Raw genomic sequence first — 57,671 nt, 5'->3', positions numbered from 1 at the left:
ATGCGACCAGTTCCACTGTGACACCCTGTGTTACCCGGTCCAAAGGCGTCCGGCCGCACCGTGGCCGCACCCACGGGTGTTCCGGGCGGCCGGAACACCATTGTCACCATCCGACAGGGCAGGCGCAGGGGTACTGCTCCGGCACCGAAACCGTGCCCGTCGCCGACAGACATGCCTCTTCTTTCTAGCAGCGCCCTGTTCCAGGCCCAGACCCCTCGAACGGGACAGCGCTCTCGACCCCCGTTCGACAGTGCGCGTATCACCAGGGAAAGGGTCCCGTCTGGCGGGTTCAACACCGCGGTGAGGCCATAGCCCGACTCCTGCATCGGAGGAGACCAATCATGGAAGACATACCAACGGCCGCCGGTAAGAGCGGTCCCGTGAACCACACCACTCAGCCTCTCGGGAGCGTCGGCCAGGCCGCCCGGCTCCAGTCCGTCCCCGCAGCCCCGCCCGACAGTCGGCCAGCCGTGGCAGCGTCCGCTGTCCGGCGCACGTTCGCCTTCACCAGCGCCGTCACCGGTGAAAAGGTGACCGTGACGTGCATGCCCGGCTGCACGATCGGCCACGACGCGGACGGCAACACGCCCGAGCACCCGCACGACATCTACTGCAGCATCCCCGGCTCAGCCGGCGAGCTGCCACTCTTCGGCCCACTGTGCGACACGGGCGACCCGGAGGACTTCCGCTTCCTCAGCTGGCAGATCCAGTCACACCCCTTCTCTGGACGGCCAGCGGAGCGGCTGCCCTTCGTGGCCATTGAGGCCATCAACGAGCACTACATCAAGTACCTCGACCCGGACACGCTGGAGATGGTCATAAGCCACCTGCAGAAGCGGGTCGACTCCCTGCGCGAGGCCCACGCCCAGCTCGTCAACGTCCGCACCGCGTACCTCAACCCCCCGGAGATGGCTGCATGAAGACCACGACCATCACCGAACGCGCCATCGCCGAGGTGGAAACGTTCCGCACCAAGATGCGAGAACTCGGCTCGTGCTCCCCGGCCGTGGAGAAGTTCGCCGACGAGGTGATCGTCCTCATCATCGTCTGCGGGTCCCCGAAGGTCGCCGTCGAAACGGCGATGCGCAACCTCCTCAGCGAGCCGGCGGAAGTGACGGTATGACGACTTTGACCACGCGCGCCGGCTTCGACGCCTTCCGCGACCGCATGTGCGAACACTTCGGACAGCTGCCCGACGGGCTCGGAAGCCAAAATCTCCATGTCGAACAGGCCCCGCTCGGCCCGGATGAGTACTTCACCCACCGGCTCGACAACAACGGCCACCACATCGTCCACGACCCGCGGCAGGTCAGCGGGCTCATGGTGCGCCAGTTCCTCGGCATCTACGCCACCTTCACCGAGGACCCGATCCGCGAGAACGTCCGCGACGCCTACTACGAGGCGAAAGCGGCGGGCGCGCGGGCAATCTGGGGGATCGTCCTCAGCGAGATCGACCGCACGCAGCACCCCGAGGGTGTGATGGACCAGGCGCTGGAGCTGCTGCAACAGGCCCGCGCGAAGACCAAGGCAACGGCCGCGTGAGGACGACCGCGAAGACCGCGGTGGTCGGGGTTGTGAAGTTCGTGGACAGCCCCGGCCGCCCGGCCCGCACCTGACAGCAAGCCTTATGGATCCTGAAGACTCGACGCCCGCGAACGGTCACCCACGCGAGTGAAACGGCGCGACATTCTCCTGACAGTGCGGCTGACTCTGTAGCGTGCATGGCGGCAACTCGCAGTCCACTCGGGCGATGAACGGCAGCGCCGGGCAAGGAAGGGGGAGGTGCCATGGGTGCCCCTTCAACCGATAGTCGCCATCTTCTCCTGGAAGACCGGCCACCGCCGGGCACCCCCACGGTGCAGCGGCTTCCCGGCAAGGCCAGGTCACGCCAGGAGGTACTGCGGGAGTGCGAGGCGGAGGCCGCCGAGATGCGCGGGTACATCCCGCGGGTGCTCTGGGACTTCCTGATTCCGGATCTGACCCGCTTGTTCCGGTGGCGCGTTCAGCTTGACTGCGACTGCATCTCCGAGGTCCTCACTCGCGAAGACAGCACCCCACCGCACAAGACGCAGTGGAAGGCCCTCCACTCACCGCTGCCTCCTGGGCAGATGATCTGCCATCACGACGACTCCCCACCGCCGCCTTATCGCGTGATCGCTGAGTGGGGAGACCGGAGAGAGGTGACGTTTCCCGCCGACCTGGTCGAGCCGCCGGACAACACGGATCCCAGAATTTGGTCGATGATCCGCCATGACGAGCCGCACACCTCCGCGTTCTGGGAGGTGACGCTGGCTTGCGGTCACGTGGAGGAAACCATCGCCCCGAGTCTCGATTGGGTCCCTGCTTCTGGGCCTCGCCGTGCGGCTCCGGAACGCGTCCAGCAGATGTCCGCCGAGTTCGAGGAAGCCTGGCGCGTGAACCCGGAGCTGCAGACCGAGCGGGACCGGGAGCACACCCGACGGATGCTCGCGGACGGCTGGCCGACACCGGAGCCCGAGCAACTCTGCTACTTCTGCCCCCAAGTTCGGATGATCTCGGCCTACGAGCGCGTCGGATGGCTTGTCCCCCGGCAGCGACAGTCCGGGAAGGCGGAGAGCACCGCACCCACACCCTCGCGGTCCGCCTTGGAGCGGAGGCTGCGAAAGGCCGAAGCCGAGGCCGAGCGTCTACGGGCTGAGTTGGATCAGATCGACTAGGGGCCGCTTCGCCCTGCTGGCAGTCCGCAGGGGACCTTCCCCGTTGGGTAAAGCCGTTGTCCGCGATTCGAAAGATCTACATCGCCGGATGATCGTCTTCCATACCGAATCCCGGGCCCCGTTCGTGTACGCCTACCGCGCGGGCGGCCTGCTTGACCGGCCTGTACCACTACGACGACCTGTGGACCGAGGAACCCTGGACCGACGACTACGACTTGGCGGTCTGGCCGGTACCCCGGCCCCCTGCGGGGGGGGGCGGGGTACTTCTCGTATGCTCCGGCGCATGCGACGCACCTTCATACCGCTCGCCCTCGCCGCTCTCGCGCTGGCCGGCTGCACCACCGAGGAGGACAAGGCCGCGAGGTACTGGGACGGCTACCGGTTCGGCGAGCAGACGGCGACGGACTACGCGAAGCGCGTCCTCGACACCAACTTCACGTACTGCACGACCGGCGGGGAGGTGGCCGCCCGGCAGGACATGTGCACCCGCCCCGGCGGCCCCGACGCCCGGTACCCCGCCTCCGTGGGACAGCGGGAGTGCGCAGACGCGCTCCCTGGCGGCCTGGACGGCGACGAGCGCGACGCATGGAACAAGGGCTGCATCACCGGCATGGCTCTCGGTGTGCCGGACGTCGTGACGTACGGGGCCGATCCTCAGAAGTGAGCCTCAGGCCAGTCTTGCAGGCTGGCCGGGTCGGGCGCCGGACGGCTGCGGCAGGGCGTCTCCTGTCGGCTCTGTTTGGCAGGCGTTCCGGAGACGTTCGTCCATTTCAGCCGTCAGTTCAGTCAGCCGCACGTACAGCGCCTGTTCTTGCTTGGACAGGTTTCCGGACTTCATCTTCGCCAACAACTCTTCCGTGGCATCGGACAGGACGCCCCGACAGGTCTGGGCTGCCTCGTAGAAGCCGCGATCGTACACACTGAAGTAAATGGAGCGTCCGCCCTCCTCGGCCGTCTCTCGTACCGCCTGGCCAAGCTCGCGCAACATCTGCTTGCCCCTCGACATGCTGCCCCTCCCCTTCCCCGTACTCAACACCGAGCTGCTGAAGGTATCGCCCGGCTGGCCCAGTTGGCGATCACGACCGCTTACGCCCTTCTGGCGACTTCCTGCCTTCGCAGCGGGGCCTTCGCCTAGCGACGCTGATGCACTGGCCGCTACTGCTCGGATACCTCTCCGTCAGAACCCGGCTCGGCGGCGGGCTTCTCCTCGGGAGGAGCGGTGCGCCGGTACTGCGGGTGGTCGAGGTCCATCTGCCTGGCGGCGTGCAAAGGAACGGGGAAGCGGGCCCGGTCTGACCAGAAGAGGGTCTGGTGGCAGAGTTTTGCGGTGGCCACGGCAAGGGCTTCCGCCGAGACGCCTTCGGCGCAGGCCAGCGGGTAGATCTCGGTCGCGGTCATGGAGTACCAGTTCTGGGGCATCTCGCCCTTGCGGCGCTCCTCCTTCTTCTCCGAGTGGACGGACCGCTTGGCGTCCCACCGGGTGTACTTCGAGCCAAGTCGGCCGGCGCCGTCGCCGTCGTACGCGCGCGGCACGTTGCACAAGATCCAGACAGGTGCGCCGAAGTCCACCTCGACTTGGTACAGCATCCGGGTTGTTTCGCCGTCAGTCGTGGCGCCAGCCTGTCCCTTCAGCACACGCGTGGTGCTGACAGGCGGCGGGACCTCCTCGTCCGCGATGTTGATGCGGATCACGGCACGCGGCCTCTCATCGATGCTCAGGGAGCTGCCTGGGAGCCAGTAGCGGCTGAAGCGCGGAGTCGGGGCGGCTCCCTGGTTCATGTTCTGCAGCCCCTCCCACATGCGGCGGCAGGCCAGCCCGTCCACGGTGACGGTGTAAGGAACGCCGTCCAGCTCCTCGGCGAGATCTCCGAGGGCCAACTCGACCGCCTCAGCTGCGTCGTCCCAGCGCTGCCGGTGAGTCTTCTTCTCCCCGTTCTCCTGAGGGTAGGCCGTGGCGTGGAAGGCGGGCTGGGCGCTGCGGTAGGGCTGCCACTCGGGTCGGGTCGAGCTCCAACCGAGCATGCTCCATGCTCCGCCGACATGGGCTGGCGGGATGAGTGCTGATGCGGTGATCACGACCTTTGGAGGCCCGTTCTCCCCCTTTCGCCGGTTCTGCTGGCGTACATGGACACCGACTTGGGCGACTCGGTGAACGGGGTAGTCGGAGGTTTCGGGTTCCAGAGCGTTGGCGATACGGTCGTCGATGACTCCGAGCGAGCGGTAGAGGTCGAGGAGGGCCATCTCGCCCGGGTGGTCCTTCGCCTTCGGCATGACGATGCCCTTGTCGTTCTTGCCCAGGATGTACTGGGTGGGAACGCCGAGGCCGGCAAGGAGCGATCGCGTCAGGAGCTTGCCGTCGCGGCTGTCGGCGTCCGTGCCGCTCCGCTCGTCAACGGCCTCGGGCTTCTCCGTCTCGCACCAAGCACCGACGAGGACTCCGTCTCGGGAGACCAGCGAAGCGCCGGTCTGTGCCAATGCTTCCCGCCTGCCATCCGGTCCACCGGGCCGGAGGAAGTCGGTAGCCAGGTGGAGCACCGCGGTGATCTGGTCGCCGTGGAGACTGAATTCCTGGCCGTCGTGCGGGTCGAGCCCCGTGGGGTCGATGCCGTATGTCTTGCAGAGGGTGTCGAGCATCCGCAGCCGGGTCTCGTCGCGGTACCAAAGGCAGGCGATGCGCAGCTTCTTGAAGCCGGCGGCCTCGACGGCGGCGAAGACGGACTCCGGCGTGGGCACGGCGCTGCCTCGCGCCCGGAGCGGCTCCTTGCTCTCGCTCTTCTCCCGTTCCTCCTTGCGGCGTTCGAGCTCCTTCTTGGTGACCCGCTCGGGGTCGGTCGGCCGGTGGGGAAGCGTCATGGGCGCCTCCCGCATCGTCAGAGGCACGGCCGCGTCGCCGAACGCCTCAGCGACGTGGCCGTAGAGAAGGCGCAGGTGCTGCATCCCGGTGCCGGTGCCGATGGGGAAGGAATAGCTCTTGGGGAGGACTGGCCACACCTGGGCGGGGTGTTCGCGGGGGAAGGCCGCCGGCTTCTTCTCCTCGCGGGCCGTCTTGAGGAGCTCCTGTTCCCTGCGGGATCGCTGGTCGATCGTCCTCAGGATCGAGTAGTCCATCTCCAGACGCCCCAGCGCCTCCAAGGCGAGCCGGTTCACGGTGCGGGCGGCACCTCGGCCGTTGAGCGACACTTCAAGGAGCGGGTGCCCAGGGCCGGGCTGCACAGCCAGGGCCGTTTTCGAGAAGATCAGCGAAGAGGAGATGCGGGTCACCCTCGACGACACCAGGAGGACGGGACTGGCGATGTTCGGAAGGGTCTTGAGCCGCAGCGCGGTGCGGGAGAGGGCGTACCGGCCGCCCTGCTCGTTCTGCCAGGGCTTTTCCAGAGCGACCAGACCGCCGGTGGTGTCGGGGCAAAGTGGGATCTTTCTGCTGTCGGAGATCTCCCATGGCTTGGCAGCCATGCGGCGGGAGAGATCCCAGGCTACGGTCCGGTAGACCCACCCGGGGGTGTTGGGCTGCTTGCCGTCGACCGGCTTGAGGTGGTCGGCGAGCGCGTACTGGTGTTCTGGTGACGCGGCGATCCGTTTAGCGAGCTCAGGAGCCATGGCGAGGTCGATGGTGTCGATCTTCTCCCCGAGCGCCAGCGCATGGGTGAGGGTGAACACCTGACAGAGCAGCTCGCTGTCGAGCGGTTCGCGCGAGGCGAGGAACGGCCCACGGAAGTCGGGGTCGAAGTAGACGTAGCCGCCGCTTAGCGTGCTGAGCACGGTGGTGGCGATGGAGTACGGGGCCTGCGCCGCGTCGTCGCCGTAGCGGCGTGCGCATTGCCTGCTGAAGTCGCTCCACAGCTTCTCGGTCTCGCGGTCGAAGTGCCGTACGTACACCGAGGCGTCACCGACGAGCTTGGGTGTGCAGCGGTAGGCGAGGGCGTTCAGGTACATCCCCGGCTCGCGGTCTGACTGGGTCACGCGTCCTCTTCTCTTCATTCTTTTCAGGCGTCCGGCAAGCCGGGCTCGTGCGCTTCGATGCCGGCGTAGGAGAGGAACGCGTTGAGCGCCTCTCCGTACAGCTCGTTCATCCGTTGGCGCACTTCGGGCTTCCACTGGGAGTAGATGCGGTGCAGGACTGTTTCCAGGTCGGCGTTCCAGGTGTCCTCGTGGAAGGCGTAGTCGACCATGTGGAGGACCGCTTCGGTGCCTCCGCGGCGAGCCCTGCCGGCCAGCTGGATGAGATCGACGATCATGCCCGCGACGACCTCCTCCTGGAGGGACTTGTGCATGGCCGTGAACTGTGGGGCCGTCCGCAGGAGAAGGGACAGGCGTTCCCAGGCAGCTTCGCGACCGACGGCAAGCCCTTGTGATGGGTTCGAGCTACCGCCGGTCGGCAGGGCCCGCAGACCGGCGGCGTTGATGCTGGCGTACATCTCGGCGGGCTCGCTGAGGAGCGCCAGGGGACGTACACAAAGGTAGACGGAGCGGACGGCTGAGCGGATGCCGACGACGATGTTGAGTCCCCTGGCAATCAGCGACAGGGGTACGACCAGGATCTTGCCGTGTTTGGGGAAGTCCTCGAACTCCTCGGCGGTGAGGCGTACAGCGACGTTCTCCTTGGGCAGGTCGGGGTCGGTACGGTGGCGGTCCTCCGCCCGCACAGCAACGCACAATCCGCCGCCGTAGTGGCCGGCTTGCGCGATGCCGCGTGCCAGCCAGGCGCACTGCTGGTAGGAGTTGGCCACCACGAGCACGTGGGCGCGGTCGGGGTCCTGGGCCGCCGTTCGTTCGAGTTCGCGGTGGATCTTCTGGTCGTACAGGTTGCTGCCCAGTTCGATCAGGGCGTCCTTCTTACGGCTGGGGTGGGTGCCTGACACCTTGATGGGCTCCCCGAACAGGGGGTGGCCCTCTCCGTACTCGATACGGTGCTTCCTGGCCCGGATGGACTTGGCCTGCGCGTCGGTCATCCACCACCGGACGGGAGCATGGACGTGTTCGCGCACGGCCTGGGGGAAGTACGCGGTGGCCGACAAGCCCATCACCGGCCGCTCCACACCAGCCAGGAGGAGCGAGACAACACCGCCGAGCTCGGCGGTGTAGGTGTGCGGGTCACCGGTGATCGTCTGGGCGACAAGGCTGGCGTTCTTCTCCTTGTCGTCGAGCCCAGTGATGCGGTAGCCGGTGATGGAACGGCCGAGCATGCCCAGCGGAATCACCGAGGAGACTGCCGTGGCCCGCAGGAGTTCCACGATCTTCTGCGCCGACCGCAGGCCGGAGGAGCGGTAGTCCTGGGCCTTGTCCTGCAGTTCGGACAGAGCTTCATCCAGCTCGGTCATGGCGGTGCGTGTCACCAGGAGGTTAATGGCCTTGGAGCGCCGTTGAACGTCCTTGATGGAATCCTCGAGAAGCGTGTGCAGCTCCAGCTTCACCATGTCGAGCAGGTGCTCGCCGCGTGGCGCCACGAGGGCTCCGAGGGCCCGGCGCACGTCGTCCCAGTCGGGTTCGAGCAGACTCGGTTGGGATTGGGAGGAGAGCGGATCGAGGCCCCGATACCGGGCCGGCATCAGGGCGTTGAGCCGCTGGAAGAAGTCCGGCGGAATGTCCGCATCTTCCGCGATCTCCGTCTCGGGCCAGAGCAGGCGGATCAGTGCGCGGTCCCGCCCACGGGCCAGGTGCCAGCGGGTACTGGTCTGGTCTGGAATGCGGGCCTGGGCTCGCTCATCCTCCGTGGCGTGCAACCTGAGGGCGTTCTTGCAGATGCTCAGGAGGAGGAACTCCGCCATCAGCCGCACGTGACTGACGGCGGGCAGCAGGTTGTGCTCGTCGTCGATGTGTAGCCGCTTCGCGTCGGTGTCCATCTCCTGCGGCGCTGCGGACCAGTGCCGCCGAGAGTGCAGGACCACCTCACCAGCGCAGTTGTCGATGGCCCGGGACTGGAACTGGTCCACCTCATCGACGAGCACAGCGTGGCAGGTCCGAAGCGCGAATTCGGCCGCCGTCATGCTCCGGACGGCCCGGCCGTCCAGGTTCACGCCGATGCGCAGGTTGCCCTGCATGAAGGCGTAGTGGTTCATGATGACGACGTTCGCGGCGCAGGCGTCGTAGACGGGGGTGAACTTCCCGCACGTCGGGATCCAGGGGCAGGCTGCGGAGCCCACTCCCTGGCGGCGCAGGTTCAGGCACGGTTCGCGCCCGGGTGGGTAGTCGCCGGTGGCCTCCAGGAAGGTCTTCTGCGCGCATCCGTAGGCCAGTTGGTCAAGATCACGCTCGCCTCGCTCACCCCATTCACCGGGGAGGTCGGGATCTTCATTGATGAGGGAGGCGTGCTTGAGGGCGCGGTCGTGCATCCCGGACGAGGACATCAGGTGGGCGCAACCTACCTCGTGTTCGATGACCCCAGTTCTGTGCAGGTGGTCGAGGTCTCTGCGCACATTCCACGTCGCTGCCAGGCACGCCTTGATGTCGGGCAGCACGATGGCGACGCGTCGCTGGTTCGCGGCGAACCACGCGGCCATGACCCGGACCAGGACGCTCTTGCCGGTGCCGGTCGGGGCGTTGAAGATCTCTGTCCGACCGGCGGTCAGCGTCAGCGCCTCGCGGGGGGACAGGCTGTCGGTGGTCTGCAGCACCTCGAAGAGCTGCTGCAGGATCTGGTGCAGGTAGCGCTTCTCCGGCGCGTAGCGCAGGTCGATGTGCCGGGCCAGCCCAAGGAGTTCGGGCGTGGGGATACGGACGTCCGGCAGGTAGGGGACAGAGGAGACGTGAGGGAGCCGGTCGTGGCCGAGCGGGGCGGTGAACTGGGGGTAGGTGGGGATAGTGAGCCGCCCCTGGATCTGTCCCTCCCCGTTCACAAACATCTCCTGCGTAGCCCATGTCCCCGGACCGGCGAAGTCCGGAGGCTTGGGACGGCTGCTGGGCCGGCGGAAGCGGGCTGTGAGACGGTCGACGTATCCCGGCAGATCGCCGCCTACCCGTGGGAAGGCGGCGCTGGCGGTGAACGGGTTGTCGCCGACCAGCTCAAAGGGAAGCATGGCCCCTGGGCCGTCAGGGTCGTCTCCGTGCAGGGGCGCGAGCATGGACCGGGCCGTGATCGAGAAGGCCCGGAGGCCCGAGATCTCGGCGGGGGCGATGGCGTACACCGCCGTGATCCGCTGCTTCTCCTCATGGGTGAGGCTGTCCCAACGTTCCCACGCCTGGTACTTGCCGGAGACCAGGAACGCCGCCTGCTCAAAGGGGGCAGCGCCGCGTTCGTCCCCGTCCACCGCTTCGGGAAAGTAGTGGGCGGCCAGTGCCAGCGCGGCCAGTACCGCAGTCTCCTTGACCGACGCCTCGCTCATGTCCAGCTCACCTTTGCCTCCTTGCACACCAGTTCACCGAACTCGGAGGCGGTGACCGCCTTCATCCCGTACCTCTCGCATACCCCAGAGAGCAGCGGGATCTGGCGGGCCCGGTAGTCCGGCACCACCAGCCACTCGGCCCCGCCTTTGTCGCCCTCTTGTGCGTGGATGAGCTTCGCGAGCGTCGTGACGGACGTGTAGTCCTTGACATCGACCTTGAACGACACCTTTTTGCGTCGCTTCGGCGCGACCTCCACCAGGAGGTCGTAGGCGTCCAGCCCCGGCCACAGGTCCACCTTCAGCCCGCGCTCCTTCAACCGGTCGAACAGGGCCAGCTCCGGAAGCCCCGGCACGGTGGTGTACCTCCAGATACCGCGGGCGAGCGCCTTGTGCCCCTCTGCGGGCAGCGCCTCGGGCAGGGTCTCGGTGTCCGGGTACAGCACTGCCTCCCTCCCGCTCGGGCGCGCCGGAGACGGCTCTGGCAGCAATTCCGGTGCTCTCTCGTCCGACGTTGGACGGAAGAGGTACGCGGCACCCATATCGGCGTGGGGGGCGTGCCAGCAGCGAGCCGACCCCACGATGTTGCCGGCGTTCTTGCGGAGCGTGAGGCGCATCGGCCAACGGCAGACCGGGCAGGGAAACCACCAGCCGTGATGGACGGACCCGTAGGGGATCTCCTCGTAGAAGTCGACGACTCCCATCGGCAATTTCAGTTTGCGCAGTTGGTCGACCGGGCCCGCCGGATGCCGGATGAGGTCGGATCGGCCTGCCTCGTAGGCGTTCTGCGTACCCTGCTTTCGTAGAAGCGCGTACGCCGTCTCCTGCTCGATCTCCGACTGGAGCTCCCGATCGCTGATCGCGCCCGCGTCCTTTTCGAGCTTTCGCAGGGTATGCAGCAGAATTCGCTGCTCCAGATCGAGATCGAAGGCATCCTCGGTCACCTGCCCGTCCCGGTCGATGACTAGCAACCCGCCCAAGTCCGCGGCACTTACGCCGTCCGGCAGCAGTCCGGCCAGCTCCCCTCTGAGTGCCTTCCGGAACTCGGCGAATGGCAGCGGGCTGCTTGGCCCGCGAGCCGCCAGCATCGTGCCGTGGCACTCCATCAGGGTCGCCAGGCGCTGCTCCGGCTTCAAGCCTGGCGACGTCATGGCCTTCGCCGCCCGCAGGGCGGCCCGGGTGACCAGGTAGCGGACCCTGGCTTCGTCGAGTGTCTGAGCATCGTCGTGCGTGATGGGGCTCGTCACAAATCCGCAGCGTAGACCGCACCACTGACAATCACCCCGAGATGGAGGGAATGCCAGCTTCTAGAGCGAGTCGACCGGAAAAGGGCCGAGCCCTGTGGTATCGACCTGCGGATAGAGCTCCCGATAGAGATCGAGATACTCCGCGACATGCCGCTTACCGAGCCTGGTCAATCGCCATCGGTACTCGTCGACGTGTGTGCCCCCTGACGCCATCACCGGAACGGAATCGACGAAGCCCCGGCTCGGCTGGCCACCCGCTTTCCCCTTGTAGCCCACGCCGATGAAGAAGAGGGATCGGCCCGCCAACCGGTCGTCCTCCAACCCGGTCGGCTCCGCCGCCGCAACCCGTGCCAATGCACTCCACAGCCACTCCGACAGCAGATGCGCCGCGTGGTCGGGTTCACGAGGCTCGCCCAGCCCGGCGCGGGCAGCTGCTCGGCCCCGGCGAGTAATCTCCACCAGCACCCTGTCCACATGACCAATGCTGGGATGCTCGACGGCATCCTCCGTGATGATCAGCAGCCCCCGCCGCTCAAGTGCATGCACGGTCTGACCAGCGCCAGGATCGTGCACCCCTCCACGCCGGAGGCGTTCCTGCAGGCGCGTATAACCCACCACTGACGGTGCGGCCTTGAGGGTCAACGGCAGCTTGCGCCACTCGGCCGCTCGGGGCACTGGCAGACGCTGCACCCGTCGCATCCACATCTCGGTCTCCGTCATACGGTCATCCCGCATGATTTCGCCCAGGTAGATGCGCTGCCGCTCGTTCAACAACTCCCAGGTCCTCAGTGCGGCCTGCGAGGGGTCCTGCTGCCGCTTGCCCGGAATCTGCGGTGCAGGCTCATCTGTACGTGTGCGCATCCAGGCGTCCAGGACCATACGCACGGGCACTCCGTAGATTTTCGCAAGAGGAGCGAGCAACCTGCCGGTCGTCTGGACGTCCTTCCACCCACGGCCACGCACCTGGCGACCGCTCTCCAGAGCCGCGACCTTGGCTGCGGACACGCACAGGTCACGTCCTGCGGACGATGCTCGCAGCAGTTCAGCGACTCGGTCGACGGGCAGTCCAGCGGCATAACGAAGATCGATCAGCGTTTCCGCACCGCGCTGAGCTCCGGTGAGCGCTCCAGAGTCGCACCCCAAAGCCTTGGCCAGCTGGTCCAACCGGGCCGGAGTTGGCGAGTGCCTGCCCTCCTCGTAGAAGAAGATCATCCTTTCCGACACCCCAGCCCGAACTGCCAGCTCCGCTCGTGTCAGCCCCAGCTCTTCGCGCCGGGCCGCCAGGCGGCTCGGCTCGATTCTGCGAAGGGGCGCGGGCATAACTCCATAAGAACCAGACTGAAGACTTCATTGCAACAGTGCCTCTGCACCCACTGTCCGGCCTTGCCACCGGCATGGATCAGCACTGACACCGGCGAGCCTCGCCTGAACGCAATGCAGTGGCCTGACGGAGGCGAGTACTCCTCGGCTTCGAAACCCTGGCGCCGTCCCGGCTTCGGAGGACAGACTGTGATCTCGACACGCAAAGTGAGGGGGGACCTCATGAATGTAACCGTCAGGCTGGTGGGAGCCGACGAGGTTGAGGTGATCAATGCCATCGTGGCGCTCGGCGACAAGAACACTAAGACTCTGGGAATGTTGCCGCCTCCGGTGTACCAGCAGGCCGCTGACCGCAAGACGCTGCTCGGGGCCTTTGATGGTGATGAACTCGTGGGTTATGCCCTCTACGCCCTGCCCAAGCGGCGGCATCATCACGTCCAACTGACGCATCTATGCATCAGTGAGCAGCACCGAAAGCATGGCGTCGCACGCAGGCTGGTGGAGGAGATCACTGCCCGCCACCGCGACAGGTTCGGAATCCGTGCGAAGTGCCGCCGGGACTACGAACTCAGCCGCATGTGGAGCAGCCTCGGTTTCGTCCCTCGTGGGGAGACACCAGGGCGAGGGAACAAGGCCATGCCACTGGACGGATGGTGGCGCGATCACGAACACCCGGACCTCTTTGACGACCCGGACATCGGCGCTCTGCTGACCGTCGCTATGGACCACGGCGTCTTCGCCGACTTGCGATCACTCACGCCGGCCCAGGGCACCAACGAGTCGCGAAGCATCGAGGCGCCATGGCTGGCCGATTTGATCGAACTCACGGTCACACCCCGCCTCTTCCACAAGGTCAACGAGATCGAAGAGCAGCGAGAAAGACAGCACCAGCGGTCTGCTCTCCAGACGTTCCGGCATCTCAGGCCGCCCGGTGAGGCAGTGCTACGGCGCCTGCAGGAGCTGACCGAGGCCACACAATCTTGGGAAGTACCGGCTCGGGCCGACGAGATCAGCCTCTTGCAGTACGTCGCAGAAGCATCGTGTGCGGGGTCGCAGGTGCTCACCACTCGCGTGCCTGTGCAGCCACGTTTGGCCGATCTCGCTTGGGACGTGGCCAAGATACGGGTACTCCCGCCAGCTGTCGTGGCGATGCACGTAGAGGAGCTGCGGCTGGCGCAGTTGTACCGGCCCGCCGATTTGATGGGAACGGCTTTCAGGACCAGCACCGTTGCCTCCGGCGGCGAAGCCGAGCTTGTGGCCTTCTTCGACCAGCACGAAACCGATCGAGGATCCGTCTTCGTCGACCGGCTCCGCTCACTGGCCAGCGGCCCACCTGAGCGTCGGCGAGAGCTGGTGCGGGACGCCGACGGGCATCCGGTAGCACTCTATGTATGGGCGCTCGAAGGCGACGTCCTTGTTGTCTCGATCCTTCGTACCGCGACGCATCCCCTGGAAGGGACCTTGGCTCGGCAGCTCTTGTTCCTACTCAAGGGACTCTGCCGGGACCACGGAGGGCGCGTGCTGAAGATCACCGACAATCACATCTCGCCGTCTGCCCAAGCTGCCGCTTCCGACGACGGCTTCGTCCAGGACGACGAGGGCCTGATTGCTCTCATTGTGGATGTGTGCGGCACAGCCGAGGCAGTCCGTGCCAAGGCAGCCGAGGCGGCTTCATTGGTGGGGCGCGACATCCCCGTGCTGGAGCCAGGTCTTCCGGCCGCTGTGGCCTCCTCAGCAGAGGTCGCCTGGTGGCCTGCGAAGATCACCGATGCGCTGCTCCAGTCGTTCCTCGTGCCGATCGAGCCGCGCTGGTCATCGTCACTCTTCAATGTCCCGGCGACCCTGCTCCCCCGGGGTGATGAGCTCGGGATGAGCCGAGAGCATGTGTATTACCGCTCGCCCGGCCACCGGGGTGAGCAGGTACCTGCCCGGCTGCTCTGGTACATGAGCGAAGGGGTGTCGGGGCAGCAAGCAGTGGGGTGCTCACGTCTGGACGAGGTGGTTGTGGACGACGCGGACGCCCTGTTCGAGCGCTTTGAACATCTCGGGGTCTACGGCCGTAATGAAGTCCGGGACGTCGCCGATAAGAAGACTGGCCTCGCCATGGCTCTGCGCTTCTCCGATACCGAGATCTTCCCTCACCCTGTGAGTTTGCGCCGACTGCGGCAGCTTTCTAGATCGCTCGAAGCCCCGTTGCCACTAATCTCGCTTTCGGAGATCAGCAACAAGCTGTTCCAAGCGGTCTACCAGGAAGGTCACTCCCGGACGTGAACGAGCTGGAACGAGCGATGCTGCTGTCCGTCCACCCCCGCTTCGCCAACTCCATCCTGGACGGCACCAAGACAGTAGAGGTACGCCGCCAGAGAGTAGCGGTGCCCGTTGGCACGCCAGTGGTGCTGTACGCCACGGCTCCAACCATGGCGCTGGTGGGGACAGCACGAGTGAGCGCGGTACACATCGCGACACCCGCCGAAGTCTGGTCGGCCCATCACTCCCGTACCGCGATTAGCAGGGAGGAGTTCGATGACTACATGAGCGGCGCAATGCAGGCGAGCGCGATCACGCTTGAGACTCCGACCCGGATCACCGATCCGGTGCCGCTCAGTGCGCTTCGCGCGACGGCGGACTTCCATCCGCCGCAGAGCTACCGCTATCTCGCGGGGGACGATCTAGCGGAGATCACCGAGACGTACCCGGCCGCCGACACCGCGCTGCAGCGGGTCCTCTCGATGCCGGCGATGGCGTAGCCCAGCAGCGGTCAAGTGGGCGGGCCCCGTGTAACTCCCCGTGGAGGTGCACGGGGCCCGCACCGCATTCAGCTATCGGTCAGATGTTCCTTGATCTGTTCCGCGCAGTGCTGGGCGTCGCGGACAATCTCTCCGCCCCAGAACGCCAGGACTGTCCAACCCGCTGACTTCATGGCATCGCGTTTTGCCGTGTCCGAGGCCTGTCGTTCGGGTGTGTGGTGATGTTTCCAGCCATCGCAGAAGACAGCGACTTTGTCCTCGGGCCACGCGAAGTCGGCGACAGTCACCGGGCGGGGGTTACCGTCGGTGGAGCCACGGTCTCCCCACGCGAACTGCGCCTGCCCACGCGGGGCGCCGATTGTCATGAGCGCGATCGCCAACCGCCGTTCGATCGCGGATCGAGGGCGACCATGGAAGGCATCGGAGTAAGTGGGGACGCGGAGGCCCGACACGTCCGGCGCGTCAATGAAGCGGCGCAGGAAGTCAGCGGCAATGTGGCGGTCGAGCAGGTCACCCTCGAGCTGGTTGCCGTAGGAGCGGAGGCAGGCGTAGCAGGAGCGTTCACAGGCACAGTCGTCGAGTACGGGGACGAGGGTTGCGGCGACCTCGCCGAAGCGTTCGGCGAGCTGGCGCAGGTAGCCGGCCCCGCCAGGAACCTCTTCGTAGAGCACGGCCAGCCGGAGGGAGGCGTCCTCGCTCTCCGGGTCAGGACGGGGCCAGTCGAAGCCGGCGACTTCTTCGTCTCCGGCCTGCAGTACAACGCGGCAGCCTAGATCGAGGGCGGCGCGGACGCTGGCGAGGAATTCCTCCAGATTATCGGGCCGGATGTCCAGGGATTCCAGGTCGGGCAGGATCTGCAGGCAGTCGACGCGGCGGTCAACTTGGAGGACGCTGGGTTCGAGGCGCTGGTTGGTACACATCGCGTCATGGAGCTTGGCCCGGTTCTTCTGGGCCTGGGTCGGCTTGGGGCCAGGGATCGCATCGAACCACAGTCCGCAGCCGGTACAGACGATGAACCGTTCGCTGTCGCGATGGTCCTTGGCGATGCGGCCCCGGTTGAGGATGGTCAGGTCGGCGCCGCGCTCCCAGTGCAGAACCAGGCCCGGGCGTTCGAACAGGTAGGTCTCGGCAGTGTTGGGGGCACCGAGGTGGTGGGTGACCTCGAAAGGTGAGCGTGAGCGGTGTTCTTCGTCGGCGGAGATCCGCTGGCGGCGGGCAGCGCGCATGGCGCGCATCGGGACACTGAGCTGGGGGGTCAGCTCGTCGCTGTTGCACGACATGCAGTGAGCATCGGTCGGGGCGTTGACTGTGTCGCAGCGTGCGCACAGGTTGACGCGTACGAGGGCGCCTACGCCTTCGGAGTTCACCAGGTTGGCGCGGCGGAAATCGACCTGGTCCACCAGCCACTTGGCACCGCGGGCATAAACGAGCTGGCCGGGCGCGTAGTCCTTGAGGGCCTGGACAGAGTCCTGTGACAGTTCCGCCGTTTCGCGTTCCAGCGCCAAGGTGGTCGTGTCGGTCGGGAAGGCGTACGAGGGCAGGAAGCCAACGGAGTTCAGGTAGGACAGCGTGTACGCCCGGGTGTAGTCGCCACGGCGCATCGCTTCCAGGCTCGCGCTGATGCTGGCGATGGCGCGTGAGGCTTCCTTGTTGCCCGGCTTATTGGTTGCCTGTGTCCACTCCTCGATCAAGCCCTTCTGCCGGATGCGGTACGGCTCAACCGCCTCGCTGAGGTCTTCGGTCCAGGAGTCGACAACCGTGTACGCCCAGTCCTCGGTGAGCCAGGGCAGGTCATCCTGAGCAAGGCCGAGCCGGAAGGCGCCGATCACCCGGGCGGCGATGCGGTCACGCCCCTCCGCGAGGGCCGTCTTCACTTCATCGATGTTCTGCAGGTCTCCGGCTTCGTCTTCGGTGACCAGTCCACGCATCCACTGGGGGAGATTCTCGCCGCACAGCTCCAGGGCCATGGCTCTGGCGTGGCGCTTGATTACCCGCTGGTTGTCCAGGAGAAACGCCGGCGGGCGGATGGCCCCGCGGATCATCTCCACTGGGCGAGCGTAGTAGTAGCTGTCGTGCGGCATGCCGCCAGCGAAGGTGACGACAAGTGCGACCCGCTCTTCACGGCGGCCGGCGCGACCGGCGCGCTGCGCGTAGTTACTCGGGCGCGGCGGAACGTTACGCAGGATGACAGCGAGGAGTTGGCCGAGGTCGACGCCGAGTTCCAGCGTCATGGTGCAGACCAGCAGGTTGAGGTCGCCGGTCTTGAACCGCTCTTCGATCAGTTCGCGGTCCTCCAACGGGACCTGTCCGGAGTGCTCTTCGGCCTTGACGATCAGTGGGGCATCGCTGGCCGCGAGGAGCCGCTCGTGATCGTCCTCGTCGCCCTGCCAGGGCTCCATCGTGCCCTTGCAGTTGAAGGTGGCGCACCTGCTCTTCGGAGAGGGCTCGGGCTGCACGGCTCGGCACGCACGGCACCGGAACATCGTGTCGTTGGCGGGCCTGATCTCCATGGCCTGGGGCGGGACTTGACGCAGCGCTATGCGGGCTTTGCCGGTGCCGACCTGGGTGCTGGCCAGCAGTTCGTGCTCGGCGAGCAGGTCCACGGCCTTGCGGACGCCCCGCTCGATGTTGTCGGACCCGGTCACGAGCGGGAAGGCGGTCTTGACCAAGCGCGCGGCCGATCCGCGAGCGCTCAGGGCGAGCGGGTTGGAGCCCGGGACCTTGACAGTGGTCTCGCCATATCCGGTGACGGACTGCCCCGCTGCCATGGTCGCGCCGGCTTCAAGCAGTTCGGACTCGATTTTCGCGTCCAGGCGCTTGCTGAGCAGTTCGTGTCCGACGCCGCCGCGCGTACGGGCGAGGTCGAGGATGCGGGCCAGCAGCCAGCGGGCTGCGGTGGGGTCGGTGCCCAGGTCGTCCGTGATGGGTTTCAGCGCGTCGTCGCCAAGGGCCTCCAGCCCGGGATAGCCAACGGTGATCAGACCGAGGCGTTCCAAGGTGGGCGGGCGTCGCTCGTCGCTGGCCAGTTCGCCGAGAAGATCCCATTCGCATACCCGCAGCGCTCGCTGCCGGGCGTCCTTGCCTGCCGGGTCTTGGTAAAGCCCGGACTCCTGGCCGCGTTGGAAGACATCCTGAACGAGGCTGTTGAAGCTGGCAGCCGGGTGTCCGTCGCGGGCACGGGCGGTGACGCTGTCCACGATCATGCGGCGTACCTGCACGGCGCGGGAGCGGTCGCGCAGATAGCCAGCCTGGAAGGCGGTGTCTTGGCGCGAGTCGGCGAAGATCAGGAGCCGCCGGAGCATCTCGTCGTCGCTCTGCGCCGCCAGGCCGGTGTGCAGGCTGAACGCGGCGGCGGTGACGGCGGCAGCGGTGCGAGCCGTGAACTCCTGAACCGCGCCGCTGGAGCGCAGGTATCCGCATCCGAGGCAGCGAGTGAGCGGGCGACCGGCGTCGGGGACGGCAACGAACACGTCGCGGCTGAGTACACCGCAGCCCAGGCAGGTCATGCTGCCCTGGGTGTCCTTGCCACAGCGGGTGCACCGCTTCGCCGTATACCAGGTCTTGCTGCGAGGCTGCGGGAGTTCGTAGGGATCCTCGGCGGTCAGGCGGCGGGCGACGTAACGGGCAACAGGGCCTTCAGACTCGTCCCGCTCCAGGTCGTAGTCCTGTCCGCAGCCCAGGCACACGCCCAGCGCGGTGGTGGCCTTGGCGTCGCAGCTGTCGATGGCGCAGGTGGTCGCACCGTCGAGGAGCAGGTGCTCGGCTTCGGCGGTGCAACGGACAGGGGTGGGCAGGCTGCGCAGGAACAGGTGGACCTTGGCTTCGAGGACGGGCGGCCCCGCAGGGGTGTGGGTGTCCGCGCCCAGCAGCAGCCAGCCGGCCACCTCCTCCTCCAGGGCCTCCGGGTCGGCACCTGCTCGCTGAGGAAGAGCGGCGAGGGTGGCCACGAGTTCGTCCACCTTGCTGGGCTGGGCGAGGTGGGCGCGCAGCAGGTCCAGGACCGGGCTGCCCTGCGGATCTCCGAGGATGGCCCGAAGGCGTGAGGTGTCCCCACCCTCGGCAAGAGCCTGGCGCAGTTGTTCGCGGTCGGGGGCAGGACCGATGGCGTTCAGGTCCGGCTCCGGCTGCGGAACTGCGGTCTCCTCAACGATGGCATCCACGTCGAACGGGGCGGCAAACAGGCTGCTCGCGAACTCCGCGGTGCGCCGAAGGTCAACGTCGTGATCGCCACCCGCGCTCACCGTCGCGGACAGCCCGACGCACACCAGCCCCTCGGCGTCAATGTGGCCCCGCAGGCGGCGAACAAGACCGGCGATCTCGGTACCGAGCGCGCCCTGATAAGTGTGGATCTCGTCCAGGATCAAGTGGCGCAGCAGCCCGTGCTGGAACAGGGCGCGGTCGTCGCGCCGGGTGAGGACGTACTCCAGCATGGAGTAGTTGGTGAGCAGGATGTCGGGCGGCGTCTCCTGCATCCGCGTGCGCTCGTGGGCGGGCGTCGCTCCCGTGTACACACCATAGGTCAGGCCGAGTGCCTCGCAGGCGGCCTTGATCCGGTCTTCCTGATCGTTGACCAGCGCATTCATGGGGTAGAGCGCAATTGCCTTCACGCCGGGGCGGTGCCGGTTATCGAAGGCGTGCGCGACGACCGGGATCAAGAACGACTCGGTCTTACCCGAGCCGGTGCCGGTGGCGACCAAGGTGTTGAGGCCCTGCCGGATGCGCGTGACCGCGGCGACCTGGTGCGTGAACAGGCGCTCGACCCGGGGAAACGCCTCGGTGACCTCCGGTGCCAGGCCTATGGTGCCAGCCAGCTCAGCGAGGGTGGCGTCCAGCTTGAAGCGCGGCTGCACAGACAGGTAGGGGCCCCGCCACAGCAGGGCGTCCTCGTCGACCATGCGCTCCAGCTGCGCACGCAGCCCCGGATCGGCGACCGGATAGGTGGTCCAGGTGAAACGCCGGTAGTCCTCACGCAACCGATCGGCCAGCTCCAGCGGATTCATCTCTGCGCCCCTCCAGTCCCCGTAGCCATATCGCTGAGTCACACACGCGCACCACCCCTTGGCCCTGCCATGGCGGAGGGTCAAAGGAACGGTCAACGAAGAGCGTAGTGCGGGGCACTGACATCCACGGCCGGACCGACAACGACAGTCAACCCGTCAGCCGGGCAAAGTGCTTCCGGACAGAGTCCTTGTACTCCTCATCAGGTCGGACCGGGCTCCCTTCAGCGCCAGCGCTCTGCCGAAAGTCGGCAAGGATCAGTTCCAGGTGCTTCGCAGACAACCCATACAGGTGGGCTACCCGGGCATCCAGCTCGGCGCGTAGGTTGTGCTCTTCCCCCTTGGATAGCGGTGCACAAGCTACGCCCAGCGCTGATGCAAGCTCATCGAATGCAGGGTGACGGCAGGTGAGCCGGGCCGCCAGCCGCACGACCTCCAGACCCGGGCCACTATCGAGAAGAACATCAGCAATAGGAAGCGTAGCCATAATGGACTTAGTAATACTAGAACTAGCCTTCCGGCGCACAATAAAGTCCATCACAAGACTATTCAAGAGCGCTACAACATACACCATTGAGTCGGCGCCAAGAATGGTGCGGTACCCGTTAACCGCAGGATCCCAGGTGGACCGATAGAAGAAGTGCAGTTTATGAGACACCGCCCTATCTGGCGGAATAACCGCACAGATCAGCGTTCGCTCATTCGTTGCACTTGAGGTTTCGCGCAGCACCGGACGATACTGGGTTGACGGAATCTCGATCACACCCACCCTCGGCTCAACACCTTGCAATTCCAGTTCTCCACGAGAGCGAGAAACTCCGCTCAGATTCTTTCGCATGGCCCGCTTACGCGCCCGGCCCACCAGAAGCTCATCCCCGGCAGCGTTCAGAAAATACGAGGGCTCGGCAAATCGGTCTACGAACTGGTGAATATTTTTCCCCTCAAGCAAGGGAATCCCATCAGGCACCTCCGAAAAGCAATCCTTATTGTCGTCAATGTGGAGCTCGCGCCCCCAATCGACCTGCCATCCGCCATTTTTCATGTATTGCAACAGAAGAGGCTTCTGTGAATAAATCACACCGAGCAAATTCAAAAGCCCAACGTCACGGGCGTCAGGAACCGCTAGCGTCTCAGGCGCCATGGCCCGAATAGCGCTCTTAGGAATAAAGATCGTGCGGCGATCCAGATCCATCAAGTGCTCAAGGCGCGACACACCACTTGTGAAGCGAAGCATGTCCGTCTTACCCCCGCGCTCAGCAACTAGGAGGAGAAACTGCTCACGCGTATCGATGGGGAAAATCTTGTTGGAGTTGTCACACAGGACGAACTGATCAACTCTACAGTTGTCGAATAGCTCTCGCCTATGGTACTGAGTTCCAGCATCTCCGACTACACCAGAATCAATCACCAATCCGATTCTCCCATTCTTCGAGAGTAGCTTGAGCTCTCGCTCCAGGAATGATCGGTAGAGATTATACGTCCCCTTAGTGCCAAGCATTTCATATACGCCCGAGTCCTTGACAAATGATTTCATTCCAGACAGAAATGAATTCGTGACGTATTTCGCTTCGCTGATTCTGGGATTATGTTCAAGTTCGGCTTGGCGGTCGAGTTTATCTTGCTTCTTCTTAAGTAGCACATACGACGGATCGAAGCGTCCGTAAAATTCCGCCGACTTAAAGGTAATGCCCTCCCATGGCGGATTTCCGATCATGGCATCGAACCCTGCGTCAGCTCGACGTTCCCCCTTGCCATCAAAGAAGACCTCTGGGAATTCTGCTTCCCAATGGAAAGGGCGAATCTCGGTTCTCACCTGAGTGAGAATTTCATCCAGCCCGCCACGAGGTGGATCGCCTCTCTTGACCGCCTCATGGCCATCGAGCCACTGGCCTGTATTGCTTTTGAGGCTGGCGGGGTAGAAGAAGGGAGCTACCCACCAGTCCCCCATGGCTTGCAGCCTAGTGAAGTCGTTTCTCTTGAGCAGCTCCGAGAATCGTTGTTCCTTGGCGCGGACTTGAAGGCGGTCTTCTGACGGTTCTTGGGCTAGCGACCGTCTCACACGCACGAGCGCGGCAAGGTCGGGCTCCTCAGTCTCGAAGAGGGAGACCTGCGACTCACTGGTTCCCACTGCCGCCCATTGGTTCCGACCACCTTGGGCTGGGGCAGGGACTCCAGCCCAACTGTCGAACGAGGCTCCGACGACTGCGTTGCCGCTGCGAAGGTGTGCATCAAGGAACGACAGTGGCTTTCCGGCTGCCGCGGTGGTCAGCCACAGCGATACTTTGGCAAGTTCGACCGCCATAGGGTTGAGGTCGACGCCGTAAATACAACGCTCGACGATCAAGCGACGATAGGCGGCGCGCTCAGCGTCATCGAGTTTGTGGTCCAGCATTTCGCCAGCGCGAGACAGCGCCTCACCGTATGCTTCAGTCAACTGGTGGACGGCAGGCACGAGGAACGCCCCCGACCCCATGGCCGGATCACAGATACGCAGGTTGAGGATCTGCTCCGGGGTAGCGTCCTGTACGAGCGGGCGCAGAGTCTCGCCGACGACGAAGTGGGCAAGAGGCCGAGCAGTGTAGTAGGAGCCGGAACCCTTTCGCTGGCCACTTGCTTCGAAGAGGTAGAAGGTGCCGGTTTCATAAGGCTCCAGGATCTCGGCGTTCTCCGGCAGCCGATCCGCGTCGAGAACCTGCACGAGGGCGGATTGGCCCCGACCGATGCGCACGAGGGCCTTCGGATTATCGGCGATCTGTGGTTCGAAAGAAAGCAAGCCCTCGTAGATGCTGCCGAGTTGTTCAACGCCAAGCTCACGGTAGTTGACGGGCCGTAGCCCGTCCTGAGCATGAGGGCCTGTGTTGCGTTCTGGTTTGGTCCATGACAGCGCATGGATGGCGTTGCGTACGAAGGTATCGCCAACAGTCATTTGGGGTGAGTCGAGCAGGGGGGACTTACCCGGGTCGAAGAGGCCGCCGTTGAACCCGGTGATCTGGAGTTCTCCGGCATCGATCCCGTCCCGCAAGAGTGCCCACTGTGCTTGCAGAGAGCCCCAGAGGAAACCACCGTCGGGTTCCCAGGCCGCATCCGCTGTGAGGATCTCTTTACGCAGGGCACGCAGAGAGTACCCGCGGTCGTAGGCGGGGGTGCCCACGGGAAGGAGCCCACGATCCTCCGCATAGGCGACGAACAGCAGCCGATAGGCAACCTTGAGGGCGTCGGCGAACAGAGCACGAGGTTCCGGCGGCTCTTGGCCTGCGATCTGCCAATGGTGCAGGGCTCCGTTGGCGATAGCACTGATCGCAGTGCGCACACCACCCGAGAGGTTTTCGCTGACTGCGGTTGCCGCATCGGTGCTGGCGTCCTCGACACGCTTCCACAGGATCTCGCCAGCATCGTCCGGCCTGAACGCCTCGGGGCGTAGAAGGGCCCAGAGCACCCGCCACTCGTGCTCATCTCCCAGCTCCGCCAGACCGACGAGGTCGACCGAGAGATAGCTGGCCTCGCCGCCGAGCCCGGGGTCGCGGCGGATCACCCGCAGTTCCACGCCGTTGCTGAGGAGCACCGCCGGCAGCTGGTGTCCGCGGGCGCAGACCTCGGCCTGGCGCTGCGGGCGCAGCTTTCCAGCTCGGCGTCCGGTGGGTGAGGCGTCGAGGTGCTGTCCGGGCGGGGTGATGAGGATGGAGACGAGATCGGGACCAGGTGCTTGCTCGCTGTCGGCGCCGTGGGCTTGGCCCAGGACGGGTTCTTCTATCGCGGGCGGGCTGCCGGTGTATGTCCAGCCGAAGCAGGCAAGCCAGGTCAGCATGCGCTTCCGGGTCTCGCCGGGAGTGCTGGTTTCGTCGATGTCGGCGATCAGACGGCGCAGCTCGCGCTTGGCGTGGCGGACACCGTCGGCTGCTGTGTCGGCCCCGGCTCGGTCGCGCTGTTCGCGGAGGAAGAGGGCAGGGTCGGAAAGGTAGTACGTCGACAGTGTGGTGCCGGCGACGGTGATGTTCAGCATACTGGCGCCTCCACGCACACAATGCAGCCGACGGGTTCGCCCTGGGTGATGTCGGCGACTTGGAATCCGCGGCTGAGGGCTTTGCGGCGGCGGTCGAATTCTGCGTCAACTGCGGTTCGGGCTTCGTCGACGGTGTGGAAGGCGCCGTGTCCGGTGTCAGCGAAAAGGCCGAGCTGTACGGATTCACCGAGGCCGGTGGCGAAGCGGCGCTCGGCTTCGGCGAGTTCGGCGGCGTGCCAGCGGTTCAGGTCCGCGTGGAGCCGACGGGAGTCGGCAGTCAGCTGCTCGCGGAGCCCTTCGGCCCGTCCAGCGATCCTGCGGGATGCCTCCTGCTGACCGATCAGCGCGGCTTCATCGAATCCTGCGGCCATCTCTCGTCGGGCCTGCTCAATGGGGTCATGACTGCCGAGGGGGGCGGCGCGTTGCCGGAGCCGACGCAGGTCTGCGGCCTCGTCATCGCTGGGCTTGCCCGGACGGCCGCCTTCTGTCCAAGGTACGAACACGGGGATGAGCGGTTCTTCCAGGACCCTGTTGTCGTCGGAGGTGATGCGGCCGACGTAGGTGAACAACCAACCGTTGCCGCCCTCGGCCACCGGCCGTACCGCGACACGGTCGGAGGCACTCTCGTCGTACAGCCTCGTACGGACGCGCTGCAGGACGGCGCGCACCAAGGGGTGCACCGGGGTGAGGAACGCCATGCCTCGGTTTTCCGGGTCCAAGGCCACGCTGCGGCTGAAAGTGGCCTGGAACGCCTCCTGGGGAACCAGGGGGTACTGCTTGAGCAGCGGCCCAGGATCGATGGTCAGTACGTCGCCGCTGCCGCTGACCCGGCCTTGGCAACTACGTACGACGGACGTCACGAGTTTGCGGAACTCGTCGAAGTCCGGCAGCAGCCAGCGGGCCTGTTCACGGGCGACGGCGGTCTCGGCCTCGGCTTCTTTCTCGTTCTGCATGCCCTGCATGAGCACCAGTGCGCCGCTGCGGTCAAGGTACTCGCGTACCTGCTGTACCGCCCGTTCCAGCCGTTCCTCCAGCTCCTCCGGGGAGACGTCCTCCAGGAGGCCGTCAATCACATCGCTGCGGCCTGCGACGCCCAGGACATCGCTGCTGGATCCGAGCTGGACCGTGATGGTGGCGAGCTTCTCGCGCAGCCGCTGCAGAATCTCCTCGTCCCGGGTATCGCCCAGGTACAGGTAACTGATCTCTACGACGTCCTGCTGTCCGTAGCGGTCGACGCGCCCGTTGCGCTGTTCCAGCCGGTTGGGGTTCCACGGCAGCTCGTAGTGGACGACCACGTGGCAGGCGTCCTGCAGGTTGAGACCTTCCCCAGCTGCATCGGTGGCCAGCAGGATCGCGCCGGGGGTCCGGGAGAAACGCTCCAGTACTTCGCGTCGCTTGGCGAGCGGAACGGTACCGTCGACCCGCAGCAAGGGACCGTGGCCCAGATTCTCTTCCAGGTAGTCCAGGGTGTCCCGGTATTCGGTGAAGAGGATGACGCGTTCCCCGCGTCGCCCGGCCCGGAAGCCTTCCAGCCAGCCCTGCAACCGAGTGAGCTTGCTGTCGTCCCCCGGGCTGAGCGCTTCGACCTGCTCCAGCAGCTTGGCGACTAGGCGCTGCTCTTCTCGCAGATCGTCTGCCTTCAGGTGCGCTGCCACGCCTTCCAGCGCGAGCTCTTCCGCGGCCAGCAGATCTTCTTCGGGCAACGCGGTGTCACCCCGGTACTGCTGGAGGACGTCCATGCGGTGGCGACCGGTGTGCTCAACGGGCGGGATGCCGAGATTCTGCGCGCGACGGCGCAGGCTCTGTTTGAGCGCGTGGGGGCTGGACAGAGCGCGCTTGCGCAGCACCTCCAGGGCGAATGCCTGGACGTGGTAGGAGTCGGTGTCGCGCAGCGCGTGCAGGACACGCTTACTGTGTCCGCGCAGCCGCGTGTGGATCTCCTTCTCCCGGCTGGTGGGGCGTACCTCGATCGGCTGCGGCGGGCGGCGGCGGCTGATCGGCTGCGGCGGTTCGCCACGCGCGACGTCGTCCTTGAGTCGCCGCACGATGTACGGCTTGACCAGGTCAGGATCCAGACGGCCGTCGTCGGCGGCCAGGTGCGGAGAGATCAGCTGCAGGAGGCTGGCGAACGACTCCTGGTATCCGTTGTGCGGGGTCGCAGAGAGCAGCAATAGTTCACGGCTGTGATCGGCCAGAGCGCGAGCCAGTCGACTACGGTCGGTGCCACTGGAACGGCCTTCGCCGGCATAGGCACGGGCCACGTGGTGAGCCTCATCAATGATCACCACGTCGAACGGCGGCGCCGCGTGGATGGCTGCCAGATTGTTCTTGAGGTAGTCAATGGAGGACACCGCGTACGGCACTGCAGTCCATGGGCTGACCGTGGTCGGGTTGTCGCGCCGGACCTCCAGCCACTTCTTGCTGTCGACCTTGGCAAAGTCCAGGTTGAAGCGAAAGCGCATCTCCTCTACCCACTGGTCCTGCAGACCAGCCGGGCAGGCGATGAGCACACGGTCCGCACGCCCCCGCCGCGCCAGCTCCATGAGTACCAAGCCAGCCTCGATCGTCTTACCGAGGCCGACATCGTCTGCCACAAGGAGGCGTACGCGCGGCTGACGCATTCCCGCGAGAACAGGGACAAGCTGGTACGGCTCTACGTCGATCCGGCCATGTTCAACAGCAAGGAGATCGCCTCGACCGTGCGCCATGGTGAGCGCGAGGGCATCATGCAACTCGTTCAGCCGAACCGGATTACCCGGCTCGAACCGCAGCCCCGTCGCCGACTCAGGTCGGAGCGTCGGCTCTCGATCCCGGTCCGCAAGCACCGTCAACCGCCGAGGCCCCGGGCGCCCATCCGCGCGCCGCAAGTCCAGGAACGTCTCGCTACCCGCACCGCGGACAGCCTCGACCTCCCACAAGCGGTCTCTGAGCCGCACCCGCATCCCACGCTCGAACATGATTGTGGAGTCTCCCAACCTGCTGATAAGCAAGGGCAAAGGCTACCTGGGCCACTCACAGACTCGCACCGTACTCGTGTCCTCCCGCACCTACTCATGATCGCAGGCCTGACCCGGGCGAAGCCGCTGCCCTACTTCCTTCTCGGAGAAGGAGACCCCGAGGAGGTGGGCATCTTCGGGATCTGGGACGAGCAAGTCCTCGTCGTGAGGTGACGACGTCAGCGAGTTCACCACCGAAAGGCTGCAGCGCGACATGAAGTTCAGCAAGTGACTCGGCGCCGATGTCCACCTGCCCGCCGCAATCGGCACCGTCGACCCAAGCACCGCGGCGGAAGCCCGCGCCCTGTGCGTGCAAGGCAGGGCTTGAAACGAGGCGCGGCGCGATGCGTACAACGCCCTCCTCGCCACGACCAAGCGACTGTCGAAACAACTGTGGAGAGGCACACAATGCCTAGTCGCGGTTCAGCGCCGCCACTGCCGCTGTGAGCGTCGCAGGGCCCCGCTTCGTTGCCGACGCCGCTGACGAACTCCGCAAGGCCATGTACGACTGGGAGATGATCACCACGTCTTGGACCCACGCGGCCGTACGCGGCGGGGTGGGCCCACTCGATGCCTTCGACGCACCATTCAAGGCCGCTGCTAAAGTCAAACGCCCGTCTTATCGGGCATTCCGAGCGTCAGCTCGTAAGGCACTCGGGGCCGGAGGGTAGCGCTACGTACAGCAGATCAGATGGTCGTCGCGACACGACGCCTCCGAAGGCTGGCCAGACAAACTCGAAGATAAGACCGCGGCAACCGCGGCACACAGCACGATTTTGAGGCGTACCGGAATACCGTGCTGTCGTTTTCGATTGGCTCTCCTGTAACGATCACGGGAGGGGGACGTCGGTGACCGACCTGATGCTGTTCCGGCAGGATGCCGATGGCCGGGACGTCGAGCTGCGGGGTTCGACGGTGGCACTGGAGGTGGAACTGCAGCGTCGGATCGAGGCGGGGATGGAGACGATGCTCGGCATCCGCTTCCTGGCGTCGGAGTACCCGACGGGGCCGTGGCACCGGGGCCGGATCGACTCGCTCGGCCTGGACGAGAACGGCACGCCTACACTGATCGAATACAAGAAGGGCGCCGACAGCGGTGTCTTGTCGCAGGCTGTCTCCTATCTGTCGTGGCTGGACTCCGCACGTCACGAGTTCGAGGCACTAGTCAAGGGGAAGCTGGGATCCGAGGTCGCCGAGTCGATCGACTGGAGGAACCCTCGGATGGTGTGCATCGCAGCCGGCTTCTCGCACCACGACCGAGTCGCGGTGCGCCGTCTGCGCGAGCGGATCGACCTGGTGCGCTACCGAGTCTTCGAGGGCGGGCTGCTGAGCCTGCTACTGATCGAGTCCACGCCTGGATCTACGAGACCGATCTCGGATCGGCGCCAGAGGGGCGAGCGTGAGGTCACGGCTGGTGCCGCTGGCGAGGACGGGAAGCCGTCCGCTCAAGCGACCGCCACCGCGAGTGCGATTCCTGGCTGCCTGCAGAACCTGTATGGCGAGCTGGACGAGGCCCTCACCGTCTGGGGCGAGGTCGAAGTGGCTCAGCTTCGGCATTACATCGCCTACCGCCGGATGGTGAACGTCGCCTCCGTCATCTTCCGCCCAAAGCACGAGGCGATTCTGGTCTACCTCAAGGTCGACCCGGACGCGGTCGAGCTGGAGGGGGCTTCACGCGCGATATGCGCGGCATCGGCCACCTCGGGACGGGCGACCTGGAGGTACGAATCGCCTCTGCCGCTGACCTGGAGAAGGCGGGACCGCTGATCCGGCGGGCATTCGAGGCAGCCTGACGCCAGAGGAAGGGCGGCAGGGTTCATCGGTTTCTCGAGGCACCCGCCGCCCTTTTGCGTCTGTGGTCCGTCGGCCCCGGCCTGGTCGGTCTCATGCTCATGCCTCCGGTCCGGCCAGGACGAAGTGGTCCTGGTTCAGTTCCGCCTGGAGCCTTCGCTCGGCGACGGCCGCGTAGTGCGAGGACAACTCGACCCCCACGAACCGCCGGCCCTCGCGCAGGGCGGCGACGCCTGTTGAGCCGCTGCCGGTGAACGGGTCGAGGACGGTGCCGCCTTCAGGGCAGATCTGCACGAGCTGCTGCATGATCTCGACCGGCTTCTGGGTGATGTGGACGCGGTCCTTGCGGGGCTGGGACGCAATGAAGTGGCCGGGCAGGTAGAGGTCCCGGTCCTTTTCGAGGCTGCCCTTGACGCCCCAGGTGATGAACTCGGCCGACTGCTTGAACCCGCCCTTACGGGGCCGGCTGGCGGGCTTGATCCAGGGGATCGTGCCGCTCCAGGTCCAGCCCGCCATCTGTAGGGCGTCGCTTGTGGTCGGCTCCTGGCGCCAGTCGGAGAAGACCATGGCGACGGAGTGCTCGGTCGCGGCCCGGTACGCCTCGGTGAGCAGCGCGGTCAGCCAGCTTCGATAGCTCCGCTGATCGCGGTTCTCGCCGGGGAAGTTCTGCAGGTCGTGCGCCGATCCGGCCGTGACGTACTTGGCGCGGGCGGTGCGGCCGGTGCGGTCCGAGCTGGTGCGTCCGCCGGAGTTATACGGGGGATCGGTGATGACGGCGTTGACGCTCTCGTCCGGGAGGGTCTTCAGCACGGTGAGGGCGTCGCCTCGGTGCAGCGTGTAGCTCATGTGCGGGGCCTCTTTCAGGGCACGAAGGGGCTGGTCCAGCTTCGGACGGCGGTCAACAGCGGCCGTTCGGAGTGGGGTTGCGCCGGAGGTTAGCCGCGTTTCCCGGCCGCACCTAGCGAGCCTGTGCCGTACTTCCGGCCTGGGTTCGGCGGTCGTTTGGTACGGCCGGAATCCCGGTCTACTGTCTCGCCGTGTCGCCGAGGAGGAGCCCGGCTCCACCCCAGCTGACCTGAGCTGATCCGTGTTGCCGCGTCCAAGAGCGCGGCCCGGAGGGCACGTTGGCCCCCGTTCTCGAAGCCGTAAGGAGACCCGGTGCACCGCCTGAGATTACGAGCGCGGCTGGCTGCCGCGCATGACCTGAGACCGGCGTCCGGGAGCTACCAACTCCCCTGACACGGGCCCGCCCTGAGAGGCGGATTCACATCGGCGCGGTGCCGACGGCTTTGCACGAGAAGTCGGCACCGCGCCTCCTGCGAACCCAAGGAGCCGCTGCGATGCAGCACGCCCTGATACGCCCACGCCCTGACCCAACCCCGTTGCCCGGCCGGGCTGTCCGCCCCGGCGAACGGCAGCGGCGATGAAGAAGACCACCGGGACCGTCGTCGGTCTCGTCGCCTCCGGTCCGCTGCTGTTGGCCGTTCCGATCCTCGGTATCGCGGCCGGGAGTGCCTCGGCCTCCTGCTCTACCGGCGGTACACAGGCTGTGGATACCTCTGCCGTGGCCGCTCAGGTGAAGGCGATCCTGGACGGCGGCGGCAAGGGCACGGTCTCCGTGCCGGGCCTGGACGACCCGGCCGAGCAGATCCCCAACGCCAAGACCATCCAGGCCGCCGGCGTCGCGATGAACATCCCGGTCCGGGGCCAGGTCGTGGCCCTGGCGACCGCCTTGCAGGAGAGCGGTCTGCGGAACCTGACCTACGGCGACCGCGATTCACTGGGCTTGTTCCAGCAGCGACCGTCGCAGGGCTGGGGCACCGCGAACGAGATCCTCGACCCGGTGCACGCCTCGACGATGTTCTACGAGGCGTTGGAGAAGGTCTCGGGCTGGCAGTCCCTGTCCGTCACCCAGGCCGCCCAGGCTGTGCAGAGGTCTGGCTTCCCCGAGGCTTACGCGAAGTGGGAGCCCCTGGCCACCGCCTTGCGGCAGGCTATCGAACCGCTGCTGTCGAAAGCCGGCGGCACGTCGCCGGGCCCTTCGCCATCCGGTTCCGGCGGCACAGGCAGTTCTCCGACGAGTACCGCGGGCGGCTGTACGAGCGGCGGGGACGGAACAGACTTCGGAATCATCCCGCCCGGCGCGTTGCCGGCCGGATACAAGATCCCGGCAGACGCTGCACCCAAGGTCCAGACGGCGATCCGCTGGGCGCTCGGCCAGCTCGACACCCCGTACCAGTGGGGCGGGAGCTGTACTGACTCCCACGGGCTCGACCCCATGGGCCGCTGCGACTGCTCCTCCCTGATGCAGCAGTCGTACAAGGCCGCAGGGGTCACCCTCACGCGGACGACGTACACGCAGGTCAAGGAGGGCAAGCCGGTATCGGTCGACGCTCTCCAGCCCGGTGACCTCGTCTTCACCGAGGGCACTACCGAGGTCCCGGAACACGTCGGGATGGTCGTCGGTCAGGGCTTGATCGTGAACGCCCCGCACACCGGCGACGTGGTCCGCCTCGCGACCCTCGCGTCCTGGAAGCCGCAGATTCTCGCGGCCCGCCGAGTCGTCTGACCGGCGCTCCCCTCCTTCTCCCTTCCCCTTCCTGCACTGCCGCTTCGCCCCCTCGGGCTTTGGCATGCACTAAATCGAACTGGAGTTCGCAACCATGTACCTCGCCGACAAGGTCGCCCAGCTCGCCTACGACCCCGGAATCAAACCGAACGAGGGCGGGCTGCCGGGCCTCTCGGTCCTCAAGCAGGTGATCGGCTCCGTCAACCTCTTCGGGATCATCGCCGTGGTCGGCGCGCTCGCCGTCAGCGCCGGCGTATGGGCCTGGGGTCACCACTCCGGCGGACACCAGGCCGAGGCCAGCGGCAAGAAGGGCGTGCTGGTCAGCGCTGGAGCGGCCCTCCTGCTGGGTGCCGCGAACGGTGTGGTGGCGTTCTTCAGCACGCTGGGGACGCAGGTCCACTGATGTCTCCCCGCTCTTCGAACCCCGGCGGCGCATCGCGCGTGCGCCGCCGGGCGCTGCTCGGCACCGCTGTCCTGGTGGCGCTCGTCGCCCTCGCCGGCCTGGCCGCCTACCTCACCCGCGACGGCAGGACCTCCTCCAAGGCTCCTGCACCGCAGGCGGGTTCGGCTTCCCCCTCCTCCCCGACCGCTTCGGCTTCCGCCGCGTCACCACCACACGGGAACCGCGGCGTCCTTCCCGTTCCCCCGTCCACGCACGACCCGATCGCCTTCGGGAAGGCGGCAGCCGCAGCGCTGTGGTCCTACGACACCCGTGCCTACTCCCAGCATGAGCTGCTGGCCGCCCTGCACAAGTGGCTGACCAGCGAGACCAAGTACGCCGACGCCGCCTCGGTCGACGCGCTCGTCCCCTCGCCCGTGCTGTGGAAGGAAATGGCCGCCAACGGTCAGTTCGCCACCGCCACCGTGAACGAGGCGCACTTCCCCGACTCGTTCACCCAGGCCCTCCAGGAAGATCCCGGGGCGATCACGCAGACGCACATCTACGCCGTGACGGTTTCCGGCAAACAGTCGATCGCCTGGAACGGTTCGCCGCACGGCGGCGCCGAGAACCGTGTCACCACCCTCGCGGTCCAGTGCCGCCCCTCCCAGCCCTGCGCCCTGGCCGGTGTCCTGCCGGCCGTCGCGCCCTGACCCTCACCCGAGAAAGGAGGTACCGCCATGGGAGTCTGCGACTTTCCGCTGATGGACAAGGTCTGCGGCGCCGTCGACTTCGCCACGAACCCCGCCGGGACCGTCACCGACGGCATCGGGGCGTGGATCGCGAAGTCAGCGGGTGAGCTGGCCGCCAGCGCAGCCGATCTGGCCGCCAAGGCCGTCAACGAAACGACCGCCATCGATCTCAACGCCGGTTGGTTCCGGGACAACTACGAGTTGCTGTTGCCCATCGGCCTCGCCCTGACCGTCGGCACGTTCTGCATCCAGTTGATGTTCGCGGCCTGGCGACGGGACGAACGCGCCCTCGCCCAAGCCGCGATCGGCACGATGACCGGCGTCCTCTTCTCCTTCTGCGCCGTCGCCTTCACCTCCGTGGCCGTCACGGTGGTCGACGCTCTGTCCGACGGCCTGTTCCAAGCAGCCAACAGCTCAGTGGACGACGCGATCCGCCGCGTCATCAAGGTCAACAACCTGGGGGCGATGTACGGCCTCGGCTGGACCGTCCCAGCCCTCGTCGCCTTCGGCTGCGCGATCGGCGCGTTCATGTACTGGGGCGTGATGGTCTCCCGCAAGGTCGGCGTCCTGATCATGGTCGCCCTCGCGGTCTTCGCCGGATCCGGGGGCGGCTGGGAGGTCGCCAAACGCTGGCGGCGGGGTTGGATCGAGGCCACCGCCGCCCTCGTCGTGTCGAAACTGCTGATGACCGTGGTCTTCCTGATCGGCGTCTCGGCGATGGGCAAGTCCGATCCCCAGGACGGAATGGCCGCCCTGTCCGACGCGATGGCCGGCATCGTCGTCATGGTCCTGGTCCTGGTCTGCCCGTACGCCACCTACAAGTTTGTCCACTGGGCGACCGACGGCGGCGGACACGACGACCTGCACCGTACCGGCGTCGCCGGCATGGCGGTCGCCGCGGGGGCCGCGAAGACCGCGGGCAGCCTCGCGATGCAGGCCAGCACCGGCACTCCTGCTCCGCAGGGGCCGAGCCGGGTCCCCGGCGCGGGCAGCGACGGTGTCGCCTCCGGCATCAACCCCACCGGCGGCAACCTGAGCAAGGATGGCATCGACACCGGTCCCCCGAAGCCGCAAACCCGCTTCCGGTACGGCGAGGACCCGAACGCCTCCGGCGACAAGGGTCGCGCCCTGATCCAGCGCCCCGGCATCCCCGCGCTGATCACACGGCCTGCCGACACCGAAGCAGGAGGCTCCGAGGGGAGCGCTCCCCCCGCAGCCCAACCCGCTGGCGCGTCGGCTCCGGGCAGCAGCTTGACCCGCGCAGGTGCCGTGCCGCCCAGCGGTCCCGCCGCACCGCCGCCGCCCTCCACCGGTCCGTCGGCGACCGGCTCCCCGACTCCGACGAGCTGGGTCTACCCCAACCAGCCGCCGTCCGGGTCCTGACCCACCACCACCCAGGGGGCGGGCTGCAGCCCTCCAGCCCGCCCCCTTCCCCCGACCACCCGAAACGGAGTCCTGCCATGACCTCCAGAAGAGCCCCGCGCCTTCCGCCCCTTCCCGCCCGCTCCCGCTGTCTGGAACCGCCATGTCTGACAACCCCCAGGCCGAAGCCACCACGGCCACCGTGAAGTTCCCGCACCGCAGCACGCGCGGCATCCTGCTCGGCCTGACCGCCCCGCAACTGATCGTCGTGAGCCTCACCGGCCTGCTCCTGCTCGCCGTGATCCTCGCCCGTGGCGTGGTCGGCGCTCTCGAACTCATCCCGCTGTGGGCCGCCATCGCCCTGCTCGTCTTCGTTCGCCACCGGGGCCGAGCCCTGGCCGACTGGGCTCCGATCGTTACCCGGTACGTGCTCCGCCGGATGCGGGGCCAGTTGATCTGGCTCGTCCGGCCCTCCCGCCGCCCGGTCCGCGAAGGACTCCTCCACCTGCCCGGTACCGCCGCCAGCCTGCGCGTGGTCACCGCACCCGACCGCCGGTACGGCGCGGTCCACAACCCCCACACCGGCACGCTGACCGCCGTCGTCAAGGTGTCCTCCCGCGCCTACGCGCTGCTCGACCCGGGCACCCAGAACGCCAACGTCAACGGCTGGGGGCGTGCCCTCGCCGCGCTGGCCCGCACCGGTCAGGTCGCCCGGATCCAGGTGATCGAGCGCACCGTGCCTGACTCCGGCGACGCCCTTCGCCGGTACTGGGAGGAGCGCGGCCAGCCCGACACCCCGGTGGCCGGCGCGATCTACAGCGAGCTGATCCAGAGCGCGGGCCCGGCTGCGGCGCCGCACGAGGCGTACGTCGCGGTCTCGCTGGACGCCAAGGCCGCGCGACGCCTGATCAACCAGGCCGGAGGCGGTATGACCGGGTCCTTCAGCGTCCTGGCGCAGCTGACCTCGACCTTCGACCAGGCCGCGCGCACCGCCGGGCTCAACCCCACCGGCTGGCTCACCGCCCACGAGATCGCGGCCGTCGTGCGAACGGCGTACGACCCCAAGGCCCTTGCCGCACTGGACCGTTGGTCCTCCTCTGGGCGTCCCGAGGCTGACTTCGCCGCTGCCGGCCCGGTCGTGGTCGTCGAGAAGTCGGACCACATCGCGACTGACTCCGCCGTCCACGCCACGTACTGGGTGGAGAACTGGCCCCGCACCGAGACGTCGGCGGGCTTCCTGCACCAGCTCCTGTTCACCGCCGGGGTCCGGCGGACCCTGTCGCTGTCGTACGAGCCGAAGGGACTGGACGCCGCCCTGCGCGATGTCCAGCGCAAGAAGGCCAGCGTGATCGCGGACGCCGCCGAGCGAGCTCGGCGCGGCCAGGTCGACTCCGAAGCGGACTCCATCGAGTACCAGGACATCAAGTCCCGTGAGCGCCAGCTCATCGCGGGCCACGCGGATGTCGCCCTGACCGGCCTGCTGACCGTCTCGGCCGACTCCGAGGAGGAGCTCCGCTCCGCGTGCGCGGTCGTGGAGACCGCGGCCGTCGGCGCACAGCTCGACCTCCGGCCGCTCACCTGGCAGCAGGCCGAAGCATTCACCGCCGCCGCCATGCCGCTCGCCCTCACCGCCTGATGCCGGCCCTCCTCCCTTCCGAAAGAGCACCCCCCATGTCCCGCACCGCCAGCCCGACAGCGCAGGACTTCATACCCTTCGCCACCGCCGCGCTCGACTTTCACCACGCGCTCAACATTCCGGGCGGTCCCCTCGTCACCACCCGCGCCGAGCTGGACGCCCTGCACGCCCACCTCGTCTCGCTGCACGGCCTGCTCGACGCCCACGCCGCACGCACAGGCCGACTCGCGCCGATCGAGGGCGACCAGCTCCGAGCCGCCCGCACCCGGATCTGGCAGGCCGCCGAGCACGTCCACGCCGCCTACCACGCGGCACCCCGACCCGGTTCCGGAGAGGTCCCCGATCTTGAGGGGTGCCAGGCCGGCCTACCAGAGGGGGCGCCGGAGCTGACCATCTGCCAGCGCCACCAGCGCACCGCGCACCTGGTGCGCCGCCGCACCACCCCGGCCGACCTCTACGCCCCGTTCACCGGCCTCATCCGCCGCTGACATCCCTGTCTTCCGTCTGGAGAACCGTTCATGCCCCGCACCCGCGCCAGCGCCTCCCCCCTCTTCGTCCCCCGCAAGGCATCGCGGGCCGAGCAGCGCGCCGCCCGCGCCGGTTTCACCGAGGCCCGCCGCCAGGCCCGCCTCGCCGGAGCCCCGCCCAAGCGCCGCGACGAGGAGAGCCTCGACCCGGAGCTGCGCCCGACCTATCCGCCGTCCGGACGCCCCGGCTCCTCCTCGGCGCGCGGCGGCAAGCTCCGCCTGCCCGCCCACCGGATGACCACCGCCACCGTGTCCGGGGCCTATCCCTTCCTCGCCGAGGGCGGCCTGGGCGCGGAGGGCATCTTCATCGGCCGCGACGTCCACGCGGAGGCCGCGTTCTGCTACGACCCCTTCTCTCTGTACAACAGCGGTCGGATCGAAGGCTTCACCAACCCCAACGCCGTCCTGGCAGGGATCATCGGCATGGGCAAGTCCGCGCTGGCCAAGTCCATAGCCACCAGGGCAATCGCTCACGGCTACCGGGTCTACGTGCCCTGCGACCCCAAGGGCGAGTGGACGGCCGTCGCGCAGGCTCTCGGCGGCTACAGCATCGCCCTGGGACCGGGACTCCCGGGCAGGCTGAACCCCCTGGATGCTCCGGCCCGGCCCGCCTCAGTGAGCGAGGACGACTGGTCAACCGAAGTCCGGAAGCGCCGTCTCCTGCTCCTGGCCGGCCTCGCGCGCACCGTACTGAAGCGCGAACTCCAGCCGATGGAACACACTGCCCTCGATCTCGCGCTGGACCTGGTCGTCACCGAAGCCGAGGCAGGCGGCACCGTGCCCCTGCTCGGCGAGATCGCGCACACCCTCGGCTCGCCCGAGCGCCTCGACTTGGCTCTCGGCGACCAGGCCGGGCGCATGGGGGCCGCCGCGCAGGACCTCGCGCATGCCCTGCGTCGTCTGGTCCACGGCGACTTGAGCGGAATGTTCGACGCGCCCTCGACCGTGGCCTTCGACCCGACCACCCCGATGCTGTCCATCGACCTCTCCCGCCTGGGCGGCTCGGGTGACGACACAGCGCTGGTCCTCGCGATGACCTGCGCGAGCGCCTGGATGGAGTCCGCGCTCGCCGACCCGGACGGCGGCCGACGCTGGGTGATCTACGACGAGGCATGGCGGGTGATGAGGCACGTCGGCCTGCTGGAGCGCATGCAGAGCCAGTGGAAGCTCAGCCGAGGGCTCGGCATCGCCAACCTGATGGTCATCCACCGCCTCAGCGATCTGCTGAGCGCGGGCGACGTCGGCTCGCGCGGCCGGGTGCTGGCCGAGGGCCTCCTCGCCGACTGCTCCACCCGCATCATCTACCGCCAGGAGCCCGACCAGCTCGCCGCCGCCGCGTCGCTGCTCGGCCTGACCGGTGTCGAAACCCAGGCCGTGTCCGCCCTGACCAAGGGCCGGGGCCTGTGGAAAGTCGCAGGTCGGAGCTTCATCACCCAGCACATCCTGCATCCGGCCGAGCGCGAGCTGTTCGACACGGACGCCCGGATGCATGCAGACCCCCGTGAGTTCACCGCAACTGACGAGTCCTCAGTTCCTACGCTGCGCAAGGAGGCACGGCAGTGAGCCTCCGTGGGGTCGCGGGTTCCCGGTCCGGGCTCGTCCCTGGTCTCCGGTTCGGTGCGATCGAGGACGCCGCCCCGCTCCAGCGCCACCCGACGACCGGCCCGGTCGCGAGTCCGGACAGCGGCGTACCGGCAACTGACGGGAACGACCGCCTCGCCACAGTCTGGACCGAGGAGTTCACCGACCTGTTCCGCGAGGCCGTCACGGAGGACTTCGGCGCGGTGGCCCGCCTGCATCAGATGCTCGAAACCGCCTCTGAGTGGTGTCGCGTCCACGGTGCCCGAGGCAGCGCGTCCGAGTTGGACGCCATCGCCTCCCGGTTGACCGGCCTCGGCGAGGAGCTGCATCTCGTCGCGGAGAACGTCGACCACGGGATCCGCTCCCGGTTGTCGGTGTCGCACCAAGCGGCAGCGCCAGCCGGTCTCTCGCCAGCGGCGTCGGCCCGGGGAACTTCCCCCGGCCAGCAGAGCGACGCTCCGGCTCCGGTCCCACCATCCGTCACCCGCTCGCTGCCGCGTTCGCGGTGAGGCACCCGTACAGAAACGAGTAAAGACCATGCCTACCTCTCCCGACTCCTCCGCCACCCGTGACTGCCAGCCGCAATATGCCGGCGAGCGGGCGGTATGGCGGGTACGTGTCCAGGCCCTGGCCTCCGCCGCTGACGGCATCAGGCAGGCTTCGGACCAGTGGGACGCGGTCTCCGACTCGTACTGCGACGAGGACGGCTGGCCCGTCGATGAAACCGGGTACGCCGACGGCAAGGTGGCCCGGGACGCCGCCGCCTGGGAGCACGTCGAGACCTTCCTGGCTCACGGCCCCGAAGTCCTCGCCACTGTCCGGGCCGCCGCGCAACCGGCCGACTACGTTGACGGCCCGATCAGCACCGACCTGCTGCGCCTGCGGGGGATCGACTCCGTACTGGAGCGAGCAGGCGAGATCCGCCGCGAGTGGGATCAGGTCATCGCGCTCATGGAGGGGTCCATGCCCGGGTCGCGGGAGCTCTACGAGGAACGAGCCCGCGAGATCCGCAACTCCGAAGGCTGGCACTACGCCGACGAACTCAACTACAGCGGAGCGGCATTGGCCAGGGCTGCCGATCACCTGACCGACCGGATCGGCGTCGACCAGTCCGCGCACACCGGGCGTGTCCAGGCGGCCCTGGCCCGATCCGCCTCCGGCCAGCGCGGTGCCTCTGTCGCTTCGCCGCCCGCCTCGGCGGTGTCCGACCCCCCTGCCGTGCGCCGCTCGCGCTGAAGCCTCTACCACCGTCCTCCGGCGAGGCCAAACCGTCCGATCGCCGGATCCTCGACGAACGCCACCACCCCTACAGTCCCCGCCCGGCTGCCGCTTCCCGCCGCCGTCGACCGCTGGGGACGGCCGGCCACGGAGAAGCCCACATGCGCCCCGATCAGACCCTGGTCACCCTCCAGCGGGAGGGCACACGCATCACGGCGCGCACCAGCGAACCCTTCATCCAGGAAGCCACCGCTGGCACGTCGGAGCATGACCACCCGTACAGCCACCTGACCACGCCGCTTCGGCAACGCGGACTGTCCTGCACCGTCGAGTACGGCCTCAGCGACTACATCGTCCACGCCGAACTCCCCGACGGCAGCGCCCTGATCATCTCTCCGCCCCAGGAACCGCCCACCGACCACCCGCCTGGGTATCCGGAGGGCTGGTTGGTGACGCGCGGGCATCCCGACGACTCCACGCTCCACGAAGTGATCTACGACTCGGAGCCCGACGGTCCCCACGCGCGACATGGCGGCAGCATCCCCCGCCTGCTCGCCGCCATCGACACTCGCCTGGATCAGCTCGGCCTGCCGCCCCGACCGGAAAATCGGGGACCTGCCCAGAAGAGTGCTGCCGACGCGGTGCTCCACCGTGCGGGCTTCGTCCCCGCCGTGCTGTTTCGCGAGCACTTCCACCGGCTGCCCTCCGCCATGACCGACCTGGCCGAGCAGCGACAGATGGTGACCCGGGCCTTCGACATGCTTCAGGCCGAGGGCTTCGACGTCTCGTGCGATCCCGGCCTGCTCGACCCCAGCCTGCCGCCCCCTGGCCATCAGGGGCCCAGCCTCGGCGACCGGCTCGGCCACCTGACCCAGTCCATCCAGTCGGCGGCGCACACGGGCGAGGTCGTCGCCGCACTGAGCGAGCTGACCGCTCCCGGTGACGGCGTTCTCCAGCGCGTCGTGGAGTCCCTCAACACGACGGCCGACTGGTGGGAAGGCCTGGGCGAACCCGCCGATCCCCACTACGCGAACCGGCTGCGTTACATCGCCCAGAAGCTCGACGCCTACGCGTTGGATATTCGGTCCATGCGCGGCGAACTGGCCGACCGGCACACCGACCACCCCGGCAGGCTCCAGGCCCGGGTGGACCAGGTCGCCCCGGAGGAACCAGCGGCGTCCCGAGTCGCCGCCGCTCTCGCGGTCTCGCCGACCGCACGGCGCACGACCCCAGCCGCGCTGCCGTCAGCTTCAGCCGCACCTCACTCCCTGCCTCCCGCCCGGCCCTCGTCCGCACCCGGTCGCTGACCACTGCCCAGCTTGGAGCCCGCCATGTCCCGCACCAGCAGAACCGTCCCCGCCCTCGACCGCCCCGCTCCCCCTGCGCCCACCGGATGGATCCGCCATGCCCACCCCCGAGCACGACCCGCTTCCCGACATCGCGGTCGGCCGCCACCCCGACTTCGGCATCGTCGCCTCCAACCCCAAGCAACTGGCTGCCAGCACCTGGATGTTGAAGGGATTCGACTTCCACCCCGTCCCCGACCACCCCAACCTGTACGCGCTGGCCAACCAGCAACGTGATGGGCAGGGCCGCACCACCCGGGCCGTCGCGCTACTGCGCAAGGCCGGCTACCGGGTCGACGTGGACGCCGCGTTCGACCCCTCGCTGACCTCCGGACCAGCGCCCGCCCCCGACCGGCCCCCGCGCGTCGAGCCGGACGTCGCGTTCGCCGAGCACCCGCAGCTCGGTGTGGTCGCCGCCACCGCCGACGGTTCCTCCGCCCTTGGGGGCCCGCTCATCCTGGAAGAGCACGGCTGGCGGCACAACCCGGGCCTGGACATCTACACGCTGCCCATCACCACCGACCGCAGCAAGGCGCTCAGCAAGGTCGCCACTGCCACGCTGGCGATGCACCGGTCCGACCTCCAGGTGGCCGTGCAGCCCCTGCTCGCCCGGGACGTAGCCGCGCGCCGCTCACCCGCGCCTACGACGGCAGCGCGCCACCAGCGCAGTCAGGGCTTCACCACTCACAAGCTCCCCATCAGCGCCGCCGCGCTCGCCGCCAGTCCCGCCCGCGCCGGCCTGCCGGGTAAGGCGCCGGTTGCCGCGCCCGCCGCCTCCGGCCCGGCCGCCCGGCCGGTGGACCCGCGCATCGCGCTCTCCCGCAACCGCTGACCCAACTCCCGTAAGGAGGAGTACCCATGGCCGTGAAGACCCTTTGGCAGATCACCCATTCCTGTGGACACCAGGCTGAGCGAGACCTGTCCGACCGGGCAGCCGACCGTCGCGCGGGGTTCGCCGAGTGGCTCGCCAAGCAGGAGTGCACCGATTGCTGGCGGGCCGCGAAGGAGGGCGACGAGCGGGACAAGGCCGCCTGGCTGGAAGCCAAGCGCGCCGCAGAGCAGGCAGAGTCCGATGCCTGGTCGGAACGGTACCGGATGCCGCCCCTGGAAGGGACCGATCGCGCCGTCGCTTGGGGCGTGCGCTGCCGCCACCATGTCCTGGCTGCCGCGTACACCGCTCTGGTCCTCGAAGGCGAGGCCAGCGAGGCGGAGTGGGAGGAGATTGAGGAGGCGGCTCGCACGATCACCCGCGCCGGCTGGTGGATCGATCAACGCTCCTCCGAGCCCGGCGACCTGACCGAGCTGCTCGAGGCGGCCACCGGAGCCGACCGGCCCACCGAGAACCTTCACTTCTGACGCCCGGTGCCCCGCTTCGGCGGGGCACCGGATCTCTCTCCCTGCCAGAAGGCATGGATACGAATCCAAGACGCCGACCGCAAGTAACCGCGGATGGGTGGATGATAAGTCCGCTGACAGGGAGGGGCCCATGACAATCGTCTACATCACAAGGGGCGGGGACTACCACCACGCTCGCCCTGACTGTCCAGGCATCACTGGGGGACAGAAGACCGCGGACGTCCACAGTTGGACGGCGCACCCCGTCGAGGAAGTCCCGCTGTCCGAAGCCCGACAGCGGGGCAAGACGGAGGCCTGCACAAAGTGCCGAGGCGCCTCATGAGTGGGTCGGCGTGATGAGTTCCACGGGGAGCCCGTTCGGCAGGGGGGTTGGCAAAGGCCAGTTCGAGCACGCGAAGCAGGAACTGGACCGCCTCGCTCTCAAGTCCCAGAGGATGGTCAGAGAGGCCCTGGAGGAAGCCGAACGAGCAGAGCAGCGGGCCGAGATGGAGCGAGCTCGGGCGAATGAGGCCGAGGCGAAACTCCGGGCAGAACGGGCAACGCAGCAGCGTTTCACCCAAGAGATCACCGCAAAACAACAGGAACTCGCACGGATGTTCCAAGAACTGCAGGCACCGCCCGATGTCGAGGCGCTACGGGCGGAACTCGCGGCCGCGATCAAGGAGCGCGACACGGCGCTCCAACTGTTGAGCGAAGCAGAACAGCAGCGCGACGCGGCTCTCCGCGCGCGGGACGCCGCTCGAGCACGCACCATCGTGCGTTCTCAAGGAGGCCAACCCGACGGCCCGGTCGGGGTACGGGCGCTCCTGACCGCCTCCACCATCCACGGCATCCTCGAGCAAGCCGAACAGGTTTGCACGCTACTGCGTATGACCTGCGACCCGGATGAGGCCGCAGCCCTGGAACACCATGTCTCGGCACATCCATGGCGGGCCCGCCTTGCCGACGCCCTTGCCACGATCCAGGCCTACGCCGAAGCCAAGCAGGCGGCCATTGCCCTTCACGGCGTGGCCGGGCCATCGCTGATGAACCTGCAGGCCTACTGCCGTGATGCAACCAGCGGTGCTCTGCTGGCGGTGGGCGATGTGGCCCTCTCCGAATCGCGGCACGTCAGCAATAACAAGCGGCTGCTGGCGGAGCGGACATTCCGTGTGCCCAAGGAGGTCGATCCTTCAAGACGTGTCGTGATGGCCGCGCACATACGGATCGGCTCGGGCAAGCCTCCTGCGCCCCGCATGCATTTCTTCGACGACACCGACAAGTCCGGCATGGTCGTCATCGGCTACCTCGGCGCACATCTGCGCAACGCCAGTACGAATTAACCCGCGCGTAGCCGCACCATAGAGGTATGCAGCACGAGACTGTCCTCGTCGACCCCTACGCCGCCTGAGACGGCCCACCCTCTGCTTCGTGCAGGTGGGTGGGGCGTCCCTTCTGTCATGCGGGGCCAAGGCAACGGGTCCCTTGCGCCCGTATATCAGTGCGCGGTTGCAGTTTCCCGGAGAGCCCTTTGGATCGCGGACTCCACGGCACCCTGGTTCTCGAAGAACTCGACATCGGCAACACTGCCAAGCTCGCTCAGGAGCTCGCTCGGCCACTCAGACCGCTGGCCGTCCAGAGCAGCGACCCGGCTCTGCTGCGGTACGTCAGCCCAGCTGAACAGGTAATAGCAGTGCTCGGCTGCCTGGTCCTTGTCCTTGGCGCTGAGGGCCTGCACATACGCGGCCGCGGTTGGTGTCTCGACGGCGACGGTCACGGCCCGTTCCCGACCGGAGCGCAACCGCAGGGATGCGTTCCGCTCAACCTTCCAGTCACGCTTTGCAACCGACTGCACACGCTCGACAACCCTGTCCGCAAACCGCACAGGAGCGCGGCGAACGGCGAGCCAGCGAAGCTGCTCAACCCGGATGCTGGCCTGTGCGACGGCGAGCATCATCGTGCCCAAGTCTTCAAGCGGGCCGAAGGTCGCGATCTCATCGTCCTCGCTGCCGATGTTGGCGAGACCAGCCACCCGGATCGTGGTCGCGATGGCCTCGGCGACCCGGCCGGTGTCCGTGTTTACGTCCGCGAGGAGCAGCCGTTCGTATGCGGAGGCCTGGTCGGATACACGGACACCTGCGCCCAGGGGCTCCAGGAGGAGGCGGACGCTGTCGCCGTCGCTGTAGGTGATGGGCAGGTCCGCAAGGAGGCCGTCACCGTATTTGTGGGTCACGATCCGGTCATTGATGAAGCTCAGGAGCGCCGCAACGACACTGTTCCGGTCCATTGTCACGCCCTCCTTCCCGGCTCAGTCCAGACGAAGTCTTCCCCGAGGCTCACTTCGCACTCGCCCGCGAACGCTTCCAGGATGGCACGGTAGGTCCCAGGAGCGACTCGCGGCACAAGTGGCACCGCGGGAATATCGGTGGGCTGGTAGGCGTCTTCCTCGCTGCCCAGCGGGTTGATCATGTGCTTGTGGGTTCCGTCATACGGGGGATGCGGATCGTTGACGCACAGACGGCGCACTGAAGCTCCCCCGATGAGGTACTGGTAGCGCGGTTGCGAAGGCGCTAGCCAGCGGATATGGATCCGGATGATCCCCTGCTCCAGCTCCGGGAGAACCGTCCGAACCTGGAGCAGTCCCACAGTCACAGACCGCTGAGACTTCCAAGCGATCGCCCCGACGGTCGTCGCCTTCGAGGTCTTCGAAAGCAGCAGGCCGACCGACTGCTGCGACAGCAGTGGCGAAGACTGTCTCGACAACGCGCCCCCCTTCACGATGTGCGCACAGACTACGCGCACTGCCGCCATGCACACCGAGGCTTTCGCCAGTGCGTTCCGCCGTACCCGCAGCCGCCCCCTTTCGCACTTCGGGCGGGGGGTCGTACCGGGGCTCAGCATTCCCAGGGACGGCGCTGCTTCACCTCCTGCACGCACGGTCCCCGAGGTTGCCGGGGACGTTGGCCTTCATGGGGCCGTTCTTCGGGGGTTATCGGCGTCCGCCGAGGCGGTCGTCGTGGATGTGTCCGGCCACGGTGGCGAGCTGTTCGGGGTCGGCGAGTTCGGTCAGTCCGTGGACGGCGGCGTCCATCCGGTCGGGGGCCGTCATCCGCCAGGACGGCCGCTTGGCCCGCCTGCACAACGACGCCCACTTCGCCCGCTCCGTCTGCGCGAACTTTGCCTGCGACTACGGACTCGATGAGCCGGCGGCTGCGGTCAGGTGTCCACCACTCGAAGGGAGGTCCCCCGGGGTGACCGCAGCCGCCTACCACCCATCTTCGGCCCGGCCAAATCGCGGAATCTGCGGATCCTCTCTCCCTGACGGCCCGATCACCCGGGCTTCCGTTCACCACTCCCCTCGAGGTAGACGCCGTGATTGCCCACCTGCAGCGCGCCAGCCACACCGCCGGTCTGCTCACGTATCTGTACGGGCCGGGCGAGCGCGGCAACCACACCAACCCCCGCCTGATCGCCGGGGACGGCCACGGCGCCCCGATCGAGATGCTCGCCCAGCCCGACGTGCTGGCGTATCTGGCCCACGCCCTCGACGCCCCCGTCGACCGTCTCGGGGCCCGCGCGCCCGAGCGGCCGGTGTGGGTCTGTTCGGTCCGCTCTGATCCCCGGCACCCCGACCTGACCGACTCGCAGTGGGCCGAGGTGGCCCGCCGGGTGGTGGCGGCCACCGGCATCGCCCCGGACGGCGATCCGGACGCCTGCCGGTGGATCGCCGTGCGCAACCAGGCCCGCTTGGTGCACGTCGTGGCCACCCTCGCCCGCGAGGACGGCACCCTCCACAACGCCTACCGCGACGCCTTCCGCCTGCAGACCGAGTGCCGCCGCATCGCCACCGAACTCGGCCACCTGCCTCCGGCCCCACGCACAACACCCCACGCCCAGGAGTCTCACGTGCCTGCTCCCTACATCACCATCAACACCGAGCCCAGCGGCAGCGTCTCGGCGAAGGGCGCCAGCGACGATCTGTCCGCCACGCTCCTCAAGCACGCCGGTTTCCAGCAGATCGAGGACTGGTACGGCCGACGCCACCGCCTGCCGACCACCACCCCGCAGGCTGACCGCGCCGCCGTCGCCTCCCACGCAGCCGAGATGCTCCGCGCCGCCCGGTACAGCGTCGACCTGGACCTCGACCTCGACACCAGCCGGTTGACCACCCAGGCCAACCCGCTCGGGCTCTACACCGCCGGAGCCGAAGTCCTGCGGCTTACCGACCAGATCAGCGCCGCCGAGAACGGTACCGGCCTTGCGCAGGCGGTCGACCACCTCCTTCATCCCGAGCACGGCGTTCTGGAACGCGTCCGGGAAGCGCTGGAGACGGCAGGCGAGCAGATCACCGACCTCGACGATGAGGCGTACGGGCTCGCCGACCGGTTCGGCTTCGCTGCGGAGTTCGTCAGCGCAGCGCAATCAGAGCTCATCGGAGCGGGACACGAATTGCACCGTGTCGGCGACTCGCAGCAGGACCACGCCGAGGCGCAAACGCAGTCCCCCGCGCTGCCCAACGCCCGAAGCGCGGCCCTCGCCACGTCGCCCGCAGCGGACAAGGCCAAGGCGTCTTCGGCGCTCGGCACTCCGTCTCCGCGGGTCGGTACAGCCGTACGTCCGCCGCAGGTCCCCAGTCCTCGGACCCGGTGATCCCGATGCTCTCCTCCCGTACTCCCTCCGTCGGGCTGGCGCGCACCTACCTCATGGGGGCCAGCGACGCGCTGGCCAGCGTGTCCGCTATCAGACCGGCCAAGGGCCGAGGGGCCTATCCATCCGGGTGGGGAGCACGCACTGCGCGTGCTACCCACTTACCCGGCAACGTCCAGCACAACGACCGAGGAGGAACAGTGCCCGAGTTCTACCCGAGCATCGGCGAGGCCATCGGCGCCGCGATGCAGCACAACATCCGGCTTGCCCACGGCAGCGAGGGGTCCAACTCCGACACGCCCCTGCAGGTCCGATACCTGCCCCATCCGTCGGCCGACCCGTACTCCGTCCCGGGGATGATCGCCCGGCTCACCGAGACAGCAACTCCCCATGAGGTCGCCGGAATCCTCGAGGAGGTCAAAGCCGCCCTGGCCGGGGCCCTCCCGCAATTGACCGAACTCGTGGCTGCGGCAGCCGACTGGACCCGGGCCCGCCTGACCTTCGAGAACCCGCACCACAACCCGACCTTCGATACGTGGACACGGCTGGCCGCCGCCGCCCGCCTGTTGCGGGACGTCCAGGAGGAGCTGGAGGTCGCCGAGGACATGATCGCCGCGTGTCCTGCGGAACTCAGCGACCCCAAATACCGCGACGAGGTGCCCGTCCTGCAGACCAGGGAACTGCTCAGCGACGTCCTCGGCAGCGACGCGATCGCGGACACCAAGCCGCCCGCCGCCCAGAACCCGGGAGCGGACCGGCAGCGAGCCGCCCGCGCCTCCTCCCCGCACGCCGCCATCCAGCGGACCGCGCCCTCCGCCGGCGCGACGTCCGAACCACCTGCCAGCCCTCCGCCGCCTCGGTCGCCGCCACACACCCGATGACCCCGACCTGACCTCGACCGCCAGCCCCTCCCCGGAACAGGAGCTGCCCCGATGACCAGCAGAAGAGCGCCGCGCGCCCCACCCCGCCTTGTCCGCTCTCCCTCCTTGGATCCGCCGTGCCCGCCCCGCGTACCAGCGCGCCCTCGACCACCACCGGGTCCGACGCGCTCCTCTACCTCCTGTTCGGCGTCCTCGGTGCCACTATCGCCTTCGGCTCCCTCGCCTGGCTGACCGGCAACCTCACCAACTCCTTCCTCGGCGCCGGCCCCTGGGTGCCGTTCAGGGCCACCGACGCGCTGCTGCACCCCGACGTGCTGTGGCCGCACCTGAGCCCCACCGCCCTGCTGGCCGGCGCGCGACTCGTCCCAGGCCTACTCTCCGTCTGCCTCACCGTCACCGGCCTGGTCCTGTGGCTGCGGCTGCGCGGCGGCGCGAAGAACGGCCTCGCCCGCAAAGCAGATCTCGCCCCGCTGCTGGACAAGGAGATCACCGCCAAGGCGAGGAGCCTGCGGCCGAGCCTGTCCGATCTCAAACCGAAAGAGGTCGCTCCCGCCGACCGCGGGATCCTCGTCGGCACGCTCTCCCCGGGCCGGGCCGAGGTCCGCGCCTCCTGGGAGGACGTGATCGTCGCGATCATGGCCCCGCGCTCCGGCAAGACGTCCGGGCTGGCGATCCCCGCGATCCTCGCCGCTCCCGGCCCGGTACTGCTGACCTCGAACAAGGCGGCGAACGATGCCTTCACCGCGACGGTGGACGCCCGCGCCAGGGTCGGCACGATCTGGACGCTCGACCCGCAGCAGATCGCCCACTACCCGCGCGAGATGTGGTGGGACATCCTGGCCGACGCCCGCGACCTGGCCGGGGCGAAACGTCTGGCCGGGCACTTCGTCGCCGCCAGTGTGGACGAATCCAGCGGCTCCGACTTCTGGTCCACCGCCGCGAGCAACACGCTGGGCGCGCTGTTCCTGGCCGCCGCCAGCCACCGGCGCCCGATCACCGATGTCCTGGCCTGGCTCGCCTCCCCTGCTGACCGCACTCCGGTGGACCTGCTCACCGATGCCGGCCACGACGCGGTCGCCGCCCAGCTCCAGGGCACCGTCAGCGGGGCCACGGAAACGCGGGACGGCATCTATGAGACCGCGCGGCAGTACGCGAGCTGCCTGCTCGACCCGGACGTCGCCGCCTGGGTCACCCCCAGCAAACACCTTCCCGAGTTCAAGCCCTCCACGTTCGCCACCTCCCGCGACACGTTGTACCTGCTCAGCAAGGATGGCGGCGGCTCGGCCTCGGCAATCATCGCCGCAGCGGCCGACGCGGTGATGCGCGCGGCCGTGGTCGTCGCCGAGCGCTCCGGCGGGCGGCTCGACCCGCCTGCCCTGTGCGTCCTCGACGAGGCCGCCAACGTCTGCAAAATCTCCGATCTCCCCGACCTGTACAGCCACTTGGGCTCACGGGGCGTGATCCCGATGACGATCCTGCAGTCCTACCGACAGGGCCAGCGGTGCTGGGGCGAGGCAGGCATGGACGCACTCTGGTCCGCCGCCACGATCAAGATCATCGGAAGTGGAATCGACGACGCCGACTTCGCCGACCGTCTGAGCAGGCAGGTCGGTGACCACGACGTACAGACGACATCGGTGTCGACCAGCGACGCCGGCAAGTCCACCTCGGTGAGCATGCGCACCGAGCGGATCCTGCCCCCCGACGCGATCCGCGCGCTCCCCAAGGGGAAGGCGCTACTGCTCGCCACTGGTATCCGGGTGGCGATGCTCGACCTGCGGCCCTGGTACAAGGAGCCCTCCGCCAAGGTGGTCGGTCCGGCCTCGGCCCGCGCGACGAAGACCATCACCGAGCGAGCCCTCGCCAAGTCCCTGGGCCGCGACGGTTTCGGGCTGTCGGCATGAGCGCCCCGACGCTCAAGGTGCTCTCGCTCGGTGCCGGGGTCCAGTCGACATGTCTGCTGCTCATGGCCGCCGAGGGCCATCTGCCCGGCCTGGACGTGGCGATCTTCGCGGACACAGGCTGGGAGCCGCCGTGCGGGCAACGCGCGGGCGACCGCGGAGGGCACGCCGCTGCTCGGGCAGGCGTATCTGCACCGCAGTCGCCGGCCTCTGGATCAGGCACCGATCGACCGGGTCACCGCCCACGAGTGGTCCGGACGCCAGGGCGACATCTTCGACACGCTCGCGGACGCCGAACTGGAGAACGGCGAGCCGGACGGTTGCTCGCCCTGGTCCTGCCGCTCGGGCGCCCCCGTCCAGGCCGATGTCGACCTCACGGCCTGACTCTCCCCCCTTCTACCTGTTCAGGAGTCCCCTAGTGTCCTCACGCACTCCATCCTCCCCTCTGGCGCGCTCCGAACGCCTCGCCCGGTCACCGGTCGTCCGGCGTGGCGGCCAGTGGTGGCTGGTCACCGGTTCCGGCTCGATCCTCGCCACCGATCCGACGTTCACCGGCGAGCTGGACCGCTTCGCCGCCGCGATGGCCACCGCAGACCAGGTCATCGCCAATCTCCGCTCCCAGCAGGACGATCCACCGACTTCCCACCCCGGGCGGCAGCGATGAACCCGCTGCTGAGTGCCGAGCAGGCGGTGCTCGGCTCGGTGCTGCTCGACCCCGGCCAGCTCGCGCACCTCGACTGGCTCGCGCCGGATCACTTCTACCGGCCGGTCCACCAGGCGCTGTTCGCCGCCCTGCGCAAGCTCCGGACCGACGGCCACCCCGCTCTGGCGACCAAGGAACCAGTGCCGCTGTCCTGGGTGACCGATGCGGTCGACGAGGCCAGCCACCACGTCCGGGGGCTGACCGCGGTATCCGCCCACATCCTGATCTCGGCCTGCCCGCGCCCCGAGCACGCCCCGGTGTACGGCCGGATGGTGCTGGAGGGAGCGATCCACCGCAGCGTGACCGAGCACGCGATCCGCCTCCACCAGGCAGCCCGTGCCGACGCCCTCCAGGGCCAGGTGGAGGGAGCGCTGCACCATGCGGACGTCCTGGCCGGGGTACTCGGCGACCTCGCGCGCCGCTGGGGGTCCGAACCGAGCCCGGTCGCCCCAGCCACGCCGCCCTCCCCAGCACCCGTCGCGCCGCCGGTACGGGCGGACCAGGTCGCCGAGGACGAGCAGTTCCTGCTGGCGGTCCTGGTCGAGCGCCCGAAGGCGATGGACGAGGTCGTCGGCTGGCTGCGACCGGGCGACTTCGCCGACCCCGCCCACGGCCAGCTCTACCGCTGCCTGGGCGCACTGCACCACCGCGGCGAGCCCATCGACCGGATCACCGTGCTGTGGGAAGCCCAGCGGCGCGGTCTGCTGGCCGACGGCACGCTGACCGCCGAACAGCTCACCGCCATCTGCGACGGCATCGGCCCCGGCAGCGCCGAGTGGCTCGGCGAGCAGATCATGCGCTCCTCCGTCACCCGCACGGCCGCCACCTCCGCCCGCGCCATCCGCGCCCTGGCCGAGAACGAGACCCTGGCCCCCGGGCGGCTCATCAACCACGCCCTGCACGCGCTCGGGTCGCTCGACGAAGTGCGCGCCCGCTGGCAGACCGCGAACGGCCACCCCGCTCCGGCGCTGCCGCCGACCGAGGGGCCCCCGACTGCGCGGGTCCACGCCGCCGTCGCCCGCAGCACACCGCGCCCGGCCGCACGGTCCCCGGAACGCCCAGGCCCTGCCTACACGCCATCAGCCGCGCGACCGCCCTCGCGCACCCACGGCTGAACCGTCCTCACCCACCAACCCCAGCCCATCCGACTTTCCCCACCTCTGGAACGCACCGTGGACAACACCCCCCTCTCCGACGCCCTGGCCCTGCGCGCCACGGCCTCCGCCTTCGACGCCCAGCGCGGCAAACTGCCTGTGCCCGGAGACCCCCACCGCTCACCCGATGCCTTCGCCGTCGCACGCCAGATCTCCGAACTCGGAAAGCTGATCACCGACCTGGGCGACGAGGTCCTCTTCCGTGCCGCCGACCAGGACCATGCGCCCCACACCGCTCGGGTGATCACCAGCTTCGCCGCCGCCGTCGAGCCCGCAGGCGAAGCGGCTTCCGCCCTGGGAGCCATGGCCCACCAGCTTGCCTTCCTGAACCAGACCGAGAGTCTGCGCGACCAGCCCGACGCCAGGGATACCCGGGAGGCAGCCGTACGGGTGATGGAGGACGCACTCGCCACCGCCGAAGCGGCCCTGCACGACGGGGCCAACTCCCTGCACTCCGCATCGGCAACGGTCTCTCCCCCGTCCGTTCGGCTCCAGGCTGCCCGCAGCCGGTCCACAACCGCCACGCCCGCTCCGGGGTCACCACCTCCCGACGCCACCACGGTGGTGGCGTCCTCCTCCGACCGACTCGCACGGGGCCGGTGACATGGAGACCACCACCGCGCGAGGGCCGTTGATCGGCTCGCTCTGCTCGGGGTACGGCGGTCTGGACCTCGGAGTCCAGGCCGCCCTCGGCGGCACCCTCGCCTGGCACGCCGAGATCAACCCCGACGCCGCGCGCATCCTGGCCCGGCACTGGCCCGGCGTGCCCAATCTGCAGGACATCACCGCCGTCAACTGGGCCGATGTGCCTCGGGTGTGCGTTCTGACGGCCGGTTTCCCTTGTCAAAGACGTCTCCGTCGCCGGCCGCCGGGCCGGACTCAACCCCCACACCCGCTCGGGGCTGTGGCTGCACGTCGCCCGTGCGGTCGAAGCCCTCCGCCCCTGCTTGGTGGTGATCGAGAATGTCCGAGGTCTCCTCACCTCGCCTGCCGGTTCCCCTGGCGACGTGGAATTCTGCCCGTGGTGTCTGGGAGACGACCCAACCCAGCCTCCTGTGCGGGCACTTGGTGCCGTACTCGGATCCCTGGCCGATCTCCGGTACGACGCGAGGTGGCTCGTGCTTCGTGCCTCCGACGTCGGAGCCCCCCATCGTCGCGAGCGCACCTTCCTCGCCGCCTGGCCCGCCGAGCACCCTGCTCAAGACCCCGACGAGCAACATCGGCAAGAACGGCGGCTCCCAGCATCCGTCGAAGAGGAAGAGCGGCGGCCACGGCCCGAACCTGGCCGACGAGGTGGAGTGGCTGCTGCCCACGCCGCAGGCGTCGGACGGGATCAAGGGCTCGCCGAACCAGCGGCACGGCAACGGGGACATGACGCTGCCGAGCGCGGCAGCGTCGCTGCTGCCCACCCCGAGGGCGAGCGACACCGGCACCCCGGGCCGCCGGCCGGGCAAGGGCTGGCGGCCTCCCCTGTCGGCGGTGGTCCTGCCGCTGTGGGCGGAGGCGGCCCCGGAAGCGGAGGGACCGACGGGCGATGGGGAGCGTACGCCTCCGCCATCGCCCGATGGGAGAACCTCACCCGCCCCGCGCCGCCACCCACCGACGCTGCCGGACGTCTGCGCGCCGACTTCGTGGAGTGGATGCAGGGCCTGGCTCCTGGCTGGGTGACCGCCACTCCGGGGCTCGGCCGACCGGCTCAGCTCACCGCGCTCGGCAACGGCGTGGTCCCCCAACAGGCCGCCCGAGCCGTGCAGTTGCTGGCACCGCCTTCCCCAGGCTGCCCCCGCTGCACCGCGCCGTAGCGCCCCATTACCCGGTTTCCCCGGCCGCGCCAAGTCGCGGAATCTCCGCATCCTCCTGCCCATGCCGACCTGCGAAGGGAGCACCGCCGTGACCTCCAGAAGAGCGCGCCGCACTTCGCCCCCGCCCTGCTCGCTCACTCCCTTGGATCCGCTATGTCCGACCCCAGCAAGGCCACCCCCGAGCCCGAGCCGTTCCGCGTTCCCGACGGCGATCTCGACGATCTCGCAAGCACCCTCGCCAAGACCATGGCGGAGGTACGCCAGCACGGCGTCATCCTGGACCGTCTCGGCTCCGAGCCCGACTCCACCCCTCAGCCCACCGCAGACACCTCCACCGCAGGCGCTGCCGGCGCCGACAACGCCGACGCCCCGGCCTCGGTGTTCATCCTCGCTCTGGGCGGCGAGGCGTACGCCGTCGAGCTGGCCGCGCTCAGCCACTGGGTGAACCACCTGTTCCTGCCCGTCTACGGCCGGGAGATCAGCACGACCCGCCCGTGGTGCGACCAGTGGCACGAGCACCCCGAGGCCGTTGCCCGGCTGCACGCGCTCTGGCTCGCGTGGCAGCAGCTCACTGACGCCGAGGCCGGCCTGTCCGGTCCCTCGACGTGGCACCGCGACCACCTTGACCAGGCTCTGGTTCATCTCCGTGCCCCCGACGGCCCCTTCGCCGCATGCACGACGAGCCCGACCCGGCCCAACCACCGTGTGCTGGCCACCCCGGCGCCCGAGCTGACGGGAGCCACCCGATGACCGCCAAACTCGACTTCCGCCTCGACGATCTCGAGCCTGCCGACGCCGCCTCCGAACTCGCCGAGAGCAGTCTCTGGGTCGGAGACCTGACCGTGCTGGCCGAGCACCACACCACCCCGGAGAGGTCGCACAGCTACCTCGTCGCCCACGACGGGTCGATGACCTGGGGCGTCCCCGGTGAACCACAGCTCGTTGCCATCAAGATCACGCGGGACCTACGCGAGCGCACGTTCACCTTCGAGACCGCGAACCACGCCGGTCTGGCCTTCGCCCAGAACTGGCTGATCGAGCGTGGCTGCCCGCCCGAGCGGATCGCCCAGGCCGACGGCGACTCCATGAAGCCCGCCGACGATCTCACCCTCTGGATCGAGCAGCAGATCCGGGAGTCAGGCTCTCGCTACAAGGTCCTCGACAGCTGGACCTCGGACTTCGCCCCGTGCGAGACGTGGACGTTGACCCGTGACTCTAGCGCCGCTCAGGCACCGATTCGTGTCTTCCTCGAAGAGGGGAACCACGACGCCCACACGTACACGATGCGCGAGGGCGCCTTCGCCGATGAGGCCGCCGCCCGGCACTGGCTGGAAGACCGCAGCAGTCCGCTGCCGCAGCCGCCGGATTACCGCGGTGAGGCCGCCGCCCGGCTGACCCGCGCCGCCCTCACCCGGTCAGCGGGTGCCTCCGCGATCCCGAAAGCCGACCTCGACACGGGCAACGTGCCGTCGGCAGAAACGGCCCAGCGCCCGAGCCCTGGGAGGCCGATGTGAGCCGCGCCCGCTTCGCCTTCGCCGCCCACCCGGACGCCATCGCGGACCTGCGCCAACTCCCCGACGAAATCCGCGACCTGGCGCTGCTGGAACTGCAGAACCTGGTCCACGGCAGCGACGACTGCCTGCCGCTGACCGGCCGTCTCGCGGGCTTCCGCAAGGTCTACGTCGACCCGGCCGTCTCCTACCGGATGGTCATCCAGTTCCGCTCGGCCCCGCCCACCTCGACCCACAAACGCGAGATCTACCTCGTCGCGGCCGGTGCCCGGGAGGACTACGCGGTCTACCGCACGGCCCAGCTCCGCACCAACCGCACCGGCCTCAACCGGCCCACCGACACCGACGCGGCGGCCGAGGCCCGAGTCCAGGCGGCCCGGTCCCGATCCCCCCACGCGCCGTTCGACCAGACCGCGTCCCTCCCGGCCACCGCACCGGCGGCAGCCAGCCCCACCGCGACTGCCGCCTCCCGAAAGGCCCCCATGCGATGACCGCCGACCGTACGCCCCTGGCCCGCACCGAACTGGCCGGGCTGCTCACCGACGCCGCGCAGAGCGTCTCCGGCATCCTGACGACCGAGTACCCCACCTCCGCCAGCCGCTCCTACCTGCATCCCGTCCTCGGCGCGCTGTCCGCCGGCCCCCGGGTGGTCTGCGAACTGAACGACCGGCTCGAAGAGTTCGTCGTCGAGGAGCCGCTTCCCTCCACCCCCGCCGGTCTGTTCACCCTGGCGTCCTACGCTTCCGCGCTCGGCTGGCTCACCGAGTCTCTCGCCGAGCTGACCGCCTCCGTGGACCAGATCTGCACGCGCGTCGGCATCCCCGCCGAGCCGCCAGCCCCGGCCTTCGCCGCCCCCTCGCCGGCGGAGCAGGACGACGAGTTCGACTTCGCGTTCAGCGCGCTGGAGCTGGCTGCCATCCGCACAGCCGCTGAGGCTGCCGGCCTCAGCCCCGGCGACTACGTCGAGGTGCTCTCGCGGTCCCTGCTCGCCGTCTCCCGAATCACCGACGCCTGCATGGAGATCTCCAGCGGCCTGCTCGAAGACGCCGCGTACGTCCTCGGCGAGGCAACCGATCACGTCTGGATCGGAGAGGGCCCCAACAGCCTGCCCACCCTGGTGCGCTCCCTGCTCGCCCGGATGGAGGCGGCCGAATGAACCTCCATGACATGGCGAAACGGCCCGGCGCGCACTTGGTCACCGAGGAGTTCGGCGTCGAGGACTCCTGGGCGCTGAGCGACGACCATCCACCCCGCGACCCGCGTTCCCCCGCCGACACGACCGCCAAGCCCTCCCGCTCCCGCTGAAACCCCCGGAAGGAAGACCCCCCATGTCCACCGTGATCTACACCCGCCACCTGGTCGAGCACCGGTACGGCCGCCCGCTGGAGGACCTCCGGCGCCACTACGCGCATGGCGGTTCGGGAGATCCTGTTCTGCCGATCGTGCTGCGGCGGCTCGACGGCCTGGCCACGACGAACGCCCATGCCCGTGCCGCCCGCCGCAATCTCGACGCTGCCTGGCAGCGCTGCCGCTCCGGCGAGCACGCCCTCGACGACCTCGTGCTGCGGTACGCGGCCGAAGTCGTGGACCTCGAACGCCAGGAGCAGTCGGAAGCCGAGGCGGTCTGGGACCTGCCGGACGTCCGCCTCCTGCTGGACCAGCCCGCCGCCCGCCGGCCTACGGCCGGGCGAACCGGACCCGCGCCGGGCGATGAGGACCTCATGGCCGTCCGCCGCCAGGTCGCCGCCCATCTGCCCCGGCTCAACCGCGAAGCCCTGCGCCAGGGCCTGCGCGACCGCGGCATCCACGTCAGCAACCGCCGCCTCGGCGCAGTTCTCCAGCGTCTACGCGCAGCGCGTCGAGGACGCGCTCTCCCTGATAGCGCCGAAGTGGACCACCTGGTCGGCGCAGACCCTGACCCAGCAGGGCGGCCCCATGCGCGTGCGTGACTTCGCCGCCCACCTCCCCTTCCTCAGCGAGCAGCTCGTCGGCAAGCGGCTGGCCCAGATGCACGATGACGGGCTGGTGACCCGAGCCGGTGCTCGCCACGGTGCCCCGTACCAGCTCAGCGCGTTCGGCAACTCACTGTCCTCGGTACACCGGGCGCTGTCCGACTGGTCCCACGCGCACCTGCCGCTCGGCAAGATGGCCGGTGCCGAGCGCGTCGAGGACGCCCTGCGCCGGCTGCACCTTCGCCACTCGACCGCCGTGATCCAGGTCCTCGACGCGGGCGGGCCTATGCGGTTCCTCCACATCGCCGAGGAGACCGGGCTCGACAACGGCTTCACCCGGCACCGGCTGAACCGGCTTCAGCTCGACGGCCTGGTCACTCGCACCGGACCACGCCACGGCGATCCATACGTCCTGACCGACGCCGGTCGAGCACTGAGCCCGGTCTACGCAGCCGTCGAGCACTGGAGCAACCCCGTCGCCACGCGGAGGAACTCGTCAACGCCGGTCCCGGTCGCGGCGGCCACGCGCACCCGCACCGGCATCCCGCTGGGAGCGGGCGGCATCCGGACCGCAGCGGCCCTGCGCCGGAGCGCTGCAGCGCCAAGCGCCCTCCTCAGCCATGCACCGCACCCACAACCGCGGGTGCCGACGCTCGTGACCGCCCAGTCGGCCCACTCTCAGAGCCGGTGATCGGGTGTCGCTGAGACCCAGCCGCGTTTCGCCGTTGCCACGGCGCCCCCGTGCAGTCCGGCCGTTCACTCCGCTGCGCACGGGGGCGCGTTCCCCTCCTACGCCCGGAGTCTCGACCATGAGCACCCAGCAGCCCTACGACCAGCATCCCCATCAAGAGGTACTGGTCAGCCCCACGTACTTGGCCGGCTCCAACGGGACCGGGGGCGCCGGCTTCGCCCCTGTTGGTCACTGGCCACACCACTATCTCGACGAGGGCCCCTGCCAGCTCCTCGTCACCTCGCCCGACCAGCGGATAAGGATCGGCTGGTTCGGCGACGACTTCGAGCTGTGGAAGATCACAGCCGCCGATGACGCCGTCTCCGCCCCCCGCTGGACGGCAACCTTCAACCACGTCACCCCGGCCGAGATCGTCGCCGGGCTCACCACCGCTCTGGCCCGCGACTACGCCGAAGCCGAGGCCACCGACGGCAACGGGCGCTTCTTGACGAGCCCGTCGTTGTACTGGGCCGACGCCGTCCGCCCGCTGACCGATGCCGGCTGGACCCGCGACGGGGCGGCCGAGCGCGGCACCGTCGAGATCATCGCCCCCGACGGGCAAGCAGGCGTTCTGA

At 68.2% G+C, this 57,671-nt stretch carries 47 protein-coding genes and 3 pseudogenes (1 of these 50 cut by a window edge); 39 read left to right on the top strand and 11 right to left on the bottom strand.

Annotated elements, in window-relative coordinates; all coding sequences use genetic code 11:
- The first annotated feature begins 341 nt into the window (after positions 1-341).
- The 5 genes from AB0D59_RS35750 (at position 342) to AB0D59_RS35730 (ending at position 3,360) form a co-directional block, all read left to right on the top strand.
- Entirely contained in the window at positions 342-920 is a 579-nt protein-coding gene (locus tag AB0D59_RS35750; RefSeq protein WP_362574599.1) for a hypothetical protein, read from the top strand.
- Positions 917-1,123, top strand: coding sequence for a hypothetical protein (locus tag AB0D59_RS35745; protein WP_362574597.1), 207 nt, complete (start codon positions 917-919; stop codon positions 1,121-1,123). The genes AB0D59_RS35750 and AB0D59_RS35745 overlap by 4 nt, the downstream gene beginning before the upstream one ends.
- A complete protein-coding gene (locus AB0D59_RS35740) occupies positions 1,120-1,542 on the top strand; it encodes a hypothetical protein (RefSeq protein WP_362574595.1) in 423 nt (140 codons plus the stop codon). Before AB0D59_RS35745 ends, AB0D59_RS35740 begins: the two co-directional genes overlap by 4 nt.
- A gap of 386 nt (positions 1,543-1,928) precedes the next feature.
- Positions 1,929-2,696 (top strand): hypothetical protein, encoded by a 768-nt coding sequence (locus tag AB0D59_RS35735; protein WP_362574593.1) that lies wholly within the window; start codon positions 1,929-1,931, stop codon positions 2,694-2,696.
- Between the two features lie 283 nt (positions 2,697-2,979).
- Positions 2,980-3,360 carry a hypothetical protein gene (locus tag AB0D59_RS35730; RefSeq protein ID WP_362574592.1) on the top strand — a complete coding sequence of 127 codons (381 nt, stop codon included), beginning with the start codon at positions 2,980-2,982 and terminating at the stop codon, positions 3,358-3,360.
- A gap of 3 nt (positions 3,361-3,363) precedes the next feature.
- Here the strand turns inward: AB0D59_RS35730 and AB0D59_RS35725 are convergent, their stop codons facing one another.
- The 5 genes from AB0D59_RS35725 to AB0D59_RS35705 form a co-directional block, all read right to left on the bottom strand.
- Positions 3,364-3,702, bottom strand: a complete 339-nt coding sequence (locus AB0D59_RS35725) for a hypothetical protein (protein WP_362574590.1) — start codon at positions 3,700-3,702, stop codon at positions 3,364-3,366.
- A gap of 149 nt (positions 3,703-3,851) precedes the next feature.
- On the bottom strand, positions 3,852-6,656 hold the full coding sequence (locus AB0D59_RS35720; protein WP_362574588.1) for an RNaseH domain-containing protein: 2,805 nt from the start codon (positions 6,654-6,656) through the stop codon (positions 3,852-3,854).
- 23 nt (positions 6,657-6,679) lie between these two features.
- On the bottom strand, positions 6,680-10,015 hold the full coding sequence (locus AB0D59_RS35715; protein ID WP_362574586.1) for a hypothetical protein: 3,336 nt from the start codon (positions 10,013-10,015) through the stop codon (positions 6,680-6,682).
- Positions 10,012-11,259, bottom strand: coding sequence for a hypothetical protein (locus AB0D59_RS35710; RefSeq protein ID WP_362574585.1), 1,248 nt, complete (start codon positions 11,257-11,259; stop codon positions 10,012-10,014). Before AB0D59_RS35710 ends, AB0D59_RS35715 begins: the two co-directional genes overlap by 4 nt.
- 60 nt (positions 11,260-11,319) lie before the next feature.
- Positions 11,320-12,579 carry a helix-turn-helix domain-containing protein gene (locus tag AB0D59_RS35705; protein WP_362574583.1) on the bottom strand — a complete coding sequence of 420 codons (1,260 nt, stop codon included), beginning with the start codon at positions 12,577-12,579 and terminating at the stop codon, positions 11,320-11,322.
- Between the two features lie 222 nt (positions 12,580-12,801).
- On the opposite strand from AB0D59_RS35705, the gene AB0D59_RS35700 reads away from it, so the two are divergent.
- Both AB0D59_RS35700 and AB0D59_RS35695 read left to right on the top strand, forming a co-directional pair.
- On the top strand, positions 12,802-14,850 hold the full coding sequence (locus AB0D59_RS35700) for a GNAT family N-acetyltransferase (RefSeq protein WP_362574582.1): 2,049 nt from the start codon (positions 12,802-12,804) through the stop codon (positions 14,848-14,850).
- The gene (locus tag AB0D59_RS35695; RefSeq protein ID WP_362574580.1) at positions 14,847-15,326 is read left to right on the top strand and encodes an ASCH domain-containing protein; all 480 of its coding nucleotides are present in this window, start codon (positions 14,847-14,849) and stop codon (positions 15,324-15,326) included. Before AB0D59_RS35700 ends, AB0D59_RS35695 begins: the two co-directional genes overlap by 4 nt.
- Before the next feature lie 68 nt (positions 15,327-15,394).
- Here AB0D59_RS35695 and AB0D59_RS35690 read toward each other — a convergent pair whose 3' ends face one another.
- The 3 genes from AB0D59_RS35690 to AB0D59_RS35680 all read right to left on the bottom strand — a co-directional run bounded on the left by AB0D59_RS35690 (position 15,395) and on the right by AB0D59_RS35680 (position 27,148).
- Positions 15,395-20,326 carry a DEAD/DEAH box helicase gene (locus AB0D59_RS35690; RefSeq protein ID WP_362574578.1) on the bottom strand — a complete coding sequence of 1,644 codons (4,932 nt, stop codon included), beginning with the start codon at positions 20,324-20,326 and terminating at the stop codon, positions 15,395-15,397.
- A gap of 148 nt (positions 20,327-20,474) precedes the next feature.
- A complete protein-coding gene (locus AB0D59_RS35685) occupies positions 20,475-24,323 on the bottom strand; it encodes an N-6 DNA methylase (RefSeq protein WP_362574576.1) in 3,849 nt (1,282 codons plus the stop codon).
- Positions 24,317-27,148 (bottom strand): helicase-related protein, encoded by a 2,832-nt coding sequence (locus tag AB0D59_RS35680; RefSeq protein ID WP_362574621.1) that lies wholly within the window; start codon positions 27,146-27,148, stop codon positions 24,317-24,319. The genes AB0D59_RS35685 and AB0D59_RS35680 overlap by 7 nt, the downstream gene beginning before the upstream one ends.
- Before the next feature lie 1,020 nt (positions 27,149-28,168).
- Between AB0D59_RS35680 and AB0D59_RS35675 the strand changes: the two are divergent.
- Positions 28,169-29,112, top strand: a pseudogene (locus AB0D59_RS35675) (DUF5655 domain-containing protein).
- Positions 29,113-29,209: 97 nt separating this feature from the next.
- Here AB0D59_RS35675 and AB0D59_RS35670 read toward each other — a convergent pair.
- A complete protein-coding gene (locus AB0D59_RS35670) occupies positions 29,210-29,956 on the bottom strand; it encodes a site-specific DNA-methyltransferase (RefSeq protein ID WP_362574574.1) in 747 nt (248 codons plus the stop codon).
- Positions 29,957-30,533: 577 nt separating this feature from the next.
- Between AB0D59_RS35670 and AB0D59_RS35665 the strand changes: the two genes are divergently transcribed.
- The 13 genes from AB0D59_RS35665 (at position 30,534) to AB0D59_RS35605 (ending at position 43,158) form a co-directional block, all read left to right on the top strand.
- The gene (locus tag AB0D59_RS35665) at positions 30,534-31,679 is read left to right on the top strand and encodes a C40 family peptidase (protein WP_362574572.1); all 1,146 of its coding nucleotides are present in this window, start codon (positions 30,534-30,536) and stop codon (positions 31,677-31,679) included.
- A gap of 94 nt (positions 31,680-31,773) precedes the next feature.
- On the top strand, positions 31,774-32,082 hold the full coding sequence (locus tag AB0D59_RS35660) for a DUF6112 family protein (protein ID WP_362574570.1): 309 nt from the start codon (positions 31,774-31,776) through the stop codon (positions 32,080-32,082).
- Entirely contained in the window at positions 32,082-32,771 is a 690-nt protein-coding gene (locus AB0D59_RS35655) for a hypothetical protein (protein WP_362574569.1), read from the top strand. The genes AB0D59_RS35660 and AB0D59_RS35655 overlap by 1 nt, the downstream gene beginning before the upstream one ends.
- Positions 32,772-32,798: 27 nt before the next feature.
- A complete protein-coding gene (locus AB0D59_RS35650; protein WP_362574568.1) occupies positions 32,799-34,193 on the top strand; it encodes an ATP-binding protein in 1,395 nt (464 codons plus the stop codon).
- A gap of 142 nt (positions 34,194-34,335) precedes the next feature.
- The gene (locus tag AB0D59_RS35645) at positions 34,336-35,808 is read left to right on the top strand and encodes an SCO6880 family protein (protein ID WP_362574566.1); all 1,473 of its coding nucleotides are present in this window, start codon (positions 34,336-34,338) and stop codon (positions 35,806-35,808) included.
- Positions 35,809-35,843: 35 nt separating this feature from the next.
- On the top strand, positions 35,844-36,296 hold the full coding sequence (locus AB0D59_RS35640; RefSeq protein ID WP_362574564.1) for a DUF6238 family protein: 453 nt from the start codon (positions 35,844-35,846) through the stop codon (positions 36,294-36,296).
- Positions 36,297-36,326: 30 nt separating this feature from the next.
- Complete coding sequence (locus AB0D59_RS35635; RefSeq protein ID WP_362574562.1) at positions 36,327-37,898, top strand: ATP-binding protein; 1,572 nt, start codon at positions 36,327-36,329, stop codon at positions 37,896-37,898.
- A complete protein-coding gene (locus AB0D59_RS35630) occupies positions 37,895-38,425 on the top strand; it encodes a hypothetical protein (RefSeq protein ID WP_362574560.1) in 531 nt (176 codons plus the stop codon). Before AB0D59_RS35635 ends, AB0D59_RS35630 begins: the two co-directional genes overlap by 4 nt.
- 28 nt (positions 38,426-38,453) lie before the next feature.
- A complete protein-coding gene (locus tag AB0D59_RS35625; protein WP_362574559.1) occupies positions 38,454-39,152 on the top strand; it encodes a hypothetical protein in 699 nt (232 codons plus the stop codon).
- Positions 39,153-39,295: 143 nt separating this feature from the next.
- Positions 39,296-40,441: a hypothetical protein gene (locus AB0D59_RS35620; RefSeq protein WP_362574557.1), complete on the top strand. Its 1,146-nt coding sequence runs from the start codon at positions 39,296-39,298 to the stop codon at positions 40,439-40,441.
- Between the two features lie 97 nt (positions 40,442-40,538).
- A complete protein-coding gene (locus AB0D59_RS35615) occupies positions 40,539-41,312 on the top strand; it encodes a hypothetical protein (protein ID WP_362574555.1) in 774 nt (257 codons plus the stop codon).
- A 26-nt stretch (positions 41,313-41,338) separates the two neighbouring features.
- Entirely contained in the window at positions 41,339-41,836 is a 498-nt protein-coding gene (locus AB0D59_RS35610) for a hypothetical protein (protein WP_362574554.1), read from the top strand.
- Positions 41,837-42,168: 332 nt separating this feature from the next.
- Entirely contained in the window at positions 42,169-43,158 is a 990-nt protein-coding gene (locus AB0D59_RS35605; RefSeq protein WP_362574552.1) for a hypothetical protein, read from the top strand.
- A 155-nt stretch (positions 43,159-43,313) separates the two neighbouring features.
- Here the strand turns inward: AB0D59_RS35605 and AB0D59_RS35600 are convergent, their stop codons facing one another.
- Both AB0D59_RS35600 and AB0D59_RS35595 read right to left on the bottom strand, forming a co-directional pair.
- Complete coding sequence (locus AB0D59_RS35600) at positions 43,314-44,102, bottom strand: hypothetical protein (RefSeq protein ID WP_067020042.1); 789 nt, start codon at positions 44,100-44,102, stop codon at positions 43,314-43,316.
- A 2-nt stretch (positions 44,103-44,104) separates the two neighbouring features.
- Entirely contained in the window at positions 44,105-44,626 is a 522-nt protein-coding gene (locus tag AB0D59_RS35595) for a hypothetical protein (protein WP_362574550.1), read from the bottom strand.
- 561 nt (positions 44,627-45,187) lie between these two features.
- On the opposite strand from AB0D59_RS35595, the gene AB0D59_RS35590 reads away from it, so the two are divergent.
- The 18 genes and pseudogenes from AB0D59_RS35590 to AB0D59_RS35505 all read left to right on the top strand — a co-directional run.
- A complete protein-coding gene (locus tag AB0D59_RS35590; protein ID WP_362574548.1) occupies positions 45,188-46,465 on the top strand; it encodes a hypothetical protein in 1,278 nt (425 codons plus the stop codon).
- 197 nt (positions 46,466-46,662) lie between these two features.
- A complete protein-coding gene (locus AB0D59_RS35585; protein WP_362574547.1) occupies positions 46,663-47,343 on the top strand; it encodes a hypothetical protein in 681 nt (226 codons plus the stop codon).
- Between the two features lie 116 nt (positions 47,344-47,459).
- Positions 47,460-49,247, top strand: a complete 1,788-nt coding sequence (locus AB0D59_RS35580; RefSeq protein WP_362574545.1) for a TraM recognition domain-containing protein — start codon at positions 47,460-47,462, stop codon at positions 49,245-49,247.
- Between the two features lie 30 nt (positions 49,248-49,277).
- Positions 49,278-49,628: a hypothetical protein gene (locus tag AB0D59_RS35575; protein WP_362574543.1), complete on the top strand. Its 351-nt coding sequence runs from the start codon at positions 49,278-49,280 to the stop codon at positions 49,626-49,628.
- Between the two features lie 34 nt (positions 49,629-49,662).
- On the top strand, positions 49,663-49,908 hold the full coding sequence (locus tag AB0D59_RS35570; RefSeq protein WP_362574541.1) for a hypothetical protein: 246 nt from the start codon (positions 49,663-49,665) through the stop codon (positions 49,906-49,908).
- Positions 49,905-51,062, top strand: a complete 1,158-nt coding sequence (locus AB0D59_RS35565) for a DnaB-like helicase N-terminal domain-containing protein (RefSeq protein WP_362574540.1) — start codon at positions 49,905-49,907, stop codon at positions 51,060-51,062. Before AB0D59_RS35570 ends, AB0D59_RS35565 begins: the two co-directional genes overlap by 4 nt.
- Positions 51,063-51,119: 57 nt before the next feature.
- On the top strand, positions 51,120-51,704 hold the full coding sequence (locus AB0D59_RS35560) for a hypothetical protein (protein ID WP_362574538.1): 585 nt from the start codon (positions 51,120-51,122) through the stop codon (positions 51,702-51,704).
- Between the two features lies 1 nt (position 51,705).
- Positions 51,706-51,888 (top strand): annotated as a pseudogene (locus AB0D59_RS35555) (hypothetical protein); the annotation flags it as partial.
- A gap of 115 nt (positions 51,889-52,003) precedes the next feature.
- Positions 52,004-52,270, top strand: a pseudogene (locus AB0D59_RS35550) (DNA cytosine methyltransferase); the annotation flags it as partial.
- Positions 52,227-52,769 (top strand): hypothetical protein, encoded by a 543-nt coding sequence (locus AB0D59_RS35545; RefSeq protein WP_362574536.1) that lies wholly within the window; start codon positions 52,227-52,229, stop codon positions 52,767-52,769. The pseudogene AB0D59_RS35550 and the gene AB0D59_RS35545, both read left to right, overlap by 44 nt.
- A gap of 287 nt (positions 52,770-53,056) precedes the next feature.
- Positions 53,057-53,653, top strand: coding sequence for a DUF4913 domain-containing protein (locus tag AB0D59_RS35540; RefSeq protein WP_362574535.1), 597 nt, complete (start codon positions 53,057-53,059; stop codon positions 53,651-53,653).
- A complete protein-coding gene (locus tag AB0D59_RS35535; protein WP_362574533.1) occupies positions 53,650-54,417 on the top strand; it encodes a glycosyl hydrolase in 768 nt (255 codons plus the stop codon). Before AB0D59_RS35540 ends, AB0D59_RS35535 begins: the two co-directional genes overlap by 4 nt.
- Positions 54,414-54,905, top strand: coding sequence for a hypothetical protein (locus AB0D59_RS35530; RefSeq protein ID WP_362574531.1), 492 nt, complete (start codon positions 54,414-54,416; stop codon positions 54,903-54,905). Before AB0D59_RS35535 ends, AB0D59_RS35530 begins: the two co-directional genes overlap by 4 nt.
- The gene (locus tag AB0D59_RS35525; RefSeq protein ID WP_362574529.1) at positions 54,902-55,570 is read left to right on the top strand and encodes a hypothetical protein; all 669 of its coding nucleotides are present in this window, start codon (positions 54,902-54,904) and stop codon (positions 55,568-55,570) included. Before AB0D59_RS35530 ends, AB0D59_RS35525 begins: the two co-directional genes overlap by 4 nt.
- On the top strand, positions 55,567-55,719 hold the full coding sequence (locus AB0D59_RS35520) for a hypothetical protein (RefSeq protein WP_362574527.1): 153 nt from the start codon (positions 55,567-55,569) through the stop codon (positions 55,717-55,719). The genes AB0D59_RS35525 and AB0D59_RS35520 overlap by 4 nt, the downstream gene beginning before the upstream one ends.
- Before the next feature lie 23 nt (positions 55,720-55,742).
- Complete coding sequence (locus AB0D59_RS35515; RefSeq protein WP_362574525.1) at positions 55,743-56,363, top strand: hypothetical protein; 621 nt, start codon at positions 55,743-55,745, stop codon at positions 56,361-56,363.
- Positions 56,350-57,057 (top strand): winged helix-turn-helix transcriptional regulator, encoded by a 708-nt coding sequence (locus AB0D59_RS35510; protein ID WP_362574523.1) that lies wholly within the window; start codon positions 56,350-56,352, stop codon positions 57,055-57,057. Before AB0D59_RS35515 ends, AB0D59_RS35510 begins: the two co-directional genes overlap by 14 nt.
- A 118-nt stretch (positions 57,058-57,175) precedes the next feature.
- Positions 57,176-57,671, top strand: the 5' portion of a protein-coding gene (locus AB0D59_RS35505) for a DUF317 domain-containing protein (protein WP_362574521.1). It continues 452 nt past the right edge of the window; the window shows 496 of its 948 coding nt (coding positions 1-496); the start codon lies at positions 57,176-57,178; its stop codon lies off the right edge, out of view.

It is taken from the genome of Streptomyces sp. NPDC048417 (assembly GCF_040651615.1).
Classification (GTDB): domain Bacteria; phylum Actinomycetota; class Actinomycetes; order Streptomycetales; family Streptomycetaceae; genus Streptomyces.
Note: the sequence above shows the minus strand (reverse complement) of the source record. Positions and strands in the feature narration are given on the sequence as shown.

Bases quoted from the DNA above. Each gene is read 5' to 3' on its own strand.
- AB0D59_RS35685 (WP_362574576.1), bottom strand. From the start codon at position 24,323: ATGCTGAACATCACCGTCGCCGGCACCACACTGTCGACGTACTACCTT.
- AB0D59_RS35600 (WP_067020042.1), bottom strand. From the start codon at position 44,102: ATGGACCGGAACAGTGTCGTTGCGGCGCTCCTGAGCTTCATCAATGAC.
- AB0D59_RS35595 (WP_362574550.1), bottom strand. From the start codon at position 44,626: ATGGCGGCAGTGCGCGTAGTCTGTGCGCACATCGTGAAGGGGGGCGCG.
- AB0D59_RS35690 (WP_362574578.1), bottom strand. From the start codon at position 20,326: ATGAATCCGCTGGAGCTGGCCGATCGGTTGCGTGAGGACTACCGGCGT.
- AB0D59_RS35515 (WP_362574525.1), top strand. From the start codon at position 55,743: ATGTCCACCGTGATCTACACCCGCCACCTGGTCGAGCACCGGTACGGC.
- AB0D59_RS35735 (WP_362574593.1), top strand. From the start codon at position 1,929: ATGCGCGGGTACATCCCGCGGGTGCTCTGGGACTTCCTGATTCCGGAT.
- AB0D59_RS35750 (WP_362574599.1), top strand. From the start codon at position 342: ATGGAAGACATACCAACGGCCGCCGGTAAGAGCGGTCCCGTGAACCAC.
- AB0D59_RS35610 (WP_362574554.1), top strand. From the start codon at position 41,339: ATGGCCGTGAAGACCCTTTGGCAGATCACCCATTCCTGTGGACACCAG.
- AB0D59_RS35670 (WP_362574574.1), bottom strand. From the start codon at position 29,956: ATGAGCTACACGCTGCACCGAGGCGACGCCCTCACCGTGCTGAAGACC.
- AB0D59_RS35540 (WP_362574535.1), top strand. From the start codon at position 53,057: ATGTCCGACCCCAGCAAGGCCACCCCCGAGCCCGAGCCGTTCCGCGTT.
- AB0D59_RS35565 (WP_362574540.1), top strand. From the start codon at position 49,905: ATGAACCCGCTGCTGAGTGCCGAGCAGGCGGTGCTCGGCTCGGTGCTG.
- AB0D59_RS35655 (WP_362574569.1), top strand. From the start codon at position 32,082: ATGTCTCCCCGCTCTTCGAACCCCGGCGGCGCATCGCGCGTGCGCCGC.
- AB0D59_RS35520 (WP_362574527.1), top strand. From the start codon at position 55,567: ATGAACCTCCATGACATGGCGAAACGGCCCGGCGCGCACTTGGTCACC.
- AB0D59_RS35740 (WP_362574595.1), top strand. From the start codon at position 1,120: ATGACGACTTTGACCACGCGCGCCGGCTTCGACGCCTTCCGCGACCGC.
- AB0D59_RS35745 (WP_362574597.1), top strand. From the start codon at position 917: ATGAAGACCACGACCATCACCGAACGCGCCATCGCCGAGGTGGAAACG.
- AB0D59_RS35625 (WP_362574559.1), top strand. From the start codon at position 38,454: ATGCCTACCTCTCCCGACTCCTCCGCCACCCGTGACTGCCAGCCGCAA.
- AB0D59_RS35660 (WP_362574570.1), top strand. From the start codon at position 31,774: ATGTACCTCGCCGACAAGGTCGCCCAGCTCGCCTACGACCCCGGAATC.
- AB0D59_RS35705 (WP_362574583.1), bottom strand. From the start codon at position 12,579: ATGCCCGCGCCCCTTCGCAGAATCGAGCCGAGCCGCCTGGCGGCCCGG.
- AB0D59_RS35645 (WP_362574566.1), top strand. From the start codon at position 34,336: ATGTCTGACAACCCCCAGGCCGAAGCCACCACGGCCACCGTGAAGTTC.
- AB0D59_RS35620 (WP_362574557.1), top strand. From the start codon at position 39,296: ATGCGCCCCGATCAGACCCTGGTCACCCTCCAGCGGGAGGGCACACGC.
- AB0D59_RS35725 (WP_362574590.1), bottom strand. From the start codon at position 3,702: ATGTCGAGGGGCAAGCAGATGTTGCGCGAGCTTGGCCAGGCGGTACGA.
- AB0D59_RS35715 (WP_362574586.1), bottom strand. From the start codon at position 10,015: ATGAGCGAGGCGTCGGTCAAGGAGACTGCGGTACTGGCCGCGCTGGCA.
- AB0D59_RS35535 (WP_362574533.1), top strand. From the start codon at position 53,650: ATGACCGCCAAACTCGACTTCCGCCTCGACGATCTCGAGCCTGCCGAC.
- AB0D59_RS35525 (WP_362574529.1), top strand. From the start codon at position 54,902: ATGACCGCCGACCGTACGCCCCTGGCCCGCACCGAACTGGCCGGGCTG.
- AB0D59_RS35510 (WP_362574523.1), top strand. From the start codon at position 56,350: ATGCGCGTGCGTGACTTCGCCGCCCACCTCCCCTTCCTCAGCGAGCAG.
- AB0D59_RS35730 (WP_362574592.1), top strand. From the start codon at position 2,980: ATGCGACGCACCTTCATACCGCTCGCCCTCGCCGCTCTCGCGCTGGCC.
- AB0D59_RS35650 (WP_362574568.1), top strand. From the start codon at position 32,799: ATGGGAGTCTGCGACTTTCCGCTGATGGACAAGGTCTGCGGCGCCGTC.
- AB0D59_RS35615 (WP_362574555.1), top strand. From the start codon at position 40,539: ATGCCCACCCCCGAGCACGACCCGCTTCCCGACATCGCGGTCGGCCGC.
- AB0D59_RS35700 (WP_362574582.1), top strand. From the start codon at position 12,802: ATGAATGTAACCGTCAGGCTGGTGGGAGCCGACGAGGTTGAGGTGATC.
- AB0D59_RS35640 (WP_362574564.1), top strand. From the start codon at position 35,844: ATGTCCCGCACCGCCAGCCCGACAGCGCAGGACTTCATACCCTTCGCC.
- AB0D59_RS35635 (WP_362574562.1), top strand. From the start codon at position 36,327: ATGCCCCGCACCCGCGCCAGCGCCTCCCCCCTCTTCGTCCCCCGCAAG.
- AB0D59_RS35665 (WP_362574572.1), top strand. From the start codon at position 30,534: ATGAAGAAGACCACCGGGACCGTCGTCGGTCTCGTCGCCTCCGGTCCG.